General features: G+C 70.6%; 39 protein-coding genes (1 of these 39 only partly in view). 27 read left to right on the forward strand and 12 right to left on the reverse strand.

Going from position 1 to position 57,671, the window contains the following annotated elements:
* A protein-coding gene (locus CAP_RS19860; RefSeq protein WP_044243398.1) for a YihY/virulence factor BrkB family protein crosses the window boundary here: on the forward strand, positions 1 to 975 show its 3' portion. 57 nt of this gene lie to the left of the window's left edge; 975 of the gene's 1,032 nt are visible here — the last part of the coding sequence; its start codon lies off the left edge, out of view; it ends in the stop codon at positions 973 to 975.
* 103 nt (positions 976 to 1,078) lie between these two features.
* Here the strand turns inward: CAP_RS19860 and CAP_RS19865 are convergent, their stop codons facing one another.
* Both CAP_RS19865 and CAP_RS19870 read right to left on the reverse strand, forming a co-directional pair.
* A complete protein-coding gene (locus CAP_RS19865) occupies positions 1,079 to 2,197 on the reverse strand; it encodes an S-(hydroxymethyl)glutathione dehydrogenase/class III alcohol dehydrogenase (RefSeq protein ID WP_044243401.1) in 1,119 nt (372 codons plus the stop codon).
* Positions 2,198 to 2,321: 124 nt separating this feature from the next.
* On the reverse strand, positions 2,322 to 4,358 hold the full coding sequence (locus CAP_RS19870; protein WP_044243403.1) for a serine/threonine-protein kinase: 2,037 nt from the start codon (positions 4,356 to 4,358) through the stop codon (positions 2,322 to 2,324).
* A gap of 292 nt (positions 4,359 to 4,650) precedes the next feature.
* Between CAP_RS19870 and CAP_RS48290 the strand changes: the two genes are divergently transcribed.
* From CAP_RS48290 to CAP_RS19890, 4 genes are all read left to right on the forward strand, one after another.
* Positions 4,651 to 6,330, forward strand: coding sequence for an AAA family ATPase (locus tag CAP_RS48290; protein WP_081865062.1), 1,680 nt, complete (start codon positions 4,651 to 4,653; stop codon positions 6,328 to 6,330).
* 206 nt (positions 6,331 to 6,536) lie between these two features.
* Positions 6,537 to 7,301, forward strand: a complete 765-nt coding sequence (locus tag CAP_RS19880; RefSeq protein ID WP_156040955.1) for a hypothetical protein — start codon at positions 6,537 to 6,539, stop codon at positions 7,299 to 7,301.
* Positions 7,302 to 7,562: 261 nt separating this feature from the next.
* The gene (locus tag CAP_RS19885; protein ID WP_156040956.1) at positions 7,563 to 8,699 is read left to right on the forward strand and encodes a hypothetical protein; all 1,137 of its coding nucleotides are present in this window, start codon (positions 7,563 to 7,565) and stop codon (positions 8,697 to 8,699) included.
* Complete coding sequence (locus tag CAP_RS19890) at positions 8,692 to 9,246, forward strand: hypothetical protein (protein WP_044243413.1); 555 nt, start codon at positions 8,692 to 8,694, stop codon at positions 9,244 to 9,246. Before CAP_RS19885 ends, CAP_RS19890 begins: the two co-directional genes overlap by 8 nt.
* A gap of 35 nt (positions 9,247 to 9,281) precedes the next feature.
* On the opposite strand, the gene CAP_RS50635 is transcribed toward CAP_RS19890, so the two are convergent.
* Together CAP_RS50635 and CAP_RS55025 are read right to left on the reverse strand one after the other, a co-directional pair.
* Complete coding sequence (locus tag CAP_RS50635; protein WP_156040957.1) at positions 9,282 to 9,710, reverse strand: hypothetical protein; 429 nt, start codon at positions 9,708 to 9,710, stop codon at positions 9,282 to 9,284.
* Positions 9,711 to 9,993: 283 nt separating this feature from the next.
* Positions 9,994 to 14,988: an alpha-2-macroglobulin family protein gene (locus CAP_RS55025; protein ID WP_044243419.1), complete on the reverse strand. Its 4,995-nt coding sequence runs from the start codon at positions 14,986 to 14,988 to the stop codon at positions 9,994 to 9,996.
* 234 nt (positions 14,989 to 15,222) lie between these two features.
* Here CAP_RS55025 and CAP_RS19910 point away from each other — a divergent pair, with 234 nt between their 5' ends.
* Together CAP_RS19910 and CAP_RS19915 are read left to right on the forward strand one after the other, a co-directional pair.
* Positions 15,223 to 15,510, forward strand: coding sequence for a hypothetical protein (locus CAP_RS19910; RefSeq protein ID WP_044243422.1), 288 nt, complete (start codon positions 15,223 to 15,225; stop codon positions 15,508 to 15,510).
* A 13-nt stretch (positions 15,511 to 15,523) separates the two neighbouring features.
* Positions 15,524 to 15,781, forward strand: a complete 258-nt coding sequence (locus tag CAP_RS19915; protein ID WP_044243425.1) for a hypothetical protein — start codon at positions 15,524 to 15,526, stop codon at positions 15,779 to 15,781.
* Between the two features lie 119 nt (positions 15,782 to 15,900).
* On the opposite strand, the gene CAP_RS19920 is transcribed toward CAP_RS19915, so the two are convergent.
* The gene (locus CAP_RS19920) at positions 15,901 to 17,436 is read right to left on the reverse strand and encodes a hypothetical protein (protein ID WP_044243427.1); all 1,536 of its coding nucleotides are present in this window, start codon (positions 17,434 to 17,436) and stop codon (positions 15,901 to 15,903) included.
* A 431-nt stretch (positions 17,437 to 17,867) separates the two neighbouring features.
* Between CAP_RS19920 and CAP_RS19925 the strand changes: the two genes are divergently transcribed.
* Together CAP_RS19925 and CAP_RS50640 are read left to right on the forward strand one after the other, a co-directional pair.
* Complete coding sequence (locus tag CAP_RS19925) at positions 17,868 to 25,316, forward strand: SpvB/TcaC N-terminal domain-containing protein (protein ID WP_081865063.1); 7,449 nt, start codon at positions 17,868 to 17,870, stop codon at positions 25,314 to 25,316.
* Positions 25,313 to 25,633 carry a hypothetical protein gene (locus CAP_RS50640; RefSeq protein ID WP_044243430.1) on the forward strand — a complete coding sequence of 107 codons (321 nt, stop codon included), beginning with the start codon at positions 25,313 to 25,315 and terminating at the stop codon, positions 25,631 to 25,633. Before CAP_RS19925 ends, CAP_RS50640 begins: the two co-directional genes overlap by 4 nt.
* Before the next feature lie 137 nt (positions 25,634 to 25,770).
* Here CAP_RS50640 and CAP_RS19935 read toward each other — a convergent pair whose 3' ends face one another.
* Positions 25,771 to 26,673 (reverse strand): SDR family oxidoreductase, encoded by a 903-nt coding sequence (locus tag CAP_RS19935; RefSeq protein ID WP_044243432.1) that lies wholly within the window; start codon positions 26,671 to 26,673, stop codon positions 25,771 to 25,773.
* A 76-nt stretch (positions 26,674 to 26,749) separates the two neighbouring features.
* Between CAP_RS19935 and CAP_RS19940 the strand changes: the two genes are divergently transcribed.
* Both CAP_RS19940 and CAP_RS19945 read left to right on the forward strand, forming a co-directional pair.
* Positions 26,750 to 27,610 (forward strand): helix-turn-helix transcriptional regulator, encoded by an 861-nt coding sequence (locus CAP_RS19940; RefSeq protein WP_044243434.1) that lies wholly within the window; start codon positions 26,750 to 26,752, stop codon positions 27,608 to 27,610.
* 259 nt (positions 27,611 to 27,869) lie between these two features.
* Complete coding sequence (locus CAP_RS19945; protein WP_156040958.1) at positions 27,870 to 29,228, forward strand: amidohydrolase family protein; 1,359 nt, start codon at positions 27,870 to 27,872, stop codon at positions 29,226 to 29,228.
* Between the two features lie 227 nt (positions 29,229 to 29,455).
* Here the strand turns inward: CAP_RS19945 and CAP_RS19950 are convergent, their stop codons facing one another.
* From CAP_RS19950 to CAP_RS19955, 3 genes are all read right to left on the reverse strand, one after another.
* Positions 29,456 to 29,863 (reverse strand): YccF domain-containing protein, encoded by a 408-nt coding sequence (locus CAP_RS19950; protein WP_231511574.1) that lies wholly within the window; start codon positions 29,861 to 29,863, stop codon positions 29,456 to 29,458.
* Positions 29,864 to 29,930: 67 nt separating this feature from the next.
* A complete protein-coding gene (locus CAP_RS50645) occupies positions 29,931 to 30,380 on the reverse strand; it encodes an NHL repeat-containing protein (protein ID WP_156040959.1) in 450 nt (149 codons plus the stop codon).
* A 1,136-nt stretch (positions 30,381 to 31,516) separates the two neighbouring features.
* Positions 31,517 to 32,065: a dihydrofolate reductase family protein gene (locus CAP_RS19955; RefSeq protein WP_044243436.1), complete on the reverse strand. Its 549-nt coding sequence runs from the start codon at positions 32,063 to 32,065 to the stop codon at positions 31,517 to 31,519.
* A 107-nt stretch (positions 32,066 to 32,172) separates the two neighbouring features.
* On the opposite strand from CAP_RS19955, the gene CAP_RS50650 reads away from it, so the two are divergent.
* The 11 genes from CAP_RS50650 to CAP_RS45025 all read left to right on the forward strand — a co-directional run bounded on the left by CAP_RS50650 (position 32,173) and on the right by CAP_RS45025 (position 47,348).
* On the forward strand, positions 32,173 to 32,640 hold the full coding sequence (locus CAP_RS50650; RefSeq protein WP_156040960.1) for a hypothetical protein: 468 nt from the start codon (positions 32,173 to 32,175) through the stop codon (positions 32,638 to 32,640).
* Positions 32,641 to 32,987: 347 nt separating this feature from the next.
* Positions 32,988 to 33,695 (forward strand): RNA polymerase sigma factor, encoded by a 708-nt coding sequence (locus CAP_RS19965; RefSeq protein WP_269324445.1) that lies wholly within the window; start codon positions 32,988 to 32,990, stop codon positions 33,693 to 33,695.
* Complete coding sequence (locus tag CAP_RS55030) at positions 33,692 to 35,122, forward strand: FecR family protein (RefSeq protein WP_081865065.1); 1,431 nt, start codon at positions 33,692 to 33,694, stop codon at positions 35,120 to 35,122. Before CAP_RS19965 ends, CAP_RS55030 begins: the two co-directional genes overlap by 4 nt.
* A 2-nt stretch (positions 35,123 to 35,124) precedes the next feature.
* Positions 35,125 to 36,291: a hypothetical protein gene (locus tag CAP_RS19975; protein ID WP_156040961.1), complete on the forward strand. Its 1,167-nt coding sequence runs from the start codon at positions 35,125 to 35,127 to the stop codon at positions 36,289 to 36,291.
* A gap of 119 nt (positions 36,292 to 36,410) precedes the next feature.
* Positions 36,411 to 37,406 (forward strand): hypothetical protein, encoded by a 996-nt coding sequence (locus tag CAP_RS19980; RefSeq protein ID WP_044243443.1) that lies wholly within the window; start codon positions 36,411 to 36,413, stop codon positions 37,404 to 37,406.
* Between the two features lie 144 nt (positions 37,407 to 37,550).
* On the forward strand, positions 37,551 to 38,939 hold the full coding sequence (locus CAP_RS19985; RefSeq protein ID WP_081865066.1) for a hypothetical protein: 1,389 nt from the start codon (positions 37,551 to 37,553) through the stop codon (positions 38,937 to 38,939).
* Positions 38,940 to 39,075: 136 nt separating this feature from the next.
* A complete protein-coding gene (locus CAP_RS53795; RefSeq protein WP_231511576.1) occupies positions 39,076 to 40,161 on the forward strand; it encodes a hypothetical protein in 1,086 nt (361 codons plus the stop codon).
* Between the two features lie 216 nt (positions 40,162 to 40,377).
* Entirely contained in the window at positions 40,378 to 41,520 is a 1,143-nt protein-coding gene (locus CAP_RS19995; protein ID WP_052375538.1) for a cyanophycinase, read from the forward strand.
* 150 nt (positions 41,521 to 41,670) lie between these two features.
* Positions 41,671 to 43,497: a hypothetical protein gene (locus tag CAP_RS50660; RefSeq protein WP_197041262.1), complete on the forward strand. Its 1,827-nt coding sequence runs from the start codon at positions 41,671 to 41,673 to the stop codon at positions 43,495 to 43,497.
* A complete protein-coding gene (locus CAP_RS20005; RefSeq protein WP_044243447.1) occupies positions 43,475 to 44,461 on the forward strand; it encodes a LamG-like jellyroll fold domain-containing protein in 987 nt (328 codons plus the stop codon). Before CAP_RS50660 ends, CAP_RS20005 begins: the two co-directional genes overlap by 23 nt.
* A gap of 175 nt (positions 44,462 to 44,636) precedes the next feature.
* Entirely contained in the window at positions 44,637 to 47,348 is a 2,712-nt protein-coding gene (locus tag CAP_RS45025; protein ID WP_052375539.1) for a serine/threonine-protein kinase, read from the forward strand.
* A gap of 189 nt (positions 47,349 to 47,537) precedes the next feature.
* Here CAP_RS45025 and CAP_RS20015 read toward each other — a convergent pair whose 3' ends face one another.
* Both CAP_RS20015 and CAP_RS45030 read right to left on the reverse strand, forming a co-directional pair.
* The gene (locus CAP_RS20015) at positions 47,538 to 49,793 is read right to left on the reverse strand and encodes a bifunctional salicylyl-CoA 5-hydroxylase/oxidoreductase (protein WP_044243449.1); all 2,256 of its coding nucleotides are present in this window, start codon (positions 49,791 to 49,793) and stop codon (positions 47,538 to 47,540) included.
* Positions 49,794 to 49,844: 51 nt separating this feature from the next.
* Entirely contained in the window at positions 49,845 to 50,519 is a 675-nt protein-coding gene (locus tag CAP_RS45030; RefSeq protein WP_156040962.1) for a SpoIIAA family protein, read from the reverse strand.
* Between CAP_RS45030 and CAP_RS20025 the strand changes: the two genes are divergently transcribed.
* The 4 genes from CAP_RS20025 (at position 50,518) to CAP_RS20040 (ending at position 54,874) form a co-directional block, all read left to right on the forward strand.
* Positions 50,518 to 51,246 carry a hypothetical protein gene (locus tag CAP_RS20025; RefSeq protein ID WP_044243451.1) on the forward strand — a complete coding sequence of 243 codons (729 nt, stop codon included), beginning with the start codon at positions 50,518 to 50,520 and terminating at the stop codon, positions 51,244 to 51,246. The genes CAP_RS45030 and CAP_RS20025 overlap by 2 nt on opposite strands.
* Positions 51,243 to 52,424: a phosphotransferase family protein gene (locus tag CAP_RS20030; protein ID WP_044243453.1), complete on the forward strand. Its 1,182-nt coding sequence runs from the start codon at positions 51,243 to 51,245 to the stop codon at positions 52,422 to 52,424. The genes CAP_RS20025 and CAP_RS20030 overlap by 4 nt, the downstream gene beginning before the upstream one ends.
* Positions 52,425 to 52,537: 113 nt before the next feature.
* The gene (locus CAP_RS20035) at positions 52,538 to 53,638 is read left to right on the forward strand and encodes an alpha/beta hydrolase (protein WP_156040963.1); all 1,101 of its coding nucleotides are present in this window, start codon (positions 52,538 to 52,540) and stop codon (positions 53,636 to 53,638) included.
* A gap of 96 nt (positions 53,639 to 53,734) precedes the next feature.
* Entirely contained in the window at positions 53,735 to 54,874 is a 1,140-nt protein-coding gene (locus CAP_RS20040) for a M14 family metallopeptidase (RefSeq protein ID WP_044243455.1), read from the forward strand.
* Between the two features lie 57 nt (positions 54,875 to 54,931).
* Here CAP_RS20040 and CAP_RS45035 read toward each other — a convergent pair whose 3' ends face one another.
* On the reverse strand, positions 54,932 to 56,659 hold the full coding sequence (locus CAP_RS45035; protein WP_156040964.1) for a choice-of-anchor L domain-containing protein: 1,728 nt from the start codon (positions 56,657 to 56,659) through the stop codon (positions 54,932 to 54,934).
* A gap of 184 nt (positions 56,660 to 56,843) precedes the next feature.
* Here CAP_RS45035 and CAP_RS20055 point away from each other — a divergent pair, with 184 nt between their 5' ends.
* Positions 56,844 to 57,479 carry a hypothetical protein gene (locus CAP_RS20055; protein WP_197041263.1) on the forward strand — a complete coding sequence of 212 codons (636 nt, stop codon included), beginning with the start codon at positions 56,844 to 56,846 and terminating at the stop codon, positions 57,477 to 57,479.
* Positions 57,480 to 57,671 lie beyond the last annotated feature (192 nt).

A 57,671-nucleotide genomic window follows, 5' to 3' on the forward strand; every position in this document is an offset into this window, starting at 1 on the left:
CTCTACCGCGAATGGGACGCGGACAACGTCGAGGACGTGGCCGCAGCGCTCACCTTCTCCGGTGTCCTCGCGCTGTTCCCCTTCCTGCTCTTCCTCGTCGCCCTGACGAGCTTGATGCTCGATCCCTCGGAGACGGCGGAGCTCATCGCCCAGCTCTACCAGGTGGCCCCGAGCGCCGTGGCGGAGATCCTGAGCGAGCGCCTCGACGCCCTCGGGCACGGCGGGAGCCCCGGCCTCCTCACCCTCGGCGGCATCGGCGCCTTCTGGGCGGCCTCCGGAGGTGTCGCTGCCCTCTCCCGCGCCCTCAACGCCGCCTACGACGTGACCGAGACCCGCCCCTGGTGGAAGGTCCGCCTCCTCGGCATCGGCGTCACGGCCGCGGCTGCGGTCCTCTCGGTCATCGCGGCTGCCATCGCCATCGTCACCCCGGCCGTCGTGAACTTCCTGGGCCTCTCGGGGCTGAGCCCCCTGTTCCTCTTCCTGCGCCTCCCCATCGCGGCGTTCATCATGATGATCGTCCTCGCGATGCTCTATTACGTGCTGCCCAACGCAAAGATGAAGTTCCGGATCATCACCCCTGGCTCGGTGGTGGCGGTCCTTCTCTGGCTCCTCGTCTCGGTCGGCTTCTCGTCCTACGTCACCAACTTCGGCAGCTACGAGGTCACCTACGGCGCGCTCGGCGGCGTGATCGTGATGCTGATGTGGATGTGGATCTCCTCCATGGCGATCATGCTGGGCGCCGAGATCAACTCCCTCATCGAGCGGCGCGGCGAGGAGAAAGGCGCCGGCACGGCGAAGACGGAACTCGGGGCCATGGCCGACGCTCCCGAGGAGACGGCCGCCAAGAAGGCCAAGAGCGAGGCGTCCGCGCGACAGCTCGCCCCCACCCCTGCCACCTCCCGCTTCTCCGTCGGCGCCCTCTCGGCCCTCGCCGTGGGCTTCCTCCTCGGCCGCCGCCGCGCTGGTCCACGTTGAGCCGCGCCGACGTCTGCCACCGACCCCCAGCAACGAAGCTACAAAACGAAACGAGGAGTGGGCCGAAGCCCGCTCCTCGTTTGCGTTCACGGCCCTGCCGCTCTCAGAAAACGACCACGCTCCGGATCGACTCGCCCTCGTGCATCAAGTCGAGGGCGTGGTTGATCTGATCGAGCGGCATCGTGTGCGTGATCAGATCGTCGATGTTGATCTTCTTCTCCATGTACCAGTCGACGATCCGCGGCACGTCCGTGCGCCCCCTGGCCCCGCCGAACGCCGACCCCTTCCACACCCGCCCGGTCACGAGCTGGAACGGCCTCGTCGAGATCTCCTGCCCCGCGCCCGCCACCCCGATGATCACGCTGGTCCCCCAGCCCCGGTGGCAGCACTCCAGCGCCTGGCGCATCACCTTCACGTTGCCCACGCACTCGAAGCTGTAGTCGGCGCCCCCGTCGAGCAGGTTCACGAGGAACGGCACCAGCTCCTTGTCGGGGTCCGCCATCTCCGACGGGTTCACGAAGTGCGTCATCCCGAACTTCTCCGCGAGCGCCTTCCGCTTCGGGTTCAGGTCCACGCCGACGATCTTGTCGGCGCCCGCCATCCGCGCCCCCTGCACCACGTTCAGCCCGATCCCGCCGAGCCCGAACACCACCACGTTGTCCCCCGGCTGCACCTTCGCCGTGTTGAACACCGCGCCGATGCCCGTCGTCACCCCGCAGCCGATGTAGCAGACCTTGTCGAACGGCGCGTCCTCCCGGATCTTCGCCACCGCGATCTCGGGCATCACCGTGAAGTTCGAGAAGGACGAGCACCCCATGTAGTGCCGCACCACCTCGTTCCCGAGCCGGAACCGGCTCGTCTTGTCCGGCATCAACCCCTGCCCCTGCGTCGCGCGGATCGCCGTGCAGAGGTTCGTCTTCCGGCTCAGGCACGACTTGCACTGCCTGCACTCCGGCGTGTAGAGCGGGATCACGTGGTCGCCCTTCTTGACGCTCTTCACGCCCGGGCCCACCTCCACCACCACGCCGGCGCCCTCGTGCCCGAGGATGCACGGGAACAGCCCCTCCGGATCCGCGCCCGACCGCGTGAACTCGTCGGTGTGGCAGACCCCGGTGGCCTTGATCTCCACCATCACCTCACCCTCGCGGGGCCCGTCCACGTGCACGGTCTCGATGGTCAGCTTCTCGCCCGCCTTGTGGGCAACGGCTGCGCGGGTTTCCATGAGAATCTCCTCCTCGGTTCAGCCTTCGCCGACCGCGTCGCACGGCCAGCCGCCTACCCTTAACCGCCCCGCGAACTCTGTTGCAAGGGCGCTGAAGTGTCCGCCGCGCTCCCCTCCCCCGCGCTCACCGCAGCGCGCGCCCCTCGATGATCCCTCCGTCCGCGGCCATCGCGATGACGATTCCGAGGTCCGTGAACAGCGACACCACCGGCGCCGTGAAGCTCTCGTCCTGCCACACGCAGCTCCACCGCCCCGGCTGCTGCAGGCTCCCCGTCGCGGCTCCCACCGCGGCCTCCCGGTGCCTCCAGATCTTCCCCGCGCCCGCCGCCCAGCCCCGCCCCACCGCGTCGACCCCCACTGCCGACACGTCCGCCCCCGCCTCCACCTGCTCTGTCACCATCGCTCCCCCCCGCAACCACAGCGCCGCCCCTTCTGCCCCTGCCGCGAGCCCCATCCTCAGCTCGTGCTGCCCTGCGCACGCCAGGAACGCCCGCACCGATGGCACCGCCAGCGACCGCACCTCCCCTTCCAGCGGCGCGACCATCGCCACGTACCCCCGCCCATCCTTCCCCCGCCCCACCACCAGCCACCGCGTCGCCTCCACCCGCGCGAGCGCCGTCACCACCGCCACCCCCCGCAGCGGGATCGGCTTCAGCCACCGCCTGTCGCTCAGCGTGCACAGCGTCGGCGGCTCCCCCTCCGCCTCCCCCACGAGCAGCGCCAGCCCGTCCAGATCCCCGCTCAGCAGCGCGAACCGCATGTGCATCGCCCCGAGGTGCCGCAGCTCCCCGAGCCCCTCCGGCGTGTAGGTCGCGAACGTCGCGTCGTCCGCCACCACCAGCCACCGCCCTGCCCCGATCCGCCGCGTCAGCCGCACCCCTTCCGGGTTCGGCAGCCCCCGCGTATCCACCTCTACCCACGCCGATCCATCCCAGAACGACAGCCCCGCGCTCGTCGCCACCATGCAGCGCCCGTCCCCGTCCCACGCCGCGCTCCGCACCACCCTGGGCGCCTCCTCCGACCCCGGTCCCCGCACCGTCGTCCACGCCCAGCGCGCCACGCCGGTCAGCTCTTCCTCCTCGCGCAGCTTGTCCCGCCGCAGCGCCGAGCCGCCCCCCACCGCCCCCACGGGCCGCACGTCCCGCAGCCACGGCACCACCATCGCCGCCAGCGCATCCGCCCGCTGCGGCCGCTTCGACAGCGCGTGGCTCGTCGCCGCCGCCAGCGCAAAGTCGATCGACCTGCACGCCGCGTCCGACGCCCGCAGCTCCGGCGACAGCCACCGCCCATCCCGCACGCTCCGCCGCGCCGTGCTGCACATCGCCGCGAGCGCTTGCCCCGGGTTGAGCACGTCGAAGTACTCCTCCCCCGTGAGCAGGTAGAACACCACCGCCGCCAGGCTGAAGATGTCCGACGGCGGCCCCAGGATCTGCTGCTCGTACGCCGTCAGCTCCGGCGCCGCGTACCCCAGCGTCCCCAGCGCCGTCCCCCCGAACGTCCCCGAGAACCCCGCCGGCCGCGCCACCCCGAAGTCCGCGATCTTGAAGATCTCGTCCTCCCCGAACCCGCAGCACAGCACGTTGTCCGGCTTCAGATCCCGGTGGATCACCCCCACGTCGTGCACCGCCGACAGCCCCGTCGCCAGGCACTGCACCGCGTGCGCCGCCCGCGCCGGATCGAACGCGAACCCCGTATCTCGCAGGCTGTGCCCCACCCGCTCCGCGAGCGTCGTCCCCTCCGCTCCCCCGTGCACGTACTCCAGCGCGAGCCACGGCAGCCCCACCTCTTCCCCCGTCGTCAGCTCTCCCTGGTACGTCCCCGCGTCGAGCAGCCGCACCACGAACGGCGTCGGCGGCACGTGCTCGTTGAGCCGCCCGAGCGCCACCGCCTCCTTGGTGACGATCAGCTCCGCCGTGGCCCCTCCCTTCCGCACGAACCACGGCCGCAGCACCTTCACCACCACCGGCGTCTCCCCCTCCGGCCCGGCGCGCAGCGCGTAGTACGCGACCGACATCGCCCCCTCCCCCACCACGTGCTGCACCCGGTAGACGACCCCCCGCGCTGCCTCGGAGGGGATCTCCACCCCTGGCCACATCGGCGGCGGCTCCTCGATCTCGTCGAGGTACGACGACCGCCTCACCGCCTTCGCCACCGGCTCCATGGCGGCGCATCGTAGTCCGAGGAACGCCCACCCGCACAAGAGGGCGTCCCGGAGACGAGGAGCGCGAGGGGTGAGGAGGTGCCGTGCAGCGACGGCGTCGGGTTCTAGGAGGACGAGCTTCGCCGGAGCAGCGTGGAGACGGCAGGTCCCGCATCGAAGGCACGCTGGAGATGACCAGCTTGGACGTGATGGTGGGGGCGTGCGGCTTGCTGGCCGGGAGTGGCGATGGTAGCGCGCGAGGCTCACCCGAGACGCGGGAGTAGCGCCCCTGCTTGGCCCGAAGGACCTGTCGATGAGCAATAGTCAGCGCGACCAGACCGTGAGCCCCGAAGCAGGCGCTCTGCTGAGCACGCTCATTGAAGAGGTGCAGCAGACAAGAAAATTCCCGAAAGATGCCGAGGTTCGTGCACGCAACGACCCCTGGCTTATCGACGACCTACTGCAGCATCAACTATTGCGAGTAGGTCACCGTGGTTCGTTGGTGCCGACCGTCGACGCGCTGCGCGCAGTGGACACCCCTCTCTCGCAAGACCTCTTGGGTCTGACACAACGACTTTTCAGAACCCTTCGTCAACTCTACGTACAAAACGCCTCACAGGTTCGAAATGCACAGGAGCTCGCCCACCACATCGGTGCCGACGCTCGTTCAACATCTCTCGCGCTCACCCTGCTGCTCGTCTCGATGCCATCCATAGGCAAAGAAGCCGGAATGGACATGGCCACGGGAGACATCGTAGGCGTGCTACCAACCGACGGCGTTCTCCATCGGGATCCTTTTGCGCAAGACATCCAGAGCCAGCCGCTCGCTACAGGTGTGCCTGTCATGTTGCTCGCGCAGGACTTTCGGGGACTCTCAGAAGTCTCCTGGTCGCCTGATGGCGTGTGCCTCGTGGCCGGTCCCAACGGCGCTGGCAAAACGACCTTGCTGGACATCTTTGCTTTCCTCCGCGACGCCTTTGTCCATGGAGTTCCCCAAGCGGTGACCCAGCAGCGCGGAGCTTCCGGAATGCGACGGCTGGATGCCGCGGGCCCCCCGGAAGTGATGCTCGGTCTGAATGTCGGTGAGGTGTGCTGGGAGCTACGACTGCCAGTTGAGGGTGGCATGGTGGGCAGCTCGCCAGGCGAGATAGTGAAGGCTGGGGGTGACATCCTGCTACGTCACGGGGCCCATGCGGACACATGGTACCTGGGTCGCGAGCGTCGCCCAATCGACGCCGAAGGTCGCACCTGCCTACGCGCCGCCTGGGAGGCCCAACAATCTCCTAGCCTCATCCCCCTTACCGATGCACTGCGCGGCTTTCGGATCTACGGGATGTACGGATTGGATGCGCTGCGCAATGGCGGCGCCGGTGCCGAAGGCGACGAGCGCCTCGACCCAACTGGCAAGAACCTCTTCATCGTGCTCCGCAACTGGAAGGCTGCCCCTCGCCGCTTCAGCGACAGCTTCGCCTGGGTCCTCCGCCACGCAAAGCGCGCCTTCCCCGGCATCATCGACGATATCGAGTTTGACCCGCCCGTCGGCCAGGTTGTTCCCACCCGCTTCTACAAGCCCGGCGCGAGCGCTGCCCTGCCCATGCACCGCGCGCCCGACGGCCTCCTCGTGGGCCTGCTACACCTCACCGCCGTCGCCAGCGCCCGCGAGGGCACGGTCATTGCCATCGAGGAGATGGAGAATCAGCTCCATCCGCATGCCATCCGCAAGCTCCTCGCCGCCATGCGCGAGATCGCCGACGAGCGCCGGCTGACCATCCTCCTCACCACGCACTCGCCCGTGCTCATGAACGAGTTCCGCGACCACCCCGACCAGTTCTACGTCATGGAACCTGGACGCGAGGTGCTCCCCGTCTCGCTCGACAAGATCCACGACCCGGAGTGGCTCGCCCACTTCCAGCTCGGCGACCTCTACGATCGCCTGGAGTTCGGCGCACCGCGGGCCGAGGGCGCCGAGGCGCCGAAGACGCAAGGTGGCTGATGCGGGTCAAACTGATCCCCACCGGCCGCTGCGAGCTGCTTGGTTTGCCGGAGTGCCTCCGGCGCCTCTTCCCTGACCACACCTTCGAGGCCGTGGCCGCACGCGAGGAACCCGACGGAGACCGTGTGCCATTCGATGGCTTCACCTCCGGCAGACTGAGCACCTCGCTCCTGGCGGCGAAGCTACCCACCAACCTGACCAGGCTCGTGCAGCAGCTCGCCTCCGAGGTGCACCCCGGCCGCGATGGTCATGCCGCCGATCTGGCGGTGCTGCTGGATGATCTGGAGCTGGAGAACGCCGATCAGCCAGAGATCGTCGTCGCCAGCGTGCGGGCAGCGGTGAAGCAGCACCTGGAGGCCCTTCGCCAGCGCGAAAGCGCCGCCAAGGCGCAGCGGGTCGAGCAGGCCTTGCGCGAGCGCGCTTCGTTCCACCTCGCGGCGCCCATGATCGAGGCCTGGCTCTTCGCCGATCCGGCATCGCTCCCGCTGGCCGGGGTGGGCCCGGATCGCCTGCCGCCGAAGCTCCGCCCCGGGGTCGATCCCGAAGCCTTCGAGACCGACGATCTCGCCTTCTCACAGGACGACGGCACAACCTGCGCCGCCTTCCATGCGCAGAACGCGCGCCGAAGAAAGCCGGAACGCTTGCTCTGGATGCTGCCCGAACGCTTCAACCTTCCCGGCTACCGGCGCGAGCTTCACCCCAAGGCTTACCTGTCCTGGCTGTGCCGCAATCCCACGGAAGCTCAGCGCGGCTCAACCTACCGGGAGTCTCACGGCGGCGCCGCAGGGCTACGGGCACTGAGCTGGGAGCAGGTCCTGCGCACGCCTGCACACGCCAAGTTCGCGCGCGCACTCATACACGATCTGGCTGATGCGCTCGGACCACCCACACTGACGCTCCCCAGTGGCGAGGAGTACCCGCTTCTGGCGCGCAGCTCGGCGCCACGAGATCGCGCGCTGCGGAACCTCTGATCGGTGCGCTCACGCCCGCGCTGCCTCCATGAGAGGGCACCGCGTGTATCCTGCGCAGGACGGCTCCGAAGGGTCTGCCGTTCGTGGTCCTTTTCCCGCTTCATCTCGAAAGTCGACGGTACAGGAGCCTATCCTGTTGCTCTGGTCCGCGCGTTGAACGCTGCGGCTCTCGCATGTCCCTGCGGATGACTGGACGAGATTGTGCGCATCCAGGATAGAGTTCGCGAGCCCCGCGTCGAACTGTCGCCCCTCCTCTCCGCCATGAACAACGACTGGAAAGCTCTCACCCCTCATCGGCCGCTCGACCCTGGCTCCGATGTCTATGTCACTCCACCGTCGGGTGGCGCCAGGCACATCGCCGACTGGATTCTTGCCGGAGGCTCGACCGTGCTCGTCGGAGGCCCCGCAGGGATCGGCAAGAGCACTGAGATGGCGCAGGCGGCGACGCTGCTACAAGCGGAACGCTTCGCCTGTCTCGTCCCGCTCGATCGGTGGGAGAACATGCGGAAGCTCACGCCAGAACAGCTCCTGCTTCGCATTGCTGGGCGAATCGCCTATGTCGCGACCCAGAGCCTCCGGCTCCCTGTCTCTCCTGAGCTACGGGAGAGCTTGATCTCTGCTGGAGTCCTCAAGGATGACTCGATGAGCGTCGCTCCAGGGGGGAAGGCTATACCCAGCGCCCCCGCCCTGATCCGTCACACGCTCAGCGAGGTGAACCGTTTGGTCGAGCAGCGACGCATCGCGCTCCTCATCGATGGCCTGGAGAAGGTGCCTCCTGGCGCCGGTGCCACGGATCTCTTCGACGCGCTCGGAACACTCCCCGAGAATGTTGATCTTGTGGTGGTCGTTCCCTGGCACGCCGCCTTTGGGCCCCGCGCCGACGCCGTGCTGCGCGCGGGCGAGAAGTTTGTTGCCCTGCATGCCGTAGAAGTCGAGGGCGAGCCCGGCGAGCCTGGTCGTCAGTTCTTGCGGGACCTCCTGTCAGCTCGTCTGCAATTGAATGCCGAGGCTTTTGAGGATGCGGAGGGCCGTGCCAGGCGGACCTTGGTCAATGAAGCCGCGCAGTGGAGCGGAGGTGTCCCCCGCACGTTTCTGCAGCTCCTGGCGGATGCTGGCACCTACGCGCGCCTCCGGCGCAACGCGCCGTGGCCGGAGCCGTCGGATCTGGCGGACGCAGTAGCGGACCAGGAAGACAGCTTGCGGCGTGTCCTCTTGCCGGGCGATACGCAGGCCATCCTCGCCGTCGAGGGCAGCGATGGCCGGGAGCTGGCTCTCGATCGAAAGGTCCGCTTGATGGCACACGGAGTGCTGCTCGAACGGCTGCGCGACCGGCGCCCAGTGCTCGAAGTTCATCCGCTTGCACGGGCCGCTGTGAAGGAGATGCGTCGCAGTGCGTGAGTCGATCCAGTCCTTGCTCGGCGCGATCGAGCGCGACCACGGGGGGATCGCTGTGGTTTGGTGCCCTGATATAGGGCTTCGCGAGTGGCTGGTGGGGGAAGTCGAGAGCGTCGTCCCCACGGCAGCAGAGGCATTCCGGACCTCGTCGGTCGAAGAGGCGATCGCCTGGCCGCGCCGGATGGCGCTACTTATCCCCAGCACGGGCGACGAGGTGACGACGGTGCTGGATCTCGATGGGAGCCGTGACCGCCTGCACGACGAGGATCACCCACGCACACAACCCATCGTCCTCTTCCTGCTCCGCCATGGCGATGGCGAGCGCGCCTTGGCCGAGCAGGCCATCAGCCTATCGAGTTGGATCGGCGGCAGCGATGTGGATCCGGAGGCGCTAAGCGAGATCGACGACGCCGCAGAACGAACACGCTTCACCGAGGAAGCAGGACAGCCCCCCGAAGCCTGGCTCGCCTCGTGGCGTGCAGAGGAGATCCGACCGACAGCCGAGAGCTTTGCCCTGGCCTACCGCGCGATGCTCCTGGAGGAGCGATGAAGGCCTGGGTCGATCTCTACAGCGCGCACCAGGCGCTACGTACACAGGGCGCCGAGGCGGAGAAGCAGATCCGGGAGGTCCTGCGCCGGCTCGGTGAGCAGCGCCCGTCTGTGTTCCAGAGCAACGTACAATCCCGCCTGCAGCCGCAGCGAAACCCGGAGACCGGCCTCCAGGTAGTGGAGCTCAACCGCGCGAGAAGAGGTGAAGAGGTCCACCTTCACCAGCTTCCAGCCGCAGACCAGAAGGAGGTGCACCTGAAGGAAGCACGTCTCACCGTGCTCCTTCTGCTGGATCGATCCAGGCAGCACCTGCACCAGTTCACGGTGATGGTGGAGGGCAAGCGGAGCGACGACTCGCCGTGGACTGTGGCTGTCCACCTCCCGGACGATCGTCCGACCGTGAAGAACCCCTCGGCTGATCGGCAGGGCCACGGAGGATGCGGGCATGCCGCGCTTCACTGCCATGTAGGCCCCACCCTGGATGTGCAGCCGAAGGTGAGGGTGCCACTTCCGCCACTGAGTCCTGGCGCGATCGTGGAATGGGTGATGTCCCAGGTCGTACCTACCGCGGCGTTCGAGCCAGCTCTCTGGCCCAACGTGGTCAACGCGCGGAGCCAGCCCCTGCGTTGACGGAGCAGGCGCGGGAGCCTCATCGGCTACCCGCTTCGTCATTGACCTCCGCCGCGTCGGGATGCTCCTGGTCACCAATCGACGTTCCGACTGCTGCCCCCGCCAGCCCCGCCCCGCCTCACTCCACCCGCAGCCGCCTCGCTGGCGCCACGGCCCTGGGCAGCTCTTCCAGCGCCACCCGTGCCCGCGCCTCGGGCACTGTCATCGACCCGGCCAGCATGAACCGCAGCGGGATCTCCAGCAGCGTCGTCGTCCCATCCGCATGCACCGACGCCCGCACCATCAGCGTCCCTTGCACCAGACGCACGCCGCTCACCGGCGCCGCCAGCGTCACCCCGGGCGGCAGCGGGATCCGCGCGTCCACCTGGTGGGCGCGCCCCAGGCTGCTCCGCAGCGACACCTTCAGCGCCGACACCCGCCCCGCCTTCGGCCGCTCTGGCCACGACACCTCGATCTGCACCGGGCTCTCGCGCACCTCCGGAGGGCTCGACCACCGCCGCAGCGCGGGCCGCTCGAACCGCGCCATCACCCCGGCGCCTGCGACCGAGAGCGCCACCTCCTTCACCCCTGCCACGAGCGGCACCACCACCCGCCCTGACGGCCCCACCGTCACCTCGCGGGTCGTCCCGCCGGCCCTCACCTTCACCCGCGCCGTCCCCCGGCCCTGCGCCGCCCCCGCCTTCCTCGCACCCCGCGGGCCCTCTTCCTTGTCCCCCAGGGTTTCCCTCCCCCCGACCTCGGCTCCGACCCCCCCGTCGTAGGCCAGCAGCGCCCGCACCACCGACCGCGTCCCCACGCTCGTCCCGTAGCCCCCCCGCGTGTCCCCCTGCACCCCCACCCACCCGAACAAGATCTCCGCGGATGCCGGGCTCTTCCCCACCCCCGCTGCGCGCAGCAGCGCCCCGTACACCACCGCCCGCGCGCCCCGATCCCTGGCCTGCGCCGTGGGCAGCGAGATCCCCCCGCTCTCCCGCAGCCCCACCTTCACGCGCAGCGCGTTCGCCAGCGCCTCTGCGGCGGCTGCCCGGTGAGGACGCTCCAGCAGCGACAGCAGCGCCCGCGCCATCATCACCGCGTCGCTGCTCTCCCGCGCCTCGCTCACCGTGTCGGTCACGAACGCGTCCCAGCAGCCCGCGCTCGCCCCGGCCTGGGGCAGCGGCTCCACCTCCAGCGCCTCCAGCGCGGCCACGAGCGGCAGATCCTTCGCCGGGCACCCCTCGTCCTTCCCTGCGTCCCTCCCCGCGCCCTGCCGCGTCGTCTGCACGTTCTTCCGCACCTCGTCCCCCAGGCCTGCCGGCGCGAACAGCCGCGCCCTGCGCTCCTCGCTCCAGAGCGCGTCCCCCTTACCCGCCTCGCGCTTGAAGCCCATCAGCCGCGCCATCGCCCGCTGCCCCACCTCACCTGCGCGCGCCGCGAGCGCCGACCGCTCTCCCTCGTGCACCGTCGCCCACCGCGCGATCCGCGACGCCACCTCCACCGCATCGGCAGCCGCCTGGGGCGACCCGAGCCGGTCGGTGTCCAGCGACGCCAGCGCTGCCGACAGCGCCCTCTCCACCCCGCGCTCCAGCACCAGCCGCGGTGCGCCCCACAGCACGTGCGTCCTCGCCTCCACGGGCGCCCGGAGCCACGCTTCGGGCAGCGCCCCCTCTCCGTGCGCCCCTTCCCCGCCCTCGCCCCTCTCTCCCCCCATCCCCGTCCCGGCGGCCACCCACTGCGATGCCGTCAGATCCGTCCGCTCACCCGCGCCGCGCACCTCCCACGAGTGCTGCGCCACGTCCCGCGCGATCCCCGGCGCGCTCACCCGCGCCGTCAGCGTCGCCTGCCCTGCCTTCGGCGACTTCACCCGCACCCGCACCGGCGTCGCCCCGCCTGCGGGCACGTCCACCACCCGCAGCCGGTCCCGGTCCGAGGCCAGCACCGCTGCCCCGCCCACCTCGATGGCCACGTCCGCGCGCACCGGCTGCGCCGAGCGGTTCCGCACCGACACCTCCACGTCCACCTCGTCGCCCTGGACCCACGTCGACCCGGCCTCCACCCGCGCCGACAGCGGCAGCGACGTCGCCACGTCGATCGACGCCGTCGCCGGCATCCCCCGCTCCGGCACCCCCACGAACGCGATCCGCCACGTCGTCTCCACGTCCCCGAGCGGGATCCGCATCCGCAGCTTCCCATCGGGCCCCGTCTGCGTCGGCGGCGACCAGTAGTACACCCCGCGCGCCACCGACGGCGACCTCCGCGTGTGGCTCCCCCCGAGCCGCCCGTGCCCCGAACCGAACCCTTGGCCGGAGCCCGTCCCGCTCCCGTGCCCGATGGTCCCGATGCTCCCCATCCCGAGCGCCGTCCCCGTGTGTGTGGTCAGCAGCGTGTCCCACGACGCCACCGTCGCCTCGCCGACCTCCATGTCGTAGCGCGCGTCCACGATGAGATCCTCCCCGAGCGCCTCCGCGTAGGGCGACCCTGACGCCACCACCCGCCCGAAGGGATCGCTCACGTCGTCCCCCGTCCCGATCCGCCCGTCAGGCCCCGGCGCCTGCAGCGCGTAGCCCCGCGTCACCGTCAGGAAGGGCGCCGGCGGTGCCGTGGTCTTCACGAACTGGATCGTCCCCCCCCACGGATCGAGCAGCAGCGCCTCCTCCACGTTCCCGTCGCGCACCGCCCGCCGCAGCAGCGCGTTCGGGTCCTTGAGTGCCGGCTCGTCCGCGTCGAGCCCCCGGTCCCGCTTCACCTGCCGGAGCGCCGACAGCACCCGGAACAGCTTCAGCCGCGTCACCCGCCGCGCCACCGTCTCGAACGTCACCTGCTTGTCCACCGCGAGCAGGTCCGGCAGCGTCAGCGGCTCGCCTCCGGGAGTCTCCGGCGGCTCGTCCATCGCCGCCGTCACCAGCGTGAGCAGCTCCGGGTTGAACTGCCACTTCCCCTTCTCCTTCCGCCGCACGTCGATGAGCTGCTCCGGCGACGCCGACGCCTCGTAGACCGCGCCCTCCAGCGAGCGCAGCACCTCGCCGAACGACTTCTTCATGGTCTCCTTCGCCGCCCCCTCGGGATCGTTGTCGGGCGCGAGCGGCGCGCGCAGGTGCTCCCCGAGCAGCGCCCGCCGCACCGGATCCAGCGCCGGATCGCCCCCGAGGAACGCATCGCAGCGATCGTCGTACATCGACACCATCCAGCAGAGCCGCGACCGCGTGTCGAGGTTCAGGAGCCCCGTCGTCGAGCCTCCCCCGTGCAGATCCACCACCACCGCCGCGATGGATCCCGGTATCCCGCCCCCGGGCTCACCGCTGAGCGCCAGGTCCACCTCCACCGTCCCTCCGGGCACCGCGCGCCCGCCCACCATCGTCGCCGTCAGCCGCGGCAGCACCTGCGGCGCCACCAGCACCGCCCCCCCCACGCTCCGCGCCCGCTCTCCCACGCGCGGCAACGCCGCGTGCAGCGCCCACACCCCGGCCGCTCCCTCCGGCACCGCCAGCGTCCCCCGCCCCTCGCGCAGCCACGCCCCTCCGGCCCGCGCCTCGTTCTCCGCGACGAGCAGCGTGCTCCACCATCCCCCGCCCGCTCCTCCCGCGCCTCCCGCACCCCCAGCGCCCCCTCCCACGCCCCCGACCCCTGCCGCGCCGCCCCCCGACAGCGCCGACAGCACCGACAGCGCCAGCGCGCTCCCTGCGCGCACCACCGCGTGCTCCGGCTGCAGCAGCGCCGTCCTGTCCCGGTCCACCGACATGCACAGCACGAACGGCTCGCTCCGCCGCCGCAGCGCCGGGATCTCCGCCGCGGGCCGCACCGTCACCGCGGCCGCCACCCCGCCTGCGCACGGCCCCACGTTGCGGAGCGCCCCCACCCCGGCCGGCGGAGACCACGCGACCTCCGCCTCCCCGAAGGCATTGGTGGTCACCGCCTGCCGCAGCCCATCGGCTTCCACCTGGAAGGGCCCCACGATCGGCTCGTTGCGCCCGTCGCGCACCCGCAAGAGCAGCCGCTGCGGCACCCCGGGCACGATCACCCCCGCCTCGGGCCAGAGCGTCGCCTCCGCGGTCCGGCTCTCCACGGCCAGCGTCGTCGCCGTCTTCAGCGGCTGCCCGTCCAGATCGGCCCGCGCCTCGAGCTGCAGCGTTGTCCCTGCCCCGGCCACCACCGTCGTCGGCGCCACCGCCGCGCCTTTCACCTCGCCGGCCACGTCGGTCACCACCGGCGTCGTGACCTTCTTCCACTCGTCCTCGTCCGTGGGCGCCTGTGTCCCCTTTGGCCCCACCCACACCCGCACCGGCAACCCCGCCACCGGCTGCCCTGCTCCATCGCGCACCCGCACCACGTACGAGGCCCGCTCCCCGGCCCCCACCTCGGGCTCATCCCACAGCGCCCACAGCTCCGGCTCTCCCGGCGTCTCCTCCCGCGGCGTCAGCAGGATCGACGCCAACCCCAGCACCTCTCCCTGCGCCAGCGTGCGCGCCTGCAGCTCCCAGGACCACGCCGGCTCGTCGGTGAAGGGGATGGGCACCCGCGCCATCCCCACGCCCGCATCGTCCGTCGCCACCAGGACCACGTGCCGCGCGATCCCGCCCTCCAGGAGGCGCACCTCCACCGGCGTCCGACCCACGGGCAACCCCGTCGCCGCCCCCTCCACCGTCACCCACGCCGACAGCTCCCCGCCTGGCACCACCCGCGCGTCAGGCACCCGGATCGCCACCTGGTGCGGCGCCATCCGCTTCACGCTCAAGGTCCGCGTCCGCTGCCGATCCCCGACCCGCACCCCCAGCAAGAGCTGCAGATCCCCCGGCGGCCCCGGCGGGATGGGCACCTCCAGGTGCGCCCGCCCCCCTGCGTCCGTCGTCACCCGCACCGGCGCCGGCACCACGCTCACCTTGCCGAGGTGCTCCGGATCCCACGTCGCCTCCACCGTCACCTCTCCGAGCGGCTTCGAGGTGGTCGCTGTCGGGAACCCCAGCGCCACCACCTGCACCGGCAGCATCGCCCCCGGCGCCCCCTGCCCCGGCGCGTGCAGGAACAGATCGAGCCCCCGCGCCACCGCCTCCGGAGCAGGGGGAGCCGCGTCGGAGGGCCCGGCCACGAGCGCGACGGAGAGGGCGAGGGCCGCGAGGAGCCCGAGAGATCGGCGCATGGCCACTGGACATACCGGAACGCCAGAGGTTCCAGAAGAGATCGTGGCCGGGTGCGATCCTGGGCCCGACGCGATGGACACCCCGGTTCGTGGTCATCCCGCCGGGATGGCAGGACCTCACCGCCGGGCAGGACTGCTTCGAAGCATGCCTACGCCATGCATCAAACCCCGCCGAACTGACGCATTGGCCACGGCCATCGGTCTGATAGACCTCGAGCGGGTGAAGCTGGAACCATGAAGGTGACCACCGACGCCTTGCGGAGAGCGACGCTGACGCTCCTTGCCCACCTGGACGCCACCGGACAGCGCGAGATGGAGATCGAGGAGGATTTCTACTGGAACGTGCCCGCGGACCAGCGTTACGACCCCTACGAGAAGCCGGAAGCGCTCACGCTGGGCCAGCTCTCCGACGACGGGTCCGAGATCCAGCGGATCCTCGCAGGCGAACGTGAGCCCACTGGACTGGCGATGGTCTGGCTCGCGACGATCCTGCGTCGCGTGGGAGAGAAATCCCGTGAATGAGGGCTCCGTGCCGATGAACCAGAAGAGCATCTCGGAGGAACTCGAAGACCTCCGGAACGCGCTCGCCGCCGTGATACTGGACTGCAACTTCCCTCACACGGCCCCCCAATGCCTCCTGAGCATGGTCAATGCCGGGGAGCTTGACATCGCCTTCGAAAACCTCCTGAGCAACATCTCGGACTTTCGAGAGCTGGCTCAAAGCGAAGAGCTACGCGAACGTCTGGCAGCCATCCGGAAACGTCTGGATCTCTTGCCTCGCCTCTATCGATGAAGTGCCGAACGTCGTTCCTTCCTTCCACCACCTCCGCGGTCGCTTGCACGATGTTGGTCGGCAGCGTCTTCGGTACGATGAGCCGGTCCGAATTTCTCTCGCCGTAGCTCTTCGGCGTGTCAGTCGGGGCGCCGCGCCAGGGCGGCTGCGAGGGCCCGCGCCAGGGCTTCGCGCCGGTCGCGAAAAGGGTTCTCCCCGTCGATCTCGTTCTGAACGTGGTCCTCGTTCTCCGGTCCCATGAGCGGGACGAGCAGGGCCTCGAGTTTCGCGTCGATGCGAAACGGCGTGTCCTGAAGCTTCGCGAGCACCGGACGGAGGACGGCGCGTTCGCGGCGCGCGGAAGCAATCGAGACCGCGAACATCAGCTCCGCAGGGTTCCGCGCTTTCCGGACGAGGCTCTCCAGGATGGGCCGGGCGATCTCGCTCGGAGCGCCATCCATCGCCGCCGCGAGCGCCGTCTCGGGGATGAGCGCCGCGATCTCGGGCTTGCGGTCCTGGAAGGCCATGTGGGCACCCGCGGCGGCGAACCAGCGCCTCTCGACGCGGGCGCGGTCCCCCTCGTGAAAGCGCCGCGCCAGATCCTTCGCCTTCGCCGGATCGAGGCGCACCCACGCGGCCGCAGCCGCGGGTAGCCGCTCCTCGGGATCCTGGGTCATGAACCCCGCGAGCTTCAGGATCTCCTCCGGCCCGAGCAGATCGGCCGAGGCCGTGAGCAGCTCGACGAAGGGGACCAGCGTCTCGGGCGACATCGTGCTTCCGAGCAGCTCGAAGAGGGATGCCGTCCGGCAAGCGAGGGCCGCATCGCTTCGCACCAGCATGGCGAGCGCCCCGAGGACCGCCAGCTCGACGCGGCTCGGCAGACCTGACGTGCGCGCTTTGTCGAGAATGGCGGCCCCGCGCTCGAACCGGCTCCGGACCGCCGGAGAGGCGGGCATGCGCACCCCTGAGAACTCGGCTTGCAGGTACTTCCGGTGGAACAGGGGCCGGAGTTCATCGACCTCCAGCGCATCGAGGAGCACGGCGTGGACCTCGTCCGTCGCGGCGCCCGGCTCAATCTGGAGAAGAAGGCGCAGGATACGCACGCCATCCCGCCAGTCGGCCGTGTCTCTGTCGGCGAGCCGCTTCAAGGCCTTCGACGACAGCAGAGGCCGGAGCAGCGGCAGGATCTCCGCGGGCATCGCAGTGAAGCGGACGGCACGCTTCGCGGTGGCGACATCCTCGTGCAAGGGATTGGCGAGCGCGTGGAGCACCGCGACCTGATCCTCGGGTGGTCCGGCGAGCCCACGCGCGACGAACTCCGACGCGGCGCCGGAGAACCGCACGAGCGCGTAAACCGCCCGCTGCCGTTTGCCGCCGTCACGACCGTCGAGCCATTGCCGCAGCTCCCCGCTCACCTGCGCGATGATCTTCTGGTCACGCGCCCCCTTTCCCTCGGCGAGGGCGTCGACGAGCCCGGGGTCGATCACCAGGTCGTCGAACGTATCGTCCTCGTAGCGCGCGAGGTGCGCGAGCGAACGCAGCACCCCCTCGGGCGACCGCTCCCGCTGCTTGATGGCGCGCCGCTGGACGGCTTGCGCCAGCGCGTCCAGGCCTTTGACGTCCGGAAACTCCCGGTCGTACACCTCCGACAAGAGTGCGTTGCGGTTCCTGGCCATGACGAAACCACTCCCGACAGGAGCGCCTCTGCCCGACGTGCGCCTCCGTCCGGTGCACGCTAGAGCGCCCGCGCATCCAGCGTCCAGAAGAACGGGCGCGAGGCCGGAAACGCAGCGAGAAGTACGAGACCGCAGGATGAGGAAGTACCCGTTCTCGCGCATGTCCGTCGGGAGCCCCGGCCCCTCCGGGCGCCATCCCAGCGACTATCAGCTCAGGACGCCATCCCAGCGACGCTCGGGTGCGGGCGGTCTGGGAGGGCCGCCATGCGCACCACCGTTCAACGGCATTGTGACAGCAATGCCCACATTGATCTGCCTCCGAGACCTGCTGCAGCACTGCCATTGAGAAGTGAGGCGTCACCATTACCTATTCCAGCGTGATCGCCTGATGGTGCGCACCCGGTGCAGCAGACATTAAAGAGAGGCCACTCATGAACGACGACCGAAGCTCCCGCAGGCTTCCTGCCGGCGCGGCGTCCAGCGTCCCCTCGGCGCTCACGACCCCTGCCCAGGCTCCTGGTGGCTTCTCGCCCGTCAAGGCGCCAGCGCCCTCGTTGCCCATGGGCGGCGGCGCAATTCGTGGCCTGGGAGAGGCATTCCGCGTTGCCCCGGCCACCGGCACTGGCAGCTTGGATGTCCCCCTCCCGCTCACTCCGGGGCGGCAGGGATTCGGCCCTTCGCTCTCGCTCGTGTACGACTCCGGCTCCGGCAATGGCCCTTTCGGCCTCGGATGGCAGCTCGCCGTCCCGGCGATCACCCGCAAGACTGACAAGGGCGTCCCCCAGTACGACGACGCGGGCGAATCGGACATCTTCCTGCTCTCCGGCTTCGAGGAGCTGGTCCCTGGCCTGAACACCAGCGGTACCCTGGACGAGACGCTCCGCGAGGGCTACGACGTGCGCCGCTACCGGCCACGTCTTGAAGGCGCCTACGCCCGCATCGAGCGCTGGCGCAGCCGCAGCTCGGGTGAGGTCCACTGGCGGGTCACCACGCGCGACAACGTGACCCACACGTACGGAGCGTCCAGCGAGGCACAGATCGCCGATCCAGGCGGCCCCAGTGGCCCCGGCCTGCCTCGACGCACCCATTCCTGGCTCCTTGAGCGCAGCCAGGATGATCGGGGCAATGTCATCCTCTACCGCTACGTCGAGGAGGACCTCGCCAGTGTCCCGCCGACTCTCTACGAAGATGCGCGCCGTCGGGGCCTCGCGCCCTTCACCAACCGCTACCTGAAGCGCGTGCTCTACGGCAACACCGTCCCCGGCGACACCAGCGGCGAGGACTGCATGCTCGAAGTCGTCCTCGACTACGGCGAGCACGACCCGGCGCATCCCACGCCTGACTCCGCCCCTGGCCGTCCCTGGCACGCGCGCCTCGATCCCTTCTCGCAGTACCGCGCCGGCTTCGAGGTACGCACCCACCGCCTGTGTCAGCGCGTGCTGATGTTCCACTGGTTCGAGGAACTCGGCCCCGAGGCCACCACCGGGCTCGACCCCGTCCGCGTCCCAGCGCGGAGCGTGGTGCCGACCTTGGTCCGCTCCGTGGACCTCGCCTACGACGAGAACCCCTCACTCAGCCGGCTCCTCTCGGCCACCCACAAAGGATACCTGCGCCCTGCGGGCAGCACCGGCGCCTACACGGTCAAGGCCTTCCCTCCCGTGGAGTTTGGCTACACCAAGGCCGCAGCCCCAGGGCAGATGAAGCAGCTCGACCCCGACACGGCCGAGATCCTCTCCAGCCGCATGGTCGAGGGCCACCAGTGGGTCGACCTCGAAGGCGAGGGCCTCCCCGGCGTCCTCTCCGAGCAGAGCGGCGCCCTGGTTTACCAGCGCAACGAGGGCGGGGGTCACTTCGCCCCGCCCCGACGCCTCCGCGACCGCCCGGTGATCGCGGCGGGTGTCTCCCCTCAGATCCTCGACCTCGGCGGCGACGGACAGCGCAACCTCGTGCAGTTCGCACCCCCCGTCGCGGGCTACCACGCGCGCACCGAGGACGACGGCTGGGGCCCCTTCGTCCCCTTCGCCTCGCAGCCAAACATCGACTGGAACGACCCCAACCTCCGCTTCATCGACCTCAACGGCGATGGCCTCGACGATCTTCTGCTCGTCGGCGCCACGAGCTACACCTGGTATCCCTCGCTGGGCAAGCGCGGCTTCGGCCCGGCGCGCTTCTTCCCGCGCGGACGCGATGACGCCCGCGGGCCGACGGCGGTCTTCGCCGACCCGCGCCACACCGTGTTCCTCGCCGACATGAGCGGTGACGGCCTGACCGACCTGGTGCGCATCGACAACGGAAGCGTGAGCTACTGGCCCAACCTCGGCCACGGCAAGTTCGGGGCGAAGGTGGTGATGACGAACGCGCCCCGCTTCGCCTCGTCGACCCAGTTCGACGCGCGCCGCATCCGCCTCGGCGACATCGACGGCTCCGGCACCACCGACGTCATCTACGTGGGCGGCGAGGGCGGCGTGCGGGTCTGGTTCAACCAGGCCGGCAACGGCTGGAGCGAGGAGCAACCGCTCGGCGTGTACCCCGACGCCAATGCGCGCGTGGACCTGGTCGACGTGCTCGGCAGCGGCACCGCGTGCCTGGTGTGGCACTCGCCACGGAGCCGCGCGGTCCACTACCTGGATCTGTGCGGCGGCCAGAAGCCGCACCTGCTGGAGCGCATGGTCAACAACCTGGGCCTGGAGCGGCGCATGGCCTACGCGCCCTCGACGCAGTTCTATCTGGCCGACCGTAAGGCCGGGAAGCCGTGGGTGACGCGGCTGCCCTTCCCCGTGCACGTGGTGACGCGGGTGGAGAGCTACGACCACCTGAGCCGGGTGCGGTTCGTCTCGGAGTACCGCTACCACCACGGCTACTTTGACGGCAAGGAGCGGGAGTTTCGCGGCTTCGGCCTGGTGGAGCAAGTCGACACCGAGGCGTTCTCGGCGGCGCGCGGGAAGGGGCTGTTCCCGGAAGTGACGCCGGTGAACGGCGAGCTGCCGCAGCCGCCGGTGCTGACGAAGACGTGGCTGCACACCGGGGCCTGGCGCGGGCACGCGGCGATCAGCCGGCAGTACGAGAAAGAATACTTCTCGGGAGACGCTCGGCCTGGGCTTGGTAAGGCCGGGGCTGGGATCGATGAAGCCGGAACTGGACTTGAGGGGAGCGCGGAAGAGCCGCGGTTGCCGGACACGATCTTGCCGGAGGAGCTGACCGTCGACGAGATGGGACAAGCCTGCCGGGCGCTGCGCGGCTGGACGCTGCGCCAGGAGGTGTACGCGCTCGACGGCTCGCCCGAGGCGGCGATCCCGTACTCGGTGGTGGAGAGCAGCCACGCCGTGCGCATGGAGCAGCCCGCGCGAGGCAAGACCCCGGGCGTCTTCCTGGTCTCCCAGCGGGAGGCGATCTCCCTGTATTACGAGCGGCACCTCGATGCGCAAGACAGGCTTGATCCGCGCGTGACGCACGCCTTCACGCTCCAGGTCGACGCGTACGGTGTCGCGACGAAGAGCGTGGCGGTAGCCTACCCGAGGCGACACGGCACGAGCGCGGTAGCCGCGCAGAACGCGCTGCACGTGACGCTGACCGAGGTCGAGGTCGTGCACCTCGCGGGTGCTGCAGAGGGCTACCGGCTGGGGATCCCGACGGCCACGCGCACCTACGAGCTTCACGGGCTCACGGCCCCCGCGCGCGTCTACGCCTTCGAGGAAATGGCGGCGGCCGTCGCCGAGGCGAGCGGGAAAGCCGCGCGCCCCTACGAAGACTGGCCTCCCGCCGCTGGAGCCCCGCTACCCACAGCCCCCGAGCGGCGCCTCCTCGAAGACGTGCGCGTGCGCTACCAGGACAGCACCAACCTGCCGGCGCCCCTCGCCATGGGACAGGCCGACCTGCGCGCGCTCCCTCACGAGAGCTACCAGCTCGCGCTCACCCAGGGCCAGCTCGACACCACCTTCAACGACGCCCAGACGCGCGTCACCTCGGCCATCCTCCTTGAAGGCGGCTACATGCAGCTCCCGGGCGAATCAGGGTGGTGGATCCCCTCCGGCCGCCAGCGCTTCGACGCAGGGCGCTTCTTCCTCCCCACCTCGGTCGTCGACCCCTGGGGCGCTACCAGCACTGTCGCGTACGACCCCTACCACCTGCTGGTGGAGCGCACCGAGGACGCGCTGGGCAACGCCGTCAGCGTCACCAACGACTACCGGGTGATGTCCCCCGTCGCGATCACCGACCCCAACGGCAACCGCAGCGCCGTGCGCCTCGATGCGCTCGGGATGGTGGTCGCCACTGCGGTGATGGGCAAGGCGGGAGGCCAGGAGGGCGACACCCTAGACGACCCCACCACCACCCTGGAGAGCGATCTCTTCCGCTTCATGAATGCCGGCAAGCCTAGCGTCATCCACGCCCGCGCCCGCGAGACCCACGGCGACCCGGTCACCCGCTGGCAGGAGAGCTACGCCTACTCTGACGGCTCCGGCCGCGAGCTGATGCGCAAGGTCCAGGCCGAGCCCATCCTCACCCTGGTCCTCGACGAGGACGGCCAGCCCGTGCTCGCTCCCGACGGCACCCCGGAGCTGGCCGCGAACCCGCGCTGGGTCGGCACCGGCCGCACCATCGTCGACAACAAGGGCAACCCCATCAAGCAGTACGAGCCCTACTTCAGCAGCACCTCCGAGTACGAGGACGACGAGGCGCTCGTGCACTGGGGCGTGACCCCTGTCCTCCGCTACGACCCTCTGGGACGGCTCGTGCGCACCGACTTCCCCGACGGCACCTGCGCGCGCGTGGAGTTCACGCCCTGGTCGCAGACCTCCTGGGACGCGAGCGACACCGTGCTCGACGAGGACAATCTCTGGTTCGCCGCTCGCCAGCCTGGTGCCTCCCCCGCCCCCAGCCTCGCCGACCAGCGCGCCGCCGCTCTGGCCGCTGCCCATGCTGGCACGCCTTCCGTGGTGCATGTCGACCCGCTCGGGCGCGCCGTGGTGAGCGTCGCCGATCTGGGAGGCGACACCAGGCTCCTCACCACGACCACGCTCGACCTCGAGGGGAACCCGCGCGTCATCACCGACGCCCGCGGCAACGACTGCATGGTCCACACCTTCGCCGTGGCCGGCCGCAAGATCCACCAGGACAGCATCGACGGCGGCATCCGCTGGATGCTCCCTGATGTGCTCGGAAATCCGCTGCGTGGATGGGACAGCCGCGGCCACACCCTGCGGACCAAGTACGACGTGCTCCGGAGACCGATCGAGCTGTGGGTGCAGCAGGGCACCAACCCGGAGGTGCTCGCCGAGCGCACTGTCCACGGCGAGAGCGTCCCTAATGCCGCCTCCCTCAACCTGCGCGGCAAGATCTACCAGCAGTATGATGGCGCCGGGCTCGTCACCAGCACCGGCTTCGACTTCAAGGGCAACCCCCTTGGCAGCACCCGCACCCTGGCGGTCGACTACCAGAACCAGCTCGACTGGGCCGCGACCCCGGCCCCCGCTCTGCAGACGGAGACCTTCACCAGCAGCACGGCCTACGACGCCCTCAACCGGCCCATCAGCACCACCAAGCCCGACCAGAGCGAGACCCGGCCGACCTACAACGAGGCCGGCCTGCTCGAAGCCGTCGACGTCCGGCTGCGCGGCGCCTCCACCTGGACCTCCTTCGTCGTCGCCATCAACTACAACGCCAAGGGCCAGCGCGAGCGCATCGCCTACGGCAACGGCGTCGTCACCGAGTACACCTACGACCCGCTCACCTTCCGCCTCACCCGCCTCAAGTCGATGCGCATCGCGGACAGCGCGATCCTGCAAGACCTCCGCTACACCTACGATCCCGTCGGCAACATCGTCCTCATCGAGGACAAGGCCCAGCAGAGCCTCTACCACAACGGTCAGCTCGTCGAGCCGGTCTCCAGGTATGAGTACGACGCGCTCTATCGCCTCACCCGTGCCGAAGGCCGCGAGCACGCCGGCCACAACGCCGACGTCCAGCAGGACGCCGAAGGCTTCCCGCTGGTGCAGGCCCCGCACCCCAATGATCCGCAAGCGCTCCGCGCCTACGCGGAATCGTACGAATACGACGAGGTTGGCAACATCCTCACCATGGCGCACCAGGCCGTCGGCGGCGGGTGGACGCGCCATTACGAGATTGACGAAGACAGAAACTGGCTACTCTCTACGAGCCTTCCGGGTGACCTGCCGTCAGCGCCTTACTCGGCACACTATATGTACGATGCTCACGGGAACGTGACCTCGATGCCGCACTTGGCGAGCATTGTCTGGGACTTCAAGGACCAGCAGCGCGAGGTCGACCTCGGTGGCGGCGGGACCGCGTACTACGTGTACGACGCCGCCGGGCAGCGTGTCCGGAAGATCTGGGAACACAGCGGGCTTAAGGAGGAGCGGATCTATGCTGATGAGTACGAGGTCTACCGCCGGAGAGAAGGGCTGAACGCGGATCTCGTCCTGGAGCGAGAGACACTTCATCTCATGGACGATGCGCGGCGAATCGCGATGGTGGAGACGAAGACGGTGGACGCTTTCACGCCAGTGTCGTCTCCCCGGAGTGGCGTCCGCTATCAGCTCGAGAACCATCTCGGCTCTGCCGGTATGGAGCTCGACGGGGCAGGGCTGGTCATTTCCTATGAGGAGTACCACCCGTACGGGACGACGGCCTACTGGGCGTCGCCTGGCGGAGTAGAGGTGAGCCTCAAACGGTATCGCTACACGAGAAAGGAGCGTGACGAGGGTACCGGGCTTTACTATCACGGCGCCAGGTACTACGCCTGCTGGCTCGGAAGGTGGACATCCGCGGACCCGGCGGGAGTGGAGTATGGCCCGAACCTCTACGAGTACGTGAGGGGTAATCCGGTCAGGCTCCATGATCCGAGCGGAATGGCCCCTGAGGACGACGTCCCTGATTACGGGCTCGCGTTCATGCAGCGGCTGGTCGTCATGCAAGCGGTGGAGCTGGGGATCACGCCTCCAACAGCCGAGGCGCAAAAGGCCCAGCAGGTGGCCCAGCGCAAGGTGCGGGCACAGGAAGCGCCGTCACGCACCACGGCCCCCGTGGGGCTCCATGCGCTCCGACAGATGGCACCAAGCACCCAGAACAGCGTTTTTGTTCAGGGGATGCACATGACGGGAGCCATCCACGGAACCACGGCGGTAGGGTTCGGTGGGGCTGTGGTTGGCGCTGTCGGAGCTGGCGCGGCGGCGACACTCGCCCCGGCTGCAGGTGCCGCTGCAACGGTGGAGGGCATGGGTGGGGTCGCTGCAATCAGCGCTGGCGTAGCGCGGGTCAGTGCTGGCATAGCGCGGGCCAAAGCTACCGTGGCGCAGGCCGGTGCTACGGCAGCTGCGGTGGCTGCGAAGTACCAGCAGCAGATTGGTCAGTTCCTCGACGATGCATTGGAAGGAGCTCAGCAGGGCTTGAACCCGGCGGAAGCGGTAGCTGGAGCCGGTGCCGGGAAAATCCTTGAGGGGACGCTGAAGGGACGGGTGGGTCGCGTTCTGAACGAGGTCGAGGACTCGCTGTCTCTGATGGTCGGGCGAGGATCCGGTGGGGCTTCAAGAGCTACGGCCAAGGGGCAAGCGCTTACCACGGGAGAGGTTGCGGGGGCCGCAACTGAAGTACTCCCGCGCTCTGGCCCGATAGGGCACAGCATCGGCGCCATGTCGCGAGCGGAGCAGCTTGCGCGGAAGCTCAAACTCAACGTGAACAGCCCGACGAGCAGACAGGTGCTGAACAGCCTCGATGACACCGTTGCCAATTTTGTAGGCCAGTTTCGCAAGGGCAGCATCAAAGAGGTACTTCCGAGCGAAGTGATGAACATGACTGTCGAGGAGGCACTGACGTATAACTCGACTGTTAGAAAACTGCTCGTAGACGGGAGGTTTGTGAAATGAGCGTCGAGAAGGATGACAGCGTTCTGGTGCTGTTGAACCGTCTGGACCTGCCGAAGCGTGGATGGGTGGTCCGAGACCACTGGGCAGGAGACCTTTGCGCGATCGGAATAGCTTCGACGCGTGACGAGCGCCGTCTCGTGTATGTGTCGACATTCGCCAAGGATCACGGCAAATTCGATTTTGAATGCGAATTGCCAGATGGTCCAGAGGCCGAGCAATACACCGTAGCGCGGCGTGGTGAGGATGTTGATTTTGAAACGCTCGTGGACGTCCTCTCTGCTCACCTCGATGACTCAGCTTCGCGCTCGGGTGCGTAGGGTTCGGAGAGGCATTCGGGCTCGTTGGACAGCAATCCAGCGCTCGATCGAACCCCAGAGATCACCTCAGTTGATCGGCTCTTCTGACAGATCTGTGGGTGTGTAGGCGGGTCTAGCGATAGATCCGGGCACGGGAGCTATGTGTGGGTCAGGAAATACCCGTTCTCGCGCATGTCCGTGAGGAGCCCTGGCCCCTCCGGGCGCCACCCCAGCGACGCGCGGGTGCGGGCGCTCGTGGTCGGATTGTCGACCGCCGCGAACTTCGCCAGCCAGGTGAAATGCGCGGCCGCCTCCTCCGCGGCGACGCTGCGCACCGGCACCCCGACCCCCGCGCCGATGACCTCCGCGATCGCCCGCATCGCCACCCCCTCCTCGGCCACCCCATGCAGCCGCGTCCCTGGCGCTGCCTTCTCGACCGCCAGCCGGAACAGCCGCGCCGCATCGCCCCGGTGCACCGCCGGCCAGCGGTTCGCCCCGTCGCCGACGAAGCCGGAGAAGCCCGTGCGGCGCGCGATCTCGATCAGCGTCGGCACGAACCCGTGGTCCCCCGCCCCGTGCACCGACGGCGGCAACCGCACCACGCTGGCCCGCACCCCGCGCCCTGCCGCTTCCAGCACCACCTGCTCCGACGCGCCGCGCTGGCCGAGCGTGTGTCCCCTCTCGGGCGCGTCCTCTTCCGTGCCCGTGCGCCCAGGCGTGAGCAGCGCAGTCCCCGACGTCACCACCAGCGCCTTGCCCGATCCCTCCAGCGCCCCGGCCAGCGCCTCGATCGCCTTCCGGTCCGTCTCCACGGCGGCCGCATAGGCCGAGAAGTCGTGGATGAACGCCAGGTGAATCACCCCCTCGCACGCCCGCGCGCCCGCAGCGAGGCTCTCCACGTCCGACAGATCGCCCCGATGCGCCGCGGCCCCCGACCGCGCCAGCGCCTCCGCCGCCGCGTCGTTGCGCGCCAGCCCCAGCACCTCGTGCCCCGCTCCCAGCAACTCCCGCACGACCGCCGTCCCGATGAACCCCGTCGCTCCCGTCACGAACACCCGCATGCTGACCTCCTCGCTGTCTTGCGGGAGGGTTATGCTCGGCCAGTCCGGGCTGAAAAAGCCGGGAGCGTATACGGGTATGAAACCTAACCCCCTGCCGGGCCCGACCCTCACCCTGGGTGACTTCCTCCGCGACCGCCGCGCGCGCTTGCAGCCCGAGCCTGCCGCGCCGGGGGCTCCGCGCCGCCGCCGCACCCCGGGCCTCCGCCGCGAGGAGGTCGCCACCCGCGCGGGCGTGAGCGTCACCTGGTACACCTGGCTGGAGCAGGGCCGCGGCGGCCCGCCCTCCGACGACGTCCTCGAGCGCCTCGCCCGCGCCCTCGACCTCGACGCTGCCGGCCGCGAGGTCCTCTTCCTCCTCGCCCAGCAGCGCCCCCCGCCCCTCCAGCCCGCGCCTCTCCCTCCCGTCGCGCCCGTCCTCCAGCGCGTGCTCGACGCCCTCCCGACCAGCCCTGCCTTCGTGAAGACCCCGACCTGGGACATCGTCGCCTGGAACGCCGCTGCCGCCACCGTGCTCACCGACTACGCCGCCCTCCCGACCCGCGAGCGCAACCTCCTCCGCCGCCTCTTCACCGACTTCGCCGACCCTGCCGCGCGCGCCGCGCGCCCCGACTGGGAGACCCATGCCCGCTTCGCCGTCGCCACCTTCCGCATGGACGTCGCCCGCACCGGAGGCTCCCCCGCCGCCACCGCCCTCGCCGCCGAGCTGCAGGCCACCAGCGAAGACTTCCGCCGCTTCTGGGCCGACAACGAGATCTACACCCACGGCATCGGCCTGAAGCGCCTCCGGCACCCCATCGCCGGCCCCCTCACCCTCGAGTACTCGGCCTTCTCCGTCGACGGCAGCAACGGCCTCGACATGATCGTCTTCACCCCGGCCACCCCGGCCGATGCGCGAGCGATCGAGGCGCTGCTCGCGCGCCGCCCTCCCTCCTCCTGAACCAACCCTTGGGTGGCCCCTGCTCCTTGCGCAATTTGCGCCAGAGTGGCTCTCATCGCGCCAGAACAGCCTGTCTTCGCGCGGCGCCGCCTGACATTCCCGCGTTCCTCCCGTGGCATATCGATTGCTCAACTGTCGATCGCTCAACCGTCGATGGCTGGAAGCCTCGATGGCTGAAGCATCCCCGGGTCGCCATGAAGCCGCGCCTCGACAGAACCAGGAGCTTCTCATGTGGAAATCAGCGTTTCGGAACTCCCTGGTGGCCTCCACCATCCTCGCGACCGTTCATTGCGGCTCGGGAAACAATGAGGGCACCCCCGGCGGCACCGGCGGCGGCACCAGCACCAGCACCACCACCGGCACTGACGGCACTGGCGGCACTGGCGGCACCGGCGACACTGGCGGCGACGGCGGCGCGGGCGGCGCGGAATGCACGACCGCCGACAAGGCCATCCGGCTGGGAAAGCTCGTCAACCCCGAGGACGGCTCGGTCATCAACCAGGCCATCGTCGTGATTCACGACGATCGCATCAGCTACGTCGGCGCGGACGAAACGCAGATCCCGTGTGGCGCCAGCATCATCGACTGGTCGGCCTTCACCGGCCTCCCCGGCCTCGTCGACGCCCACGTCCACTTCTCCTACCAGACCGACCAGGAGCCCGGCACGCTCCCCTGGGCCCGCACCACCTGGCTGCACAACAACAACCCCTACAAGCTCGTCGACCTCGCCCGCGGCGCCGCGGTGGCCACCCTCAAGACCGGCGTCACCACCGCCATCGACAAGGGCGCCCGCGACTACGTCATCAACACCCTGCGCGCCGAGATCGCCGCCGGCGAGCTGAATGGCCCGCGCATCTTCACCGCCTACGGCGGCATCTCCAACTACAAGTTCCCGAGCTCGGTCCCTGCCGAGGAGCTGACCGGCTGGGTCCACCTGCAGAAGCTGCGCGGCGCCGATCTCGTCAAGGTCTGGGCCGACAGGTGCTCCGACCAGACCCTCGACTGCGTCCCCACCTTCACCTTCGACGAGCTCAAGCTCCTGGTCGACACCTCCCACCAGGAGGGCTTGCCCATCGCGATCCACGCCTACCACGGCGACACCGCCAAGCTCGCCATCCTCGCCGGCCCCGACTCGGTCGAGCACCCGGAGGGCATCGACGCCGTCGACTGCGGCACCATGATCGACAAGGGCACCATCTACGTGCCGACCATCGATCACAACCGCTACTACAATGACAACCTCGCCTTCTTCGGCTACGCCCCCGAGCTGGAGGCGCAGTTCGACGAGTACATCCAGGAGAACCTCGCCACCGCGACCCAGGCGCATCAACTGGGCGTGCAGATGGCGATGGGCTCCGATGCCGTGTTCACCGGCTTCGGCCAGAACACCCACGAACTCACCTGGCTCGTGCAGGCCGGGATGACCCCCCTCGAAGCCCTCCGCGCCGCCACCCTCCACGGCGCCCAGAGCATGGGCCTCCAGGACGAGATCGGCCGCGTCGCCGTGGGCTACTACGCCGACATCATCGCCGTCGAAGGCGACCCCCTCACCGACGTCAACGTCGTCATCAACAACGTCCGCGAAGTGATGATGGGCGGCCGCGTCGCCGACTTCTGACCAGCCCCGCCTCAGGCCTCACGCCTCAGCCCCCTGCGCTCCACGTGGTCCGCTGAGCCGACCTGTCACGCCGCCATCACACCCTGTCACGCGTGCGTGGCACTGGTCCGGCGCCGTGACAGCTCCCGGGTGCCCCCTCGCCCGTCATCTCCTGACCCGCCCCCCATCGCCTGCCCTCAGGGGCCGGTGCTGCGGCGGTTACGGTGCGCGTGTCCCCCGACCACCCGTCAGACGATCTCCTTGCCGAAGGGCCACAGCGCCAGGATGGCCAGCTTCACGTGCGCCATGGCGAAGGGAATGCCGATGATCGTCACCGCGCAGAGCAGCGCCATCCCGAGGTGCGCGAGCGCGATCTCCCACCCGAACAGGAATAGCCACAGCAGGTTGAAGCACACCCCCAGACACCCGGAACCGAGGCTGTTCTTCCGGTCCACGACGCGACGGTTGAAGGGCAGCAGCGCGTAGAGCCCCACCCGCCAGATCGCGAACGCGAAGGGCAAGCCCACGATGGTGAGCGCCAGGACGGCCCCCGTGATCAGGTAGCCGAGGAAGAACACGAACCCACCCAGCACGACCCAGAGCACGTTGCCGAGGGCCCCCATCACCGTGCGCTCCGTCGGTCGTGCATCGCTCATGGGCGCATCCTGTCTGAACCTTTCCCTGCTGACGAGCACCATCGCGTTGGACAGGGGAATGGAAGCACTACTTCGCCAGACCCATCACCTTTCCTGTCGATCCGGTGAGCCAGTAGATTGCGCTATCATCAACGGTGATGTCGACAGCCTGACCCTGACCAGTGACCAGCATGGTTGGATTGGACAGATTCAGGTTGGCGCGGCCGATAGCTCCGTCAGATGTACGCGACCAGTAGACGTGCTGGCCATCTACCGCGATGCCTCGTGCTAGCGACTGGTTCGAACTCACATATGTCTGCGGCCCACCGGCCTTCGAAACACGACCGACGTAGCCAGGGTTAGCCTCGATTGCCCAGTAGACATCGAGCGCAGAGACCGCGATGCTCGTCGCATTCACCTGACCGGACGCAAGTCCGACAGTTGCCCCCGAAAGCTTGGGCACCTTGGCGACACCACCGCCGTAGTCCGTGAAAAATACGTGAGTGTCGTCGAGAGCTATCCCCCAGGGATAGATCAATCCCGTTGACAGCGGGGCGACAGGGGGTCTCTGTCAGAGCTGAAGTCGACGCATGTGCCGTTGCACGGGGACAAGGTTCCTTCGCACGCAGGATCGCATACACCTTGAATACAGGACTGCCCCGGCGCACAAACATGGCCACACGTCCCACAGTGCTCGAAGCTGCTCTGCATTGAGACGCAGACACCATCGCATTCCGTGGTGCCGCCTGTGCACACGGCTACACAGGAGCCGCCGCTACAGACCTGATCAGGTCCGCACGTTGTGCCACAAGCGCCGCAGTTTGCCGGGTCGAGCGATGTGTATCGACGCAACCAGCACCACAAGAGGAGGTGCCGCCGACACAGCGCATGGCGCAGAGAGCGTTTTCGCAAATCTCGTCGGCCGTACACACGGCTCCACACGAACCGCAGTTCTGTGGGTCGTGCGATGAATCCACGCATCGGCCATCGCACATGAGGAGCGGCGCCGTACATCCTGCCTGGTTGCCGTCGGTGTTCTTGTCACTACCGCTGGCGCACGAGAGTGCCAGGAGGAGCGGGAGTAGGAGAAGGACATCGGGACGCTTCATATTCTTGCTCTGCAATGGCATGTGGGTGGGGTTGGGACTGGCCTCACGATGTTTCGCGATCACCACGAAATAGCGCGTAGGCCGGCCCACAGGGCAGGCGCACCCCATGTTGAGAGCACCAGCCGTGTGCAGATATGTGCACGTCGGGGGCCCCTTCCAGTGCATTGTTTCGGCGAACTCGGGATGCTGCGGACCGATATGGTCTGCGCCCACGCGCCTTGAACCGGCGGGCGGTAACTCACACACCTGCTCCAGACTAACGCCACGCGGATAGGTTACACACGAGGTAGCGTTGTCGTCCATAGTCGTGGACGCGACGCAAGGTTTGCTTGAGGTAGTGCGAGACGCGAGGGCCGTTCCTGCGCTCAGTACCATGCCTGAATACCCCCCCGCTTGTGGTCGCGACGATCGATGACACCCTCGCCCATCATCGATGACACCCCCGCCCATCATAGGGGTGGTGGTCGAGATTGACCCACCGCGGAGTGAGGGGGTCAGGCGGCACTGCCGCAGTCCATCTGCCCAGCGCCACGTTTCCGCGCGTCACATGCGGGGCCGGGCCTGGCTACCGTTTCGGCTCGTACCGCATTGCCACGGCCCCCGAGGGGAGCTCCAGCCGGCTCACGAGCTTCAGGTCGATGTACTTCGAGAGCCCCGCCAACAATGTCGGCCCATGGCCCGCGATCCGGGGATGCACGACGAACTCGTACTCATCGATCAGTCCCAGCTCCGCCAGCGCCTTCGGGAGCGTCACGCCACCCGTCATGATTCCGTTCCCCGGCTGCTGCTTGAGCTGCTCGACGGCCTTTCCCAGGTCCCCGCGCACGAGCTCCGCGTTCCAGTCGACCCGGTCCAGGGTACTCGACACGACGTACTTCTTCTTCGCGCCGATCGTCCTGGCGAAGGGCTCCATCCAGTCCGGCCTCGTTCCCGCAGGCACCGGTGACCGCCACGCTTCCTCCATCATTCCGTAAGTCACCCGGCCAAAGAGGAGGGCATCGGCCCGCTCGATGTTCGCGGTTGCGTGACGGTGTATCTCCTCGCTCGAGACGCCGGCGCGATGGTCGCAGCACCCGTCCAGGGTGACGTTGATGGTGTATCGAAGAGCTTGCATGACGTACTCCCGGAGCGGTGTAGCGCAGGGTTGGGTGCGTCAGGACTCTAGTGCGGCCAGGGTCGAGGTGACCAGTTCCCGGTGAGGGCACAGCGCTTCCTCGACCGGTGGTCAAAATTGACCACTACCTGCCGGCAGTCATCCTTCGCGTGCCAGCAGTCGTCCTTCCCGTGCCGGCAATCATCCTTCCCGTGCCAGCAGTCATCCTTCCCGTGCCGGCAATCATCCTTCCCGTGCCGGCAATCATCCTTCCCGTGCCAGCAGTCATCCTTCGCGTGCCAGCAGTCGTCCTTCCCGTGCCAGCAGTCATCCTTCCCGTGCCGGCAATCATCCTTCCCGTGCCGGCAGTCATCCTTCCCGTGCCAGCAGTCATCCTTCGCGTGCCAGCAGTCGTCCTTCCCGTGCCAGCAGTCATCCTTCGCGTGCCGGCAGTCATCCTTCCCGTGCCAGCAGTCATCCTTCGCGTGCCAGCAGTCATCCTTCTCGTGCCAGCAGTCATCCTTCTCGTGCCAGCAGTCATCCTTCTCGTGCACGTGGTCACCCCTTCACGTGCACGTGGTCACCCCTTCACGTAAACGGATCCTCCATTTCCTGGCACAGGATGTGCGCCCCCTGCGAATGCAGGGGTGCTCGCGCTATTCACACGGGACACACCCGGCATTGCGATCCTCCCCACCTGCGCTTGACCTGAACCGCGTCTACCAGGGACGCCCCCGCCAGAGACTGCACCCACCAGAGAGCACATCGTCCGCGACCGCTTCTCCCGGACACCCCGCCTGTCCAGCCGGACGCCCCTCCTGTCCAGTGGCGCTGGCCCTCCCGCGTTCACTCCCGCGCTTCCTGCCCCCCATCGGAATCTCCCCTCTTCCCTACCCTGTCGATTCTTGAGCCGCGGCGCCCGGGAGTGGCCACAGCATCTCCCGTGACCAGCCATCCGCGACCTCCCTCGGCGAGTGTGCCTCCGGCCCCGCCGGGGCGGGTGGGGGAGGCGCGGCTTGCGCGGGGGGCGGTGCAGGCGCTTCCGCTCGCGGCCACCAGCGATGAGGCGCTGGCGCGGGCGGCGGCGGCGGGGCATCCGGGGGCGGCGGCGGTGGTGTGGACGCGGTTTGCGCCGCTGGTGCGCAGGCTCCTCCGGCGCACGCTCGGGCCGGGGGACGAGGTCGAGGATCGGGTGCAGGACACGTTCCTGCGCTTCTTCCGGTCGGCCGGGGAGCTGCGGGATCCGGCGCTGCTCCAGAGCTACATCGTGGGGATTGCCATGCGGGTGGCGCGCGAGGAGCTGCGGCGGCGGAGGCTGCGGCGGTGGCTGCAGCTCACGCCCACGGGGGTGCTGCCCGAGGCGGCGTGGAGCGGGGTGGATGCGGGGGCGCGGGCGGCGGTGGCGCGGCTCTATACGCTGCTCGATGGGGTCGATGATCGGGCGCGGATGCTCTTCGTGCTGCGGCACATCGAGGGGCTGGAGCTGACGGAGATCGCGGCGGCGATGGACACCTCGCTGGCCACGGTGAAGCGGCACCTCGCGCGCGCGTCGCAGCGGATCCTGGCGGCGGCGCAGCGGGATCCGGAGCTCGCGGCGTACCTGGAGGCGCCCGGCGGGGAGAGCGCGGCACGGCTGGGAGGTGGAGCATGAGCGGTCAGGGGCCGGAGCGCGCGGGGGATCGGTGGGCGGGCGCGGAGGGCGAGGTGAAGCTCGCGCGGCTCGGGGATCTGGCGCGGGTGGGGCTGCCCGAGGTGGACGACGCGGCGCGGGACGCGGCGGGGCAGGAGCGGCTGGTGGCCGCGGTGGTGCGGGGGGCGGGGCGCGAGGAAGGGCGGCGGCGGGCGATCACGCGCGGGGCGACGGTGCTCGCGGCGGCGGCGGCGATCGCGGCGGCGGTGGCGGTGGTCTGGTGGCCTTCACCCATCGACTACGCGGTGGAGAACGGGACGACGACGGCGGAAGGCTACGTGGCAGCTCCTGCGGGAGGCGAGGCGCGGGTGCGCTTCACGGAGGGCAGCGTGGTGGTGCTCGCGGCGGGAGCGTCGATGCGGGTCGGTGAGCGCGGGCGCGAAGGGGCCCGGGTGGCGCTGGAGGGCGGGCGCGCGTCGTTCGAGATCATGCGGCGGACAGGGGCGCGGTGGTCGGTGGAGGTGGGGCCGTTCGTCATCGAGGTGACCGGCACGGCGTTCGACGTGCGGTGGTCGCGCGAGGCGGGGGAGCTGGTGGTGCAGCTCCGCGAGGGGGCGGTGGTGGTGCGGGGGCCGGTCGCGCCCGAGGGGGTGTCGATGCGCGCGGGGCAGCGGCTCGTGGCGCGGTTGCAGGAGGGGGCGCTGGAGATCCAGAGCGGGGAGGCGGCCAGGATGGACGACCTCGGGGCCGGGGTCGGGGTCGAGGGAGCGCGCGCGGCAACGGCGGGGGCGGTGGAGGGCGGGGCGGCAGGGAAGGACGCGAACGCGCAGGGGACGGGCGCGGAAGGCGCGGGCCCGGAGGGCACGGAGGGGGCGGGGGCAGAAGCGAACGCGCAGGGGACGGGCGCGGAGGGCGCGGGCGCGGGCGCGGGCGCGGAGAAGGGTGGGGCCGAGGGGGCGGTGGGAGGGGCGGCGAAGGGCCACGAGGTGGCGCGGAGCTGGTCGAAGCGGGTGGCCGAAGGAGATTTCGGGGGGGTGCTCATGGACGCAGAGACGCGGGGGATCCAGTCGGTGCTGGCGCAGGGTTCGATCGACGATCTGTCGGCCCTCGCGGACGCGGCGCGGTACACGGGGCGGTCGGAGCTGGCGCGGAAGGCGCTCCTGGCCATGCGCAAGCGCTTCGCGGCGAGCAGCTCGGGGCGCGCGGCGGCGTTCCTGCTCGGGCGCATGGCGGATGGCTTCGCGCCCGCCGAGGCGATCACCTGGTACGACACGTACCTCGCCGAGTCGCCCGGGGGAGCGTTCGCGGCGGAGGCGCTCGGACGGAAGATGGTGGCCACGCAGCGCACAGGTGGACGCGCGGCGGCGCGGCCCATCGCGGAGCGTTACCTCGCGCGGTATCCACGCGGTGGGCATGCCGCCGCAGCGCGCGCTCTGCTAGAGCCGTAGGGGTGCGCCAGAGGCCCCACGCGAGGATCATCGTCCTGGGTGCGATGCTCGTCAGCGTGGGGAGCACGGGGAACGCCGCGGCCGGTGAGCCCGGAAAGGGCGCGGGATCCGCGGCGAGGCAGGCGGGGCGTCCGCGGGTGGTGCTCGTGGGGGGCGAGGCGACCGCGCGCGAGGACGAGGTGCTGCGGGAGGCGATGACGCGCCTGCGCGCGGAGCTGGGCGCCGCAGGGTTCGAGGTGGTTGAGGCGGGGCGACGCGCAGCGGGAGGCGCGGGCGCGGCGGGAGGCGCGGGGGCAGCAGGAGGCGCGGGAGCTGCGGGGAAGCCGATCGATCTGGCGCAGGTGGCGCGGGCGTCAGGCGGCGTCGCGGTCGCGAGGCTCCGGCGCTCGCCAGGTGGGGCTTCCGTGGATCTGTGGACGGTCGAGGGAGGAGAGGGCGCCGCGGTGCGCACCATCTCTGCAGAGGGGGCGTCGGCGCCGTCGGTGGTGGCGGTGCGGGCGGCGGAGATCCTGGAGGCGAGCCGGATCCGGCTGGAGCGGGCGCGTCCTCCGGCGGACAAGGGCGCGCAGGAACCACCGCCAGGTGCGGTCACGGAGGGGGCTGGAGGCGCTGCCGCGCAGCAGGCCAGAGGTCCGCTGCACGGGGGGATCGGCGTGGAGGTGGGGGCGGTCGTGCTGCAAGGAGGCGGGGTGGGGCCGGCCGTGGGGCCGTTCGTGCGGGTGGAGGCTGGAGCAGCGCTGCCCGGGCGATCCAGCGGGGCGCTCGCGGTGCGGGTGAGCCTGGTGGGCCCGACGTTCGCGCCCGCGCTCACCGGAGGCGCAGGCACGCTCGCGGTGCGCCAGGAGATGGCGATGGCGGAGGCGGTGTACAGCCTGGAGGCGCTCGGGCCGGTGGTGCCGCGGCTCTCGGCGGGGGTCGGGGTGTACCACCTCCACGCGGCGGGAGAGCCGGTGCCGCCGTACACGGCAGCGTCGGGGGAGGTGTGGTCGGCGCTGGGGGCAGCGGGGGTGGGGGTCGGGGTGCCGCTGGGGGCGCGGGTCGCGGTGCTGCTGGACGCGCAGGTGCTGTTCGCAGAGCCGCGGGCCGTGGTGCGCCTCGCGGGCGAGCCGCTCGGCGCGCCAGGGCGGCCGAGCGTGGGAGGGTTCCTGGGGCTGGTGGTGAAGCTTTGAGGGGCAGTGGCCGGGCCTCTGCATTTTCTTGAGCCGTGGACGCGCGGTGCTGCCACAGCCCACGCAGGACCGACCCGGCATGCACGCCTGCCGGTCCCTGACTTGCTCCTGGAGGACTCATGCGCTTCGTTCGGCTTGCCACGCTCGCCCTCGTCACCGTGACCTGCGGGGTCGGCCTCTCGGTGGGGTGCAGCGACAAGGGCGTGGACGGCGCGGATACGGCCGGGAGCGGGGCCGGGAGCGGCACGCTCACGGGCGGGGGCAGCGCGGGCGGCGCGGGCGGCGCGGGGGTCGGGGGCGCGGGCACGACCTCCACGACGGGGGTGGGGGGCGCGCCGACGCACGAGGCGCCCTGCCAGAACCAGGTCTACGCCTGCGGGAATCTGGAAGACGACGATGGCGATGGGCTCGTCGACAACCAGGACCCTGACTGCCTCGGCCCCTGCGACAACACCGAGGGGAGCTACTACGGGGGGATCCCGGGTCAGGCGGGGCCGCCCTGCATCGTGGACTGCTACTGGGACTCGAACTCGGGCGCTGGCAACGACGACTGCACGTGGACGCACCGGTGCGACCCGAACGAGGTGGCCCCGGGCTATTACCCCGAGCCGGAGAACGGGGCGTCCTGTGCGTACGACGCGGGCGCGATGTACCCCGGCTCGAACGCGAGCTGCGGGGATTTGCAGGACGCGCAGTCGCAGCAGTGCCACGACGTCTGCGGGCCGCTCACGCCGAACGGGTGCGATTGCTTCGGGTGCTGCGAGCTGCCCGCGGGCAGCGGCGACCACGTGTGGCTCGGCTCCGAGGGCGCCGATGGCAACAGCGTGTGCACGGCCGCCGACCTCGGGGATCCGACGAAGTGTCACCCCTGCATCCCCGTCGACTCCTGCTGGAACGACTGCGGGCCCTGCGAGGTGTGCCTCGGCAAGCCGTCCCCCGATCCTGGCTGCGACGCGGGCGGGAGCGGCGGCAGCGGCGGCAGTGGTGGGAGCGGCGGCAGCGGCTCGGGGCAGCAGTGCGCGGACGGGGTGCAGCCCTGCGGGCTCGGTGGGCAGGACCCCTGCCCTGTCTACACGTACTGCATCACCGGCTGCTGCCAGCCCGTCCCGCAGTAAAGGGCGCTGGCGCCGCGCGTGGTGGACGCGGGCCCGAGGGTGGGCGTGGCCGACCTGCGCCCGCACCTGCGGGTGAACGACTTGCAACGCGCGGCAGCGCTGACGCGACGCGCTTGATCCCGGATGCTGGAAAGGAGATCGCTCATGACGCTTCATCGCTCGTCTTCCTGGTTCCTGATCGCTTCCATCCTCGCGTACGCCTTCGCCGCCTGCGGGGGCGACGAGGACGGCAACGAGGCGCCCGAGAGGTGCTCGGTGCTCGACCAGACGGGGTGCGCCGCCGGCCTGGCCTGCGAGGAGGTGGAGGGGGGCGGGCCTGGGTGCTTCGCGCCGGTGACCTTGAAGGGGCGGGTGCTCGACGCCCTGGAGATGGCGGGCCTCGCGGGGGCGCGGGTGATCGCGCGCGACGCGAACGAGGCGGCGCTGTCGCGGGTGGCGGTGAGCGGCGCCGATGGGGCGTACACGCTGCAGGTGGCGGCGAGGCGGGACAGGGACGGCAAGCCCGTGGCGGCGAGCGTGACGCTGCGCGCCGATGCGTCCGGGTACGAGACGTTCCCGAGGGCGCCGCGGGTGGCGCTGCCCCTCGATCTCGCCACGGCCACGGGAGATCCGCCGCGGATCGAGACGGTGGCCACGGACATCGCGCTGCTCGGGCTGCCGGACGTGGCGGGGCTCGGCACGGTCTCGGGCGCGGTGGTGGCCGAGAGGCCAGGGGGGACGCTGGTGGTCGCGGGCGGGGTGACCGGCGCGGCCGACGTGGACGGGGCGTTCACGGTCTTCAACGTGCCCGCAGGGGACCACGAGGTGCGCGGCTACGCGGGCGGGCTGCAGCTCGCGCCCGCGGCGGCGACGGTGCGCGCCGGGGAGGAGACCGGAGGCGTGCTGCTGAACAGCCTCGGCGCGGCGACGGCCGTGGTGCGGGGGAAGGTGTCCATCGTCAACGCGCCGGGGGGCAGCGAGACGAGCGTGATCCTGGTCGTGAAGGACACCTTCGTGGAGGCGACGAAGCGCGGCGAGGCGCCGCGGGGGCTGCGCGCGGGGGGCGTGAGCGGGGAGTTCGCGATCGAGGGGGTGCCGGACGGGACGTACAAGGTGCTGGCGGCGTTCGAGAACGACGATCTGGTGCGCGATCCGGACACCTCGATCGGGGGCACCGAGATCCTGGAGATCACCATCGCCGGGGCCGATCACGCTGTGGATGCGACGTTCAAGGTGACGGAGGCGCTCGCGGTGCTGAGCCCCGGGGCCGAGGGGCTGGAGGAGGTGTCGGGGACGCCGGAGCTCGCGTGGGCCGACGACTCCAGCGAGGGCGGGTACACGGTGCAGGTCTTCGACGTGTTCGGGGACCTGGTCTGGGAAGACCTCGATGTCCCCGAGGTGAACGGCGGCGGCGAGGTGCGGGTGACCTACGGGGGTCCGCCGCTCGACGCGGGGATGATCTACCAGTTCCGGGCGACGTCGATGTCGAAGGGTCAGAACCCCACGCCCCTCTCGCAGACCGAGGATCTGAAGGGTGTGTTCGTCTACCGCTGAGGGAGAATGCGGCTCCCGGGACCGCCGCCCGGAAAAACAGCGGGAGCGTGTAAGCTCCTCCGGGCGCCCCCGTTCTCCCCACAGTCGGCGCGGTTGGCGCGGTCGGTGCGGGTGCTTGGGCGGCACGGAGGGTGACATGGGCAGGATGCGGCGGATCGGTCTTCTCTTGGTGGCGGCGTGCTCCCTGGCCGTGCTGGGCTGCAGCGGCAGTCAGGTGGCGGGTAGCGGGGGCACGACGCCGAAGAGCGCGGCGGAGGGGCCGTCGGGCAGCGAGGCCGGAGGGAGCCGTGACGGCGACGTGGGCAATGGCGCCTCGGGCGAGGCCAAGGCGCCTGAAGCACCGGCTCCGGCGGAGCCTGGGGGTGCGGACGATGGCCTGGGGAGCGCCAGCGCGGGGCCTGCGACGCAGGGAGCCGCAGGTGGGCGTGCGGTGAGGCCGACCCAGCCGGCCCCGGCGCCACCTCCGGCGTCGACCCCGGCGCGGACCGATGGCGCGGGGAGGTTGAGCAAGAAGGAGTCGGCTCCGCCGGGGGACGAGGTTGCGGCCACGCAGCCGCCGCGGGCGAGGCCCGGGCTCGGGACGGAGTGGGGGGAGACGCGCACCTCGCGGATCACCACGGCGCCGTTCGTGCGCGCCGATCCGACGTCGCCGTTCGCGCTGGTGAGCCTGAGCTACAACGACGAGCAGGGGGCGCGGGCGATGGCGGGGCTCACCGGGTTCCAGCGCACGGCGGCGCAGGCGTTCACCGTGGCGAGCGGCGCGGTGCAGCTCGGGCTGCGCGGCGAGGCGGGGCAGTTCCTGAGCGGGTTCACGGCGGAGGGGAACCGCTTCGTCGTGGGGGAGCACGGGATGCGGTACAGCATCGTGCTGCGCAACCTGACCTCGGAGCGCTTCGAGTGCGTGGTGTCGGTGGATGGGCTGGACGTCATCGACGGGCAGGCGGCGGCGTTCCCGAAGCGGGGGTACCTGCTCGAACCGAACGGGGAGCTGGTGATCGATGGGTTCCGGCAGAGCGCGGACGAGGTGGCGGCGTTCCGGTTCGGCTCGGTGCGCGGGTCGTACGCAGGCAAGAAGCATGGGGACACGCGGAACGTGGGCGTGATCGGCGTCGCGTTGTTCCACGAGCGGGGGGCGACGCTGTGGACGCCGGAGGAGATCCGGCGCCGCCAGAACGCAAACCCGTTCCCGGGGCAGTTCGCGACGCCCCCTGGCGTGCCGTGAGAGGCATGCCGTGAGGGGCGTGCCGTGAGCGCGGACGAGCGCAGACGAGCGCAGACGAGCGCAGACGAGCGCAGACGAGCGCGGACGAGCGCAGACGAGCGCGGACGAGCGCGGACGAGCGCAGACGAGCGCAGACGAGCGCCGTGAGATGCGGGCGAGGAGGGGGCGTGCCGGGACGCGGTTGACGTGGTCCCGGGCGCGGCGGATGCTCGCCGGATGCATCGTTCCACCGCCCTTGCTTCGCTCCGACCCTGGCTCGCGTCGCTGCTCGCGCTGACGCTCCCCTGCTTCGCGATCTCCTGCTCGTCCGAGGACGGCGGGACCGGGGGCTCCGGCAACGCGGGGGCCTCCGGCAACGAGGGCGGCGCGGGTGGCGCGGGCGCGGGTGGCGCGGGCGAGGGCGGCGCGGGCGGCGAGGGCGGAGGGTCCGATGGGGCGCCGCCGGTGCCGGAGGACCTGGTCCACTACGTGACGGGCAACGCGCTGGACGCGGACGTGACGCCGACGGGGCCGGCGCTGCTCCTGATGGGCGGGTCGGCCGAGGTGATCGAGTCGCTGGAGTGGTGGATGCCGTTCGCGGCAGGCGGAGACGTGGTGGTGCTCCGGACCAGCGGGGAGGATGGGTACAACGACTTCCTGTACTCGGACATCGGCGGCTGCGACTCCGTGGAGACGATGCTGGTGACCAGCCGGGAGCTCGCGAACGATCCCTACGTGGCGTTCCGGGTGCGGAACGCAGAGGCGGTGTTCCTCGCGGGCGGGGACCAGGCGACGTACTTGAACAACTGGATGGGGACGGCGGTGGAGGACGCGCTGATGGAGGCCTGGGGCCGGGGCGCGGCGCTCGGGGGGACCAGCGCGGGGTGCGCGGTGCTCGGGGAGTTCATGTTCGCGGCATACGTGGACACGGTGTACTCGAGCGAGGCGCTCGAGGATCCGTACAACGAGTTCATGACCCTGGAGCGGGGGTTCCTGCCGCTGCCGCCGCTCGCGGGGGTGATCACCGATCAGCACTTCGCGGCGCGCGACAGGATGGGGCGGCTGGCGACGTTCCTGGGGCGCCTGATCCAGGATGGCTGGTCGACGGCGCCGATCGGGCTGGGCGTCGACGAGTACACGGCGGTGGCGATCGATCCGGAGGGGGTGGGGCGCGTCTACGGGGAGGGGGCGGCGTACCTGATGAAGACGAGCACGCCGCCGACGTCGTGCGAGCCCGGGGTGCCGTTCGCGATGTCGGGGCTCACGGTCCACAAGCTCGTCGCAGGAGACACGGTGGCGCTGCCCGCAGGGACCACCGACGTGCCGGGGCAGGCGCTCGCCGTCGAGAACGAGGCGCTGATCCCCGCCGATCCCTACTGAGTGCGGCCGCGCTGAGTGTGGCCGCGCTGCTCGCGGCCGGTCACAGCGGATCGCGGCTGGTCGCGGTCGATCACGGCTGGTCGCAGCGGGATGCAGGTTTTAGGGAGTCGCGGGTCGCCGTGGTAGGCTCGGCGCCGGACTGTCATGGCCATGCGTCTTCGCTTCGCCCGCCGTGCCCTGCTCCCCGCAGGGGCCCTCGGCCTCGTCGCCGCGCTGCTCCAGGGCGCCTGTTCCCACCCCTGGGACGACTACGATCCGCGCGTCGGAGAAGGCACGGGTCCGACGAGCGGGACGGGGGCCGGGACGCCGGGAGAGGCGTGTTCGCTCGGTGATGTGAGGGCCTGTTACACGGGAGCTCCAGGGACCGAGGGGACGGGGATCTGCACGGGGGGACTGGTGGCCTGTCAGGCCGACGGGACGTTCGGCGCGTGCCAGAACCAGCAGCTCCCGGCGGCGGAGACGTGCGACGGGCGCGACGAGGACTGCGACGGGGAGGTCGACGAGCAGGGGAGCTGCTACGGGGGGGCCGAGGGGACGGCGGACGTGGGGGTCTGCCGCCGGGGGTGGCTGTTCTGCGATGTGGGCGACGGGGGGATCTGCCTCGGGGAGGTGCGCCCCAGCCTGGAGGAGTGCGTGAGCGGCGTCGCGGTCGACGAGGACTGCGACGGGGCCGTGAACGATCACTGCGCGCTCTGGAGCCGGCGCTTCGGGGGAGACGGCGACGATGTGCCCTACGCGTTCGCGCTCGACGGGTCGGGGGCGCTGCTGCTCGCAGGGGCTTTCGCGAGCGATCTGGACTTCGGGAGCACCACGCTGAGCAACCAGGGTGGGAACGACGTGTTCGTGGCGAAGCTCGACGGGTCGGGCGAGGCGGTGTGGAGCACGAGCTTCGGCGATGGGGAGATCCAGGAGGCGCGCGGGCTCGCGGTGGATCCGGGCGGGTTCGTGTACGTCACGGGGAGGTTCGAGAGCACGATGGACCCGATGAACGGGAACCCGGTGCTCACGAGCGCGGGCGCGAACGATGTCTTCCTGCTCAAGCTCGATCCGGACGGCAGCGCGGTGTGGGGTCAGCGGTTCGGCAACGCGCTGAACCAGGCAGGTCTCGCGGTCGCGGCAGACGCGGGCGGGGCGGTGGTGGTGGGGTACTTCAACGGGGCGATCACCCTGGGGGCCGAGACGCTCACGAGCGCCGATGGGGAAGACGGGTTCGTGTTCCGCGTCGATGGAGACGGCGAGGTGGTGTGGCAGCACCGGCTCGGGGGGGCGCTCAACGACAGGGTGACCAACGTGGCGCTCGCAGCCGATGGGGAGGTGGTCGTCACGGGGTTCTTCTCGAGTCAGCTCACGGTGGGCGATGCGACGTTCCAGGCGGCGGGGACGCAGGATGGTTTCGTGGCCAGGTTCGGCGCCAACGGCATGCCCCTGCAGGCGACGGCGCTCTCGGGAGCCGGGGCGCAGCAGACCGAGGCGCTCGCGGTGGGGCCGGACAAGCAGGTGATCGTGGGGGGGTCCTTCGGGGGAGCGATGGACATCATGGGCCAGACCGTGCAGGCCGAAGACGCGGCCGACGGCTTCGTGATCCTGCTCGACGGCGGGGGGAGCCCGGTGTGGGGGCACGCGCTGCAGGGCGCCGGGGAGCAGATCTTCCGGGCGGCGACGTTCGACGGCGAGGGGAACGCGCTGCTCGGGATGACGCTGGAGGGGCAGGTGGACTTCCAGGGCGAGGCGCTGCTCAGCGCAGGGGCGGGAGACATGCTGGTGCTGAAGCTGTCGCCCGCGGGAGAGAAGGTGTTCGCGCGCCGCTTCGGGGACGTGGCGGATCAGGATCCGCGGGTGCTGGCGCTCGACGGGTCGGGCAACCTGGTGCTCGTCGGGGACTGCGTCGGGACGGTGGACTTCGGGAGCGGGGCGACGGGGACGGCGGCGCAGCTTCAGGACCAGGAGGACATCTGTGTGGCGAAGCTGGCGCGGTGATCAGGTCGGGGCCTTCGCGGGCATCGGCGCGCTCGTCGGGGCACTCGCAAGCGGGCCCGTGGCATGCTCGGGGGGCAGCACGCCCGGAGGCAGCGGGGGCGCCGGGGGCGAGACGGGGTCCACGACGAGCCCGAGCGGGACCGGCGGTACGGCAGGATCGGGCAGCGGTGGGTACGGGGGGGCAGGCAGCGGGACTGGCGGAGAGGGCGCGGGGGATCTGGGGAAAGGCGCGCTCGTGGACCGGGATCTGCTGGTCCGGTACTTCATCGACGAAGGGGGAAGCGGGGCGGCCACGGGCACGCTGGCCGACGCAGCGCTGGATCCGCTGCCGCTCGCCGTCACGGGAAGCAGCGCGCTCAGCTTCGTGACGGAGGGCGGCCACCGGGGCTTCGGGTGGAACGTGAGCGGCGACTCGGGGCGGGCGTCGGTGGCGGTGCCAGGGTCCAAGCTCGAGGCGCGGCTGAACGGGTCGCAGCAGGGCACGATCGAGGTGGTCGTCGACATCGACGCGGTGGTGAGCCAGAGCTCGCGGATCAGCCACATCGGGTTCGACGAGCAGTCAGGGTCGTTCTCGCTGACCTCGAACAGCACCTCGCGGCTGCAGTTCCGGTGGAACAACTCCATCCTGGCGGGGAGCTGGCCAGTCGCGCTGCCAGCCCTGGGGCGCGCGGTGGTGCACGTCGTGCTGGACACCACGCAGGAAGATCCAGAGGCGCGGCTGCGGCTGTACGTGAACGCCTCGCCCATGCCGCGGGTCAGCGGCGCGGTGCCGACGCAGGACGCGCTGGTGGCGCTGGTGCCAGACACCCACTACGTGCTGGGGAACCGGGAGGTCGGGCTGCGCTCGTTCAAGGGGTCGATGTTCTACGCGGCCATGTACACCGCGGCGCTGAGCACCGAGGAGGTGCTCCACAACACGGCCCTGCTGCTCGTCAACGACGATACGCCCTCCTCGACGCCGTGACCCGACCGCGCAGCCCACGGCGGTGCCGCGGCAGACGCACTCCAGGCTTTTCCCGACACGCGCAGCCCGCGCGGCCCACGAGGCAGGAGGCGCTGGCGAGAGACCTGGGACGTACGCAGGCCGTACCGCGCGTCTGGACACACGCTCCCCGTCCAGTATGCAATGATGGCTGCCGATGCGATTCACACCGGGCGACACCTTCGACCGGTACGTCATCGAGGAGAGCCTCGGTGCGGGAGGTATGGGCGAGGTGTACCGCGCCCTCGATACCCGACTGCACCGTCACGTGGCCCTCAAGGTGCTGAACAGGGTCCTCGACGTGGCGCCAGAGAGCTGGCGCGGGTCCGCGAACCCCGTGCTCCGCGAGGCGCGCGCCGCCGCAGCCCTGAACCATCCGAACGCGGTGTCGCTGTTCGACGTGGGCGAGCACGCGGGAGCCCCGTACCTGGCCATGGAGCTGGTCGACGGGATCCCGCTCCGGCGGTACATCGGCGCAGGCATCCCCCAGATCGTGCTGCTGCGCTGGCTGCTCGACGTGGCGCGCGCGCTGGCCGCCGCGCACCGGGTGGGGGTGGTGCACCGCGACGTGAAGCCAGAGAACGTGATGCTCCGCAGCGACGGGGTGATCAAGGTGCTGGACTTCGGCATCGCGCGGCGGGTGCGCTCGGCCTACACGCCGCCCTCGCACGACACCGACGACGACGTGACCTCGACCCTGACGAGCCCCGGGAAGCTGCTCGGGACACCAGCCTACATGGCGCCAGAGCAGATCCGTGGAGAGGACTCCGATCAGCGGGTCGATCAGTTCTCCTGGGGGGTGACGGCCTACGAGGTGCTGTCGGGGAAGCTGCCGTTCGGGCATGGGCGAGACATGCTCGCCGTGGTGGCCGGGATCCTCGGCGACGCGCCGCCGCGGCTCCACGAGGCGCCAGAGCCGCTCTGGGCCATCCTCGCGCGGACGCTGGAGAAGCGGCGCGAGGACCGCTTCGCGTCGATGGACGAGGTGGTGGATCTGCTGGAGGAGTTCGTCCTCGGGGAGCAGAACGCGCCCTCCAGCCGCCGGATGAGCGTGATCATGGGCAAGGCGTCGGACCTGCCCCCGCTGGCCGATGCGAACGTGCGCCGGGATGCGGCGACGCTGAGCGCGCCCCCCGGGACACCATCTCCGCTGTCCCAGCACCGCAAGAGCCACCGGTGGCCCCTGGTCGGCGCAGCGGCAGGGGCACTCGGGGTGGCCGTGGCCCTCGCCGCAGGCTGGGCACCGTCGTCGTCGTCCGAGCCGGCGGGAACCACCTCCACCAGCGCGCCCGCGGCGTCCCCGTCCCCGGCGTCGCCCTCGACGACCCCCGTCCCCATCACCGCCCTCCCCTCCCCCCAGACCGCGAGCACCCAGGCCCTCGTCGCCTTCCGCGAGGGGCTGCAGGCATTCCGGGACGCGCAGTGGTCGGTGGCCCACCAGGCCTTCGCCCGCGCCGAGAAGCTCGATTCGTTCTTCGCCGCCGCGCACCTGCGCCTCGCCCAGACATACCGGAACACGGGCAGCCCGGAGGCGCGCATGCACCTGCAACGGGCCATCTCGCTCCGGTCGTCGCTGTCGCCGCGGGACGAGGCGCTGCTCGAGGCCTACGAGCCGCTGATCATGCGCGATCCGGAGGACCGCGACGAGAGCCTGCGGCGCTTCCGGGAGGCGTCGCGCCGCTACCCCGGCGATCTGGAGCTGCTGCACCACCTGTCGATGTTCGTGCGCTCGACAGACCCCGCCGAGAGCCTCGACGTCGCCACGCGCTGCACCGATCTCGATCCGAAATACGCCGATTGCTGGCAGGCGAGGAGCCGGGCGCTGACGCTGCTCGGGCGCAGCGGGGAGGCCTACGACGCCATCGAGGAGTGCATCCGGGTGTCCCCGGCGGCGACCGACTGCATCGGCGATCGGGGTCTGATGCACGAGCGCGCCGGCCGCTGCGATGAGTTCGAGCAAGACACGCGGAGCTACCTGACCCAGGCCTCGACGCTGTTCTCGCGGCACATCGAGCTGGCCACGGCGCTCTACGCGCTCGGGAGGCCCGTCGCCGCGGTGCGCGCAGCCCTGGAGCAGCACCAGACGCAGGTGTCCGCAGAGTACGCGGAGAACTCGCGGGCACTGCACCACCTGTACCTGCAAGCCCTCACCGGCGATCTGCGCGGGGCCGTGCGCGAGGCGCGCGATCTCGCCCAGCGGAGCGATACGATCGCGGTGACCCGGCGGGTGAGCGCGCAGTTCATGATCGCGCTGCAGCGCGAGCTGGGAGAGGTGCACCAGGCAGGGCGCGACGCGGCCGAGCTGCTCGGGAGCCTGGAGGTGCACCGGCGCACGGTGCCGCGCATCAACCGGGAGACGACGGTGCTCCTCCTGCACGCGCAGCGCGAGGCCGAGCAGATCAGCCGGGCGCAGTACGTGGAGCGGCGCGAGGCCTGGGTCCAGGGCTGGGAGCCGCGGACGGCCGGGGAGATGCGGTCGATGCTGTGGATCCAGGCCTACGCGATGCCCGCGAGCACGCCCGCCGACGCGGAGGAAGCACTGGCCGCGCTGCCCCGCTTCACGCCGCTGCCGCCCGCCAGGACCCTGGAGACAGAGGCCGCGCTCGGGAAGCTGTACGTGCTCGCCGGTCGCTCCGCCGAGGCCATCCCGCACCTGACCGAGGTGACCCGCTCCTGCTCGGCGCTGCGGCTCCCGGTGACCCACACCGTCGCGCACCACCACCTGGGTCTGGCCCGCGAGGCCCAGGGCGATACCGCCGGCGCCTGCGCCGCCTACCGTCAGCTCCTCGACCGCTGGCCCCCCAGCTCCGGCTCCCTCACCAGCAAGGCCACCTCCACCCGCAGCCGCGCCCTCGGCTGCGTACCTTAAAAGCAGGGGCCTGCAGCCCCTACGCTCCCGATGGTCGCTACCCAGCGTGAGCGGCGGGATTGGGGAGAGGGGGCACACCAGAGCTGACCGGGAAAGCGTCGCGAGCGCCCCGCGGCCAGGAAGGCCGACCGAGGAATCCACAGTGGATTTCGAGGGAGGCCGACCGACGACGCGGGGCGCGCAGCAGCTTTACCGGGGAGAAAAGTCCTGGGCGACCATGTACTGGCTGGGCCAGGGGAGGGGGAAGCCCTGGTCGCGGGCCGCGTGGCGGGTCCAGTAGGGGTCGTAGAGGTGGGCGCGGCCGAGGCAGCAGAGGTCGGCGCGCTCCGCGGCGAGGACGCTGTTCACGTCGGCCCAGGAGCTGATGGCCCCCACGGCCATGGTCGGGATGCCGACCTCGTGCCGCACGCGGTCGCTGAAGGGGACCTGGTAGAGGCGACCGAAGGCAGGGCGGGCCTCGGCCACGGTCTGGCCCGAGGAGACGTCGACGATGTCGCAGCCATGCTCCTTGAGCATGCGGGCAACAGCCACAGCGTCGTCGGGTTCGAGGCCCCCGGGCGCCCAGTCCGCGGCCGAGATGCGCGCCGACATGGGCCTCTCCGCAGGCCAGGCCGCGCGCACCGCGTCGAAGACCTCCAGGGGGAAGCGCATGCGCTGGGCGATGGCGCCGCCGTAGGCGTCGGTGCGGCGGTTGGTGAGCGGGGAGATGAAGCTGGCCAGGAGGTAGCCGTGCGCGAGGTGCAGCTCCAGGAGGTCGAAGCCGGCCTCGACGCAGAGCGAGGTGGCCCGGGTGAAGTCGGCGATCACCCGGTCCATGTCGGCGCGGTCCATCTCCTTGGGGAGGTCGCTGTGCGGGAAGTAAGGGAGCGCCGAGGCCGAGAGGAGGGGCCATTTGCCGCCTTCGAGGGGCTGGTCCATGCCCTCCCACATCAGCCTCGTGGCGCCCTTGCGGCCGGCGTGGCCGAGCTGGATGCCGATCTTGGCGGGGGTGTGGCGGTGGACGAAGTCGACGACGCGCTGGAAGGCGCGCGCGTGCTCGGCGGTGTAGATGCCGGCGCACCCCGGGGTGATGCGCGCCTCGGCGCTGACGTCGGTCATCTCGGTCATCACCAGGCCAGCGCCGCCCATGGCGCGGCTGCCGAGGTGCACGAGGTGCCAGTCGTCGATGGTCCCCTCCTCCGCCGAGTACATGCACATCGGGGAGACGACGACGCGGTTGGGCAGGAGGAGGCCCCGGAGCTTGAAGGGGGTGAACATCGGCGGCGGCGGCTCTCCGCGGGGGGTGCGGGAGATGGTGCAGCCGCTCTGCCGCTCCGCGAGGCCGGCGAAGCGCGCGTCGACCTGAGCCACGAAGGCGGGGTCGCGCAGCTTGAGGTTCTCGTGGGTGACCCGCAGGCTGCGCGAGAGGAGGCCAAAGGCAAAGGGCAAGGGCTCCATGCCCAGGTAGCGCTCGGCGCTCTCGAACCACGAGAGGCTCACCTGCGCGGCCCGCTGGGTGCTCTGCACCGCCTTCTGCCGCTCGTCCTCGTAGGCGGCGAGCGCCTCCGGCACCGTCCTGCGCTCGGTGAGGGCCCTGGCGAGGGCGATGGCGTCCTCCATGGCGAGCTTGGTGCCGGAGCCGATGGAGAAATGCGCGGTGTGCGCCGCGTCGCCGAGGAGCACCATGCGGTCGTGGTGCCAGCGGGCATTCTTCACGGTCGGGAACTGGCGCCACACCGAGCGGTTCTTGAGGAGGCGGTGGCCCTTCAGCTCCTCGGCGAAGAGCCGTTCGCAGTAGGCGAGCGTGGCGTCCTCGTCCCCCGAGGCGAGCCCCGCCCGCGCGAAGGTGTCCGCCGAGCACTCCACGATGAACGTGGAGCGGCCCTCTTCGTAGCGGTAGGCGTGGACCATGAAGAGGCCGTCGCGGCTCTCCTTGAACCAGAAGGTGAAGGCGTCGAAGGGATAGGTGGTCCCGAGCCAGACGAAGCGGTTCGGCCTCTCGTCGATCTGCGGCTTGAACCAGGCCGCGAACCGGGTGCGGAGGGCGCTGTTCACCCCGTCGGCGACGACCAGGAGGTCCACCCCCGGGAGCGTGGCATCCGGGGGGATCTCCTGCTCGAAGTGGAGGTCGACCCCGAGCCCGCGCGCGCGCTCCTGGAGGATGGCGAGGAGCGTCTGGCGGGAGAGGCCCGAGAAGCCATGCCCCGTCGAGCGGAGCATCTGCCCGCGGTACTGGATGTCGATGTCGTCCCAGTGGGTGAACTGCCGGGTGATGGCCTGGTACGAGGGCAGGTCGGCCTCGGCCAGGTTCTCCAGGGTGGCGTCCGAGAAGACGACGCCGAAGCCGAAGGTGTCGTCGGCGCGGTTGCGTTCGAGCACGGTGATGGTGCTGTCGGGACGCGCCTTCTTCATGAGCAGCGCGAAGTACAGGCCCGCCGGACCTCCCCCGATGCAGACGATGCGCATGGGCCGGCTATTGCGCATCGGAACGGGCGGGGCAAGCCGCCATGCGTTCCCTCACCCGTTCATGTGCTGGACGGGCGGCGCGGCGTCCTGGCGCGGTCCGTCCTTCGCGAGCGAAAGGAGCCAGGCCCTGGCCTCCACTTCGGTGTCGAAGAAGCTGAAGGGGACGACCCGGTGCGGCGCGAAGACCTGGAAGGCGCCCATGAGAAGGCGCAGGAAGACCCGCGCGTGGAAGGGCGCCCCGAACACCCCGATGCCCCGGTACGGGATGAGCGCCGCCTCGCGGGCCGCGATCTTTCTGACCTCGGACGACATCGCCTCGGCCTCGGTCAGGTCGAGGAGGAGGCAGACGAAGGGCTGGCCCTCGGCGCCCTCCCGTAGCTCCGCCGCGAGCTCCAGCAGGTCCACCTCGTCCATGTCCCCGCGGCAGGTCGCCTTGAACAGCCAGGGCGACTCGAACCCCACGGAGTGTCTCCCGATCCGCCGCTCCCCCATCGCAGCATCCCCCTTGATCCCCCATCCTGCGCCCGCGGGCACGCCGCCGTCCACCGCCAATGCCTGGTGCTCCTCCGAAGTCCGTCGCGGCGTGCGCGCGACGCGCCGCAGCGCCACCCACCTGCGGAGCCAGCCGCGACGCTGCACCTCCAGCCCACCCGTACATCTCCCGTGGCGCCCGATGGAGACCAGCGCGCCTCGACGTCCGGAGGCGGCGCTGGTATCGGGGGCCATGCCTCGGATCCGCGCCCTCGTCGCCCTCGCCCTTGCCTTGTCGGCAGCCACCGCCTGCCAGAGCGAGAAGGCGTCGTCCTCCGCGGCGGAGCCTGCCGCCGAGAAGCCGGGCGAGGCGCAGGACAAGGAGGCCGCCCGCGCGCTGTTCGTGCGCTACCGCGACGCCATCGCGAACCGCAAGGGCACGGAGGCGGTGGGCGTGGTCAGCGCGAAGACCATCGCCTACTTCGAGGCGACGCGCGTCGGCGCGCTCAAGATGTCGGCGGCCGAGCTGCGGACCCAGCCGCTCATGGATCGGCTGATGATCCTCATCCTGCGCGGCCGCATCCCCAGGGCCGATCTGGAGCGCTGGACGGGCAAGGACCTCTTCGCCGTCGCCGTCGACAACGGCTGGGTGGGCGACAACGTGAGCACCGTGGAGCCCGCGGAGATCCGCATCAACGGCGACGAGGCGCTCATCGGCGTCAAGGCCGGGACCGAGGCGCTCCCCGCCGGATCCGGGTTCCAGGCCCAGCGCGAGGCCGGGGGCTGGAAGCTCGACGTGATGAGCATCCGCGATCTCGCCGAGCCAGCGCTGGAGGCGCAGCTCAGGGAGGTGGATCCGGACCTCGATCGCGCCATGATGGCCCTGCTCTCCGTCCTGCTCAAGAAGAAGGTCGACGAGTCGATCTACGAGCCGCTCATCAGCGCGCCCGCGCCCGCGCCCGGCAATGGCACCACACCATGACGCTCACGCCCTCCGATCAGCCCCTCACGCCCACGCACACGCCCACGCAGGCCCTCACCCCTCCCGCCCAGACCCGTCCGCCACGCGAGGCCCATCGCCTCGACGAGGCCTCCCTCGGGCGCTGGCTCGGGAGCCACGTCGACGGCTGCGAGGGCGCCACGGTCACCGTCCGCCAGTTCAAGGGCGGCCAGTCCAACCCCACCTACTGGATCGGCGTCTCCCACGGTGGCGGCGAAGGAGACGGGGGCGAGGCCTCGGCCCTCACCCAGCAGCTCGTGCTCCGCAAGAAGCCCCCGGGTGACCTCCTCCCCTCGGCCCACGCCGTCGAGCGCGAGTACCGCATCATGCGCGCCCTCGCCGATACCCCCGTGCCGGTGCCACCCACGCTCGCCCTCTGCGAGGATCCCGCGGTCATCGGCACGCCCTTCTTCGTGATGCGCTACGTCCCCGGCCGCATCTTCTGGGATCCGAGCTTGCCCGAGGTGAAGGACGCGGCCACCCGCCGCGCCATCTACGCCGACTTCATCCGCGCCCTCGCCGCGCTCCACACCGTCGACCCCGCCGCCGTCGGCCTCGGCGACTACGGCAAGGTCGGGGGCTTCATCGAGCGCCAGGTGCAGCGCTGGTCGAAGCAGTACGAGGCCTCCCGGACGGGCGAGGTGCGCTCCATGAACGCGCTCATGGCCTGGCTCGCCGCGAACACCCCGGCGCGCGACGAGACCACGCTCATCCACGGGGACTACCGCATCGACAACGCGCTCTTCTCGCCCGAGGAGGAGGGCGGTTCCGGTGAGCCACGCCCTCCGCGCACGCTCGCGATCATCGACTGGGAGCTGTCCACGCTCGGCCACCCCGTCAGCGACCTGGCGTATCTCTGCATGGGCTACCACCTGAACCTCCCGGGCCGCGGGAGCCTCGTGGGCGTCGACTTCGCAGCGAGCGGCATCCCCAGCGAGGACGAGCTGGTCGCCACCTACTGCGCGCTCACGGGGCGCGACCGCATCGACGACTGGCCCTACTTCATGGCCTTCGGCATCTTCCGCCTCGCGGCCATCGCGCAGGGAGTCTACAAGCGGAGCCTCCAGGGCAACGCCAGCTCCGACGACGCCAGCATGTTCGGCGCCGCCGTCGGTACCCTCTCCGAGCTTGGCTGCCGCATCGCCGGCGTGACGTACTGAGGCGCCCCCCGGAGGCGCCACCCAGAGGCGCCACCCAGAGGCGCCACCCAGAGGCGCCACCCAGAGGCGCCACCCAGAGGCGCCACCCGGAGGCGCCACCCAGCGAGGTGTTCGTGAAGCCCTTTCAGTTGAGTGATCTCCAGGATCGATTGGACGCCCTCCCGGCCCTCGGCCTCGAGCTGCAGCGCCGCGCCGCCTATGCCCTGCTCCATGCGCCACCGCGCCTCCTCCGCGCCCTGGTCGGGCCCGAGAAGCGCTCTCCCGAGGGCCACGTCCTCGACCTGCAGATGCAGGTGCTGATCTACATCAACGAGCGCCTCGGCGGCGCCCTCGACGCGACCGAGGATCCGGTGGAGGCGCGCAAGCGCATGGACGAGGGCTCCCGGTTGATCACGCCCCGCGTGAGCCCCGCGCCCGCCCACGAGGACCGCCGCATCCCCGTGGAGAACGGCTCTCTCCCCGTGCGCATCTACACCCCGCCCTCTGCGGGATCGGCCCCCCTGCCCGTGGTGGTCTTCTTCCACGGCGGGGGCTTCAGCCGCGGCTCGCTGGTGTCGCACCACGGGGAGTGCCAGGGCCTCGCGGTGAAGGCCGAGGCCATCGTGGTCGCCGTCGATTACCGCCTCGCCCCCGAGCACCGCTTCCCCGCTGCCGTCGACGATGCCCTCGCCGCTTTCCGCTGGGTCGCCGAGCACGCCGCCACCTTCGGCGGCGATCCCACCCGCATCGCCGTGGCGGGTGACAGCGCAGGGGGCAACCTCGCCGCCGTGGTCGCCCGCGAGACGCGCGGCGATGCGCACAAGCCGGTGTTCCAGCTCCTCGTCTACCCGGCCACCGACATGACCCGCTCCCTCCCCTCGCATCGCCACTTCCGCGAGGGCTTCTTCCTCACCGAGGCGAGCATCAACATCTTCCTCGCCGCCTACCTCAACAGCGAGGCCGAGCAGCGCGATCCGCGCGCCTCCCCGCTGCTCGCCGGGGATCACGGCGGCCAGCCCCCCGCGATGGTCCTCACCGCCGGCTTCGATCCTCTGCGCGACGAGGGCGACGCCTACGCCAAGGCGCTCGCCGAGGCCGGCGTCCCCGTCGAGCACCGCTCCTACGAGGGCCTCATCCACGGCTTCTTCAACATGTCGGCGATGGTCGATGCGGCGCACCATGGCTTCGATGACGCCGCGCGCGCCCTTCGCCGGGCCCTTCACCCTCTCGGCTGATCCACGCCGTCCGACCGACGCAGCGCAGCACGCCGTCGACGATGCGGCGCGCGCTCTCCGGCGTGCCCTCCACGCCTCGCCGTGAGAGCATGACGCATGCAGATCGACTGCGACTTCGACGGCGGCAGCATCGAGATCCTGAACGCTTCGGACCCCTCCTCGGTCGCGCTCGCGCTCCGCGGCGACAACGCCGCCGAGTACATGCAGTGGTTCTACTTCCGCGTGCGGCACGCCGCGGGCGTCGCGTGCACCTTTCGCATCGTCAACGCGCGCCAGGCCTCGTACCCGGGCGGCTGGTGGGAGTACGGGGTGTGCGCCTCGTACGATGGCGAGCACTGGTTCCGGGTCCCCACCGAGCACGACGGGCAGGTCCTCGCCATTCACCACCGCCCCGAGCGCGACGTGGTGGCCTACGCCTGCTTCGCCCCCTACCCCACCGACCGCTACGAGGGGCTCCTCGACCAGGTGCGCGCCTCTGGACAGCAGGGCAGGCCCCTCGGCGTCTTCGAGGTCGGCAAGAGCCTGGAGGGGAGGCCCATGAACGTCATCGTCTGCGGCGACCAGGGGCGCTCGGTGCCGCGCGTCTGGATCATCGCGCACCAGCACCCCGGCGAGACCATGGCGGGGTGGTTCATGGAGGGCGTGGTGCGGCGCATGCTCGACGAGGGCGATGGGGTCGCGCGCGGCCTGCTGGACAGGGCCGTCGTCTACCTGGTCCCCCGCATGAACCCCGACGGCTGCGCGCGCGGCAACCACCGCACCAACGCCGCCGGCCGCGATCTGAACCGCGAGTGGCTCTACCCCGACCGGAGCGCCGCCCCCGAGGTCTTCCACGTGCGCGAGGCGATGCAGGCCGGCGGCGTCGATCTGTTCCTCGACGTGCACGGGGACGAGTCCATCCCCTACGTGTTCGCGTACGGGGCCGAGGGCGTCCCCAGCTACACGCAGCGCCTCGCTTCGCTCGAAGAGCGCTTCGCCGCCACGCTGGAGCGCATCGACGGCGAGTACCAGCGCGCGCGCGGCTACGAGCTGGACCCCCCGGGCAAGGCCGACCTCCGCCTCTCGTCGCTGTACGTGGCGGAGCGCTACGGGTGCCTGGCCCTGGGTCTGGAGATGCCGTTCAAGGACAACGCGAACCGTCGCGATCCGCACCTCGGCTGGTCACCGGAGCGGTGCCGCCGCCTCGGGCGGTCGACGCTGGAGGCCGTGCTCTCCTGCATCGACGCCCTGCGCTGAACCCGGCCTCCCTGCAGCGAGGGGGCCAAAAGGCCCCTGCTCCAGGGCCTGCCGGGCTCACTCGGTGCCGACGACGACGTTGGAGCCGTCGGCGATCCAGCGGAAGTTGTCGATGAGGGTCGTCGAGTCGAGGGCCTGATCGCCCGTGTCCCAGATCGTGAAGCGGATGGTGAACTCCTGGCCGCCGGTGATGGGGGCGGAGGTGGTCAGCCAGCCCGTTCCTCCTGCGTCGTCCCAGGTGTTGAAGCCCGTGCCCGCCATCTGGGCGGTCCCGAGCGGGCAGCCGTTGCAGACGTCGAAGAACGCGATGTTCACGCTCACCGGGTTGCTCTGCGAGTCGAAGGAGATGTTCCCGTTGATGGAGCCGACGGGGGGCGGGTTCACCAGGGCGATGAACTGATCGTTGTAGGCCGAGCAGACGTACTCGGGGTACTCGAACGAGTAGAACTTGAAGTTGAACCGGTAGCCGGTCGCGTTCGTCGGCGCCCGCAGCGTCACCTGCAGGCCGATGTCGTCCCTGATGAGCGACGACCCCGCGCAGTTCGGCACGCTCTGCGGGAAGCCGGGGGGCGCCGTCCCGTTGCCGAGGCCGTTGCAGGTCAGGGACCCGCACGCACCGGGCTGACCCGGGATCCGGGCGCGGCCGGACGAGATGGCCAGCATCCGCGCCCCTCCCTGCGGCATCACGTTGGGGCCGAAGTTCGGCTGGATCCCGCGCTGCTGCGCCCCGCCCGTGGTGACCACGCCGTTCGCGCGCACGTAGTTGGCGCCCACCACGCCCCAGGACTTGGGGCCCGTTGACGTCTTGCAGAGATCCACCGCCCACGCTCCATGCAGCGGATCCGCGTCGTCCAGCGCCAGGTTGGCGTCGCAGGTGGAGGCGACGTTGTCGATCGTCCCGTCGCAGTCCTCGTCGACGTTCGTGCCGGCGACCTCGATCGCGCCCGGGTTCACCCGCGCCGGGACGCTGCACCCGTAGGCCGTCGAGTCGCAGCAGTCGCCCTGGCACACCGTCCAGCCGTCGCCGTCCTCGTCGGGCGAGTTGTCGACGACGCCGTTGCAGTCGTTGTCGAGCCCGTCGCCGCACACCTCGAAGATGGGGAACACCTGCCCGTAGCAGGGGCCCCAGCCCGTGCCGCTCGTCGAGCAGGTCCTGGTGCCCGCAAGGCAGGTTCCCATCCCCGCGGTCCCGGGCGGCCCGTTGTAGCAAGTCTGCGTCTCGCCAGGCGCGCAGGGGCAGGATCCAGCCGCCTCGCAGCCGTCTGCGGCGTCGCCGTTGCAGTCGACGTAGCCCGCCTCGCAGGCGCCCATCACGCACGCCCCGGCCGTGCAGCTCACCTCGGCGTTCGCCATCCCGTCGCACGAGGTGCCGCACGCCCCGCAGTGCGCGGTGTCGCTGCTGGTATCGACGCAGCTCGTCCCGCAGCACACCTGGCCCGCGGCGCAGGTGCTGCCGTCGCCGCCGAGGCACGCGACGCACTGCCCCGTCGCCAGATCGCAGAGCGGCGCTGCAGGGTTCGCGCTGCAGTCCTCGGCGCAGCTCTGGACGCCGCCGCCGCCCTGCCCGCCGACGCCGCCGACGCCGCCGACGCCGCCGCCGACGCTGTTCCCAGCGCCCTCTCCCGACGCATCCCCACCGCTGCTGCCCGAGCCCCCCGCGGCGGAGCACGCGGCGAACGCCCCTGCAGCGAGCGCCCCCAGGACCAGCGAGCGCGCGGCGAAGCCGAGCGCGCGGTGCACCGGAGGAGAAGTGGGACGGCTGGTGGAACGGGGTCGCGCCGGCATCGAGGCCTCCTTCGTCGGCGCGGATGAAAAGCTCCACGCCACGATCCCGCAGCGTACCGGATCCACGCACGCACCTGAAAAAAGAGCGGCACGCCCGTGCATCGAAATATCCGTGGGACGGCCTGATCTCGTGCGCTGGCGTTGCAGTTTGCGACGTCCACGGGTGCCGGCGATCCCCGATCCGGTGGAGAACGGTTCCCAACAGGCCTGCGGCGCGTCATCCTGGGTCGCGGCTGCGGCGATGGTGCTGGCGAGCCACGAGGACCCCATGGCCGAGCCCGTTCCGCCCGAGACCCCGTCATCCCCCCCGTCTCCCGAGCCGCGCGCCGCGGAGGAGCTGGAGCCGCGCGCCGCGGAGGAGCTGGAGCCACGCGCCGCGGAGGAGCTGGAGGCGCACGCCGCGGAGGAGCTGGAGGCGCACGCCGCGGAGGAGCTGGAGGCGCACGCCGCGGAGCTGAAGGCGCACGCCTCGGTCGTCGTCGAGGTCCAGCCGGCGCGCCCCGTGGTGGCGAGTACGGTCATCCAGACGGTCATCAACAACACGGTGATCCTGGTGGCGCCCGAGGGGTCGGCGTCCCCGCAGAGCGCTCCGCCGCGTGGCAAGGCGCCCGCGTCCTCCGAGGCCGCCGAAGCTGCTGCTGCAGCGCAGAAGGCCAAGAAGGCTGCCGTCACGGAGCTGCGTCAGCACCTCGCCGGGCTCGGGGCGCGCGCAGAGCAGGCCGCGGAGCAGATGTCCCGGGTAGGGACGGCGGCCGCGGCGCTCCAGCAGCAGCTCGCGGAGCTCAAGGCAGCCGTGGAGCGCCTGAAGCAAGGGCGCTGAGGCGGGAGCAGGGGGCAGGCGGCGCAGGGGTGCCGGGCGACGCCTCGTCGCGAGGTCTCGGGCGGCGGCGGGCGCGGTTTGCGTGGCGTCGGAAGCGCATCGGCCTGGACGTGCCTGGGCGAGCCGCGATTCTTGCAGGATGGCTGCGACGCAAGCGGCTATTGCATTCGCCGCTCTCGTGCAAGCGCGAGG

This window comes from Chondromyces apiculatus DSM 436 (genome assembly GCF_000601485.1).
GTDB classification, from domain to species: Bacteria; Myxococcota_A; Polyangia; order Polyangiales; family Polyangiaceae; genus Chondromyces; species Chondromyces apiculatus.

Excerpts from the sequence above, each read along its gene's own strand:
- CAP_RS20030 (WP_044243453.1), top strand. The coding sequence starts at position 51,243 with ATGACGCTCACGCCCTCCGATCAGCCCCTCACGCCCACGCACACGCCC.
- CAP_RS19935 (WP_044243432.1), bottom strand. The coding sequence starts at position 26,673 with ATGCGGGTGTTCGTGACGGGAGCGACGGGGTTCATCGGGACGGCGGTC.
- CAP_RS19925 (WP_081865063.1), top strand. The coding sequence starts at position 17,868 with ATGAACGACGACCGAAGCTCCCGCAGGCTTCCTGCCGGCGCGGCGTCC.
- CAP_RS48290 (WP_081865062.1), top strand. The coding sequence starts at position 4,651 with ATGAGCAATAGTCAGCGCGACCAGACCGTGAGCCCCGAAGCAGGCGCT.
- CAP_RS19940 (WP_044243434.1), top strand. The coding sequence starts at position 26,750 with ATGAAACCTAACCCCCTGCCGGGCCCGACCCTCACCCTGGGTGACTTC.
- CAP_RS19995 (WP_052375538.1), top strand. The coding sequence starts at position 40,378 with ATGCATCGTTCCACCGCCCTTGCTTCGCTCCGACCCTGGCTCGCGTCG.
- CAP_RS19985 (WP_081865066.1), top strand. The coding sequence starts at position 37,551 with ATGACGCTTCATCGCTCGTCTTCCTGGTTCCTGATCGCTTCCATCCTC.
- CAP_RS19955 (WP_044243436.1), bottom strand. The coding sequence starts at position 32,065 with ATGCAAGCTCTTCGATACACCATCAACGTCACCCTGGACGGGTGCTGC.
- CAP_RS20025 (WP_044243451.1), top strand. The coding sequence starts at position 50,518 with ATGCCTCGGATCCGCGCCCTCGTCGCCCTCGCCCTTGCCTTGTCGGCA.
- CAP_RS50660 (WP_197041262.1), top strand. The coding sequence starts at position 41,671 with ATGCGTCTTCGCTTCGCCCGCCGTGCCCTGCTCCCCGCAGGGGCCCTC.
- CAP_RS53795 (WP_231511576.1), top strand. The coding sequence starts at position 39,076 with ATGGGCAGGATGCGGCGGATCGGTCTTCTCTTGGTGGCGGCGTGCTCC.
- CAP_RS50635 (WP_156040957.1), bottom strand. The coding sequence starts at position 9,710 with ATGGCAGTGAAGCGCGGCATGCCCGCATCCTCCGTGGCCCTGCCGATC.
- CAP_RS55030 (WP_081865065.1), top strand. The coding sequence starts at position 33,692 with ATGAGCGGTCAGGGGCCGGAGCGCGCGGGGGATCGGTGGGCGGGCGCG.
- CAP_RS45035 (WP_156040964.1), bottom strand. The coding sequence starts at position 56,659 with ATGCCGGCGCGACCCCGTTCCACCAGCCGTCCCACTTCTCCTCCGGTG.
- CAP_RS19950 (WP_231511574.1), bottom strand. The coding sequence starts at position 29,863 with ATGAGCGATGCACGACCGACGGAGCGCACGGTGATGGGGGCCCTCGGC.
- CAP_RS19915 (WP_044243425.1), top strand. The coding sequence starts at position 15,524 with ATGAACCAGAAGAGCATCTCGGAGGAACTCGAAGACCTCCGGAACGCG.
- CAP_RS45030 (WP_156040962.1), bottom strand. The coding sequence starts at position 50,519 with ATGGCCCCCGATACCAGCGCCGCCTCCGGACGTCGAGGCGCGCTGGTC.
- CAP_RS45025 (WP_052375539.1), top strand. The coding sequence starts at position 44,637 with ATGCGATTCACACCGGGCGACACCTTCGACCGGTACGTCATCGAGGAG.
- CAP_RS19920 (WP_044243427.1), bottom strand. The coding sequence starts at position 17,436 with ATGGCCAGGAACCGCAACGCACTCTTGTCGGAGGTGTACGACCGGGAG.
- CAP_RS55025 (WP_044243419.1), bottom strand. The coding sequence starts at position 14,988 with ATGCGCCGATCTCTCGGGCTCCTCGCGGCCCTCGCCCTCTCCGTCGCG.
- CAP_RS20040 (WP_044243455.1), top strand. The coding sequence starts at position 53,735 with ATGCAGATCGACTGCGACTTCGACGGCGGCAGCATCGAGATCCTGAAC.
- CAP_RS19865 (WP_044243401.1), bottom strand. The coding sequence starts at position 2,197 with ATGGAAACCCGCGCAGCCGTTGCCCACAAGGCGGGCGAGAAGCTGACC.
- CAP_RS50640 (WP_044243430.1), top strand. The coding sequence starts at position 25,313 with ATGAGCGTCGAGAAGGATGACAGCGTTCTGGTGCTGTTGAACCGTCTG.
- CAP_RS19870 (WP_044243403.1), bottom strand. The coding sequence starts at position 4,358 with ATGGAGCCGGTGGCGAAGGCGGTGAGGCGGTCGTCGTACCTCGACGAG.
- CAP_RS19980 (WP_044243443.1), top strand. The coding sequence starts at position 36,411 with ATGCGCTTCGTTCGGCTTGCCACGCTCGCCCTCGTCACCGTGACCTGC.
- CAP_RS19910 (WP_044243422.1), top strand. The coding sequence starts at position 15,223 with ATGAAGGTGACCACCGACGCCTTGCGGAGAGCGACGCTGACGCTCCTT.
- CAP_RS20015 (WP_044243449.1), bottom strand. The coding sequence starts at position 49,793 with ATGCGCATCGTCTGCATCGGGGGAGGTCCGGCGGGCCTGTACTTCGCG.
- CAP_RS19885 (WP_156040956.1), top strand. The coding sequence starts at position 7,563 with ATGAACAACGACTGGAAAGCTCTCACCCCTCATCGGCCGCTCGACCCT.